The sequence below is a fragment of the Streptomyces sp. TOM-9 genome (assembly GCF_056858595.1).
In genome coordinates this window covers 2,189,445-2,245,035 of record NZ_JBXEQB010000001.1, presented here as the reverse complement: position 1 = coordinate 2,245,035, position 55,591 = coordinate 2,189,445, and the positions used below count along the sequence as shown (strand labels likewise).

General features: G+C 73.6%; 50 protein-coding genes (2 of these 50 only partly in view). 26 read left to right on the top strand and 24 right to left on the bottom strand.

Going from position 1 to position 55,591, the window contains the following annotated elements; all coding sequences use genetic code 11:
• Positions 1-408 carry the 3' portion of a geranylgeranyl reductase family protein gene (locus AC1VWI_RS10535; RefSeq protein ID WP_499510709.1) on the top strand. Its footprint begins 822 nt before the window's first position, so only the last 408 of its 1,230 coding nucleotides appear in the window; its start codon lies off the left edge, out of view; it ends in the stop codon at positions 406-408.
• A 57-nt stretch (positions 409-465) separates the two neighbouring features.
• Positions 466-1,137 (top strand): DUF4230 domain-containing protein, encoded by a 672-nt coding sequence (locus AC1VWI_RS10530; RefSeq protein WP_499510708.1) that lies wholly within the window; start codon positions 466-468, stop codon positions 1,135-1,137.
• Here the strand turns inward: AC1VWI_RS10530 and AC1VWI_RS10525 are convergent.
• A complete protein-coding gene (locus AC1VWI_RS10525; RefSeq protein WP_499510707.1) occupies positions 1,130-1,588 on the bottom strand; it encodes a nitroreductase/quinone reductase family protein in 459 nt (152 codons plus the stop codon). The two genes, AC1VWI_RS10530 and AC1VWI_RS10525, sit on opposite strands and share 8 nt — an antisense overlap.
• A 150-nt stretch (positions 1,589-1,738) precedes the next feature.
• Here AC1VWI_RS10525 and AC1VWI_RS10520 point away from each other — a divergent pair, with 150 nt between their 5' ends.
• From AC1VWI_RS10520 to AC1VWI_RS10510, 3 genes are read left to right on the top strand one after another with little or no spacing between them, the layout of a single operon-like run.
• Positions 1,739-2,458, top strand: coding sequence for a TetR/AcrR family transcriptional regulator (locus AC1VWI_RS10520; protein ID WP_499510706.1), 720 nt, complete (start codon positions 1,739-1,741; stop codon positions 2,456-2,458).
• A gap of 58 nt (positions 2,459-2,516) precedes the next feature.
• Positions 2,517-3,785, top strand: coding sequence for a sensor histidine kinase (locus AC1VWI_RS10515; protein WP_499510705.1), 1,269 nt, complete (start codon positions 2,517-2,519; stop codon positions 3,783-3,785).
• Complete coding sequence (locus AC1VWI_RS10510) at positions 3,782-4,447, top strand: response regulator (RefSeq protein ID WP_499510704.1); 666 nt, start codon at positions 3,782-3,784, stop codon at positions 4,445-4,447. Before AC1VWI_RS10515 ends, AC1VWI_RS10510 begins: the two co-directional genes overlap by 4 nt.
• Positions 4,448-4,503: 56 nt before the next feature.
• Here AC1VWI_RS10510 and AC1VWI_RS10505 read toward each other — a convergent pair whose 3' ends face one another.
• Positions 4,504-6,000 (bottom strand): MFS transporter, encoded by a 1,497-nt coding sequence (locus AC1VWI_RS10505; protein WP_499510703.1) that lies wholly within the window; start codon positions 5,998-6,000, stop codon positions 4,504-4,506.
• Positions 6,001-6,087: 87 nt separating this feature from the next.
• Here AC1VWI_RS10505 and AC1VWI_RS10500 point away from each other — a divergent pair, with 87 nt between their 5' ends.
• Positions 6,088-6,483, top strand: a complete 396-nt coding sequence (locus tag AC1VWI_RS10500; protein WP_499510702.1) for a MarR family winged helix-turn-helix transcriptional regulator — start codon at positions 6,088-6,090, stop codon at positions 6,481-6,483.
• Between the two features lie 30 nt (positions 6,484-6,513).
• On the opposite strand, the gene AC1VWI_RS10495 is transcribed toward AC1VWI_RS10500, so the two are convergent.
• From AC1VWI_RS10495 to AC1VWI_RS10485, 3 genes are all read right to left on the bottom strand, one after another.
• Positions 6,514-6,981, bottom strand: coding sequence for a DUF4442 domain-containing protein (locus tag AC1VWI_RS10495; protein WP_499510701.1), 468 nt, complete (start codon positions 6,979-6,981; stop codon positions 6,514-6,516).
• A 68-nt stretch (positions 6,982-7,049) separates the two neighbouring features.
• Positions 7,050-7,796 carry a maleylpyruvate isomerase family mycothiol-dependent enzyme gene (locus tag AC1VWI_RS10490; RefSeq protein WP_499510700.1) on the bottom strand — a complete coding sequence of 249 codons (747 nt, stop codon included), beginning with the start codon at positions 7,794-7,796 and terminating at the stop codon, positions 7,050-7,052.
• 215 nt (positions 7,797-8,011) lie between these two features.
• Entirely contained in the window at positions 8,012-9,250 is a 1,239-nt protein-coding gene (locus tag AC1VWI_RS10485) for an MFS transporter (RefSeq protein WP_499510699.1), read from the bottom strand.
• Positions 9,251-9,267: 17 nt separating this feature from the next.
• Here AC1VWI_RS10485 and AC1VWI_RS10480 point away from each other — a divergent pair, with 17 nt between their 5' ends.
• Positions 9,268-10,491, top strand: coding sequence for an ROK family protein (locus tag AC1VWI_RS10480; protein ID WP_499510698.1), 1,224 nt, complete (start codon positions 9,268-9,270; stop codon positions 10,489-10,491).
• A 30-nt stretch (positions 10,492-10,521) separates the two neighbouring features.
• Here AC1VWI_RS10480 and AC1VWI_RS10475 read toward each other — a convergent pair whose 3' ends face one another.
• Positions 10,522-11,418 carry a DUF2797 domain-containing protein gene (locus tag AC1VWI_RS10475; RefSeq protein WP_499510697.1) on the bottom strand — a complete coding sequence of 299 codons (897 nt, stop codon included), beginning with the start codon at positions 11,416-11,418 and terminating at the stop codon, positions 10,522-10,524.
• 148 nt (positions 11,419-11,566) lie between these two features.
• On the opposite strand from AC1VWI_RS10475, the gene AC1VWI_RS10470 reads away from it, so the two are divergent.
• The 3 genes from AC1VWI_RS10470 to AC1VWI_RS10460 are packed head-to-tail and all read left to right on the top strand — an operon-like array spanning position 11,567 to position 15,215.
• Complete coding sequence (locus AC1VWI_RS10470; RefSeq protein ID WP_499510696.1) at positions 11,567-11,875, top strand: SHOCT domain-containing protein; 309 nt, start codon at positions 11,567-11,569, stop codon at positions 11,873-11,875.
• Positions 11,872-12,642, top strand: coding sequence for an ABC transporter ATP-binding protein (locus AC1VWI_RS10465; RefSeq protein WP_499510695.1), 771 nt, complete (start codon positions 11,872-11,874; stop codon positions 12,640-12,642). The genes AC1VWI_RS10470 and AC1VWI_RS10465 overlap by 4 nt, the downstream gene beginning before the upstream one ends.
• The gene (locus tag AC1VWI_RS10460; RefSeq protein WP_499510694.1) at positions 12,639-15,215 is read left to right on the top strand and encodes an ABC transporter permease; all 2,577 of its coding nucleotides are present in this window, start codon (positions 12,639-12,641) and stop codon (positions 15,213-15,215) included. Before AC1VWI_RS10465 ends, AC1VWI_RS10460 begins: the two co-directional genes overlap by 4 nt.
• Positions 15,216-15,279: 64 nt before the next feature.
• On the opposite strand, the gene AC1VWI_RS10455 is transcribed toward AC1VWI_RS10460, so the two are convergent.
• Both AC1VWI_RS10455 and AC1VWI_RS10450 read right to left on the bottom strand, forming a co-directional pair.
• Entirely contained in the window at positions 15,280-15,837 is a 558-nt protein-coding gene (locus tag AC1VWI_RS10455; RefSeq protein ID WP_499510693.1) for an ATP-binding protein, read from the bottom strand.
• Positions 15,838-16,026: 189 nt separating this feature from the next.
• A complete protein-coding gene (locus tag AC1VWI_RS10450; RefSeq protein ID WP_499510692.1) occupies positions 16,027-16,335 on the bottom strand; it encodes a hypothetical protein in 309 nt (102 codons plus the stop codon).
• 158 nt (positions 16,336-16,493) lie between these two features.
• Here AC1VWI_RS10450 and AC1VWI_RS10445 point away from each other — a divergent pair, with 158 nt between their 5' ends.
• From AC1VWI_RS10445 to AC1VWI_RS10435, 3 genes are all read left to right on the top strand, one after another.
• Positions 16,494-17,591 carry a PLP-dependent cysteine synthase family protein gene (locus AC1VWI_RS10445; RefSeq protein WP_499516764.1) on the top strand — a complete coding sequence of 366 codons (1,098 nt, stop codon included), beginning with the start codon at positions 16,494-16,496 and terminating at the stop codon, positions 17,589-17,591.
• Positions 17,592-17,684: 93 nt separating this feature from the next.
• Entirely contained in the window at positions 17,685-19,085 is a 1,401-nt protein-coding gene (locus AC1VWI_RS10440) for a GlnX family signal transduction membrane protein (RefSeq protein WP_499510691.1), read from the top strand.
• Between the two features lie 90 nt (positions 19,086-19,175).
• Positions 19,176-20,366 carry a hypothetical protein gene (locus tag AC1VWI_RS10435; RefSeq protein ID WP_499510690.1) on the top strand — a complete coding sequence of 397 codons (1,191 nt, stop codon included), beginning with the start codon at positions 19,176-19,178 and terminating at the stop codon, positions 20,364-20,366.
• Between the two features lie 26 nt (positions 20,367-20,392).
• On the opposite strand, the gene AC1VWI_RS10430 is transcribed toward AC1VWI_RS10435, so the two are convergent.
• Together AC1VWI_RS10430 and AC1VWI_RS10425 are read right to left on the bottom strand one after the other, a co-directional pair.
• Positions 20,393-20,869, bottom strand: coding sequence for an SRPBCC family protein (locus AC1VWI_RS10430; RefSeq protein WP_499510689.1), 477 nt, complete (start codon positions 20,867-20,869; stop codon positions 20,393-20,395).
• 25 nt (positions 20,870-20,894) lie between these two features.
• Positions 20,895-21,758, bottom strand: coding sequence for a DeoR/GlpR family DNA-binding transcription regulator (locus AC1VWI_RS10425; RefSeq protein ID WP_499510688.1), 864 nt, complete (start codon positions 21,756-21,758; stop codon positions 20,895-20,897).
• 249 nt (positions 21,759-22,007) lie between these two features.
• Here AC1VWI_RS10425 and AC1VWI_RS10420 point away from each other — a divergent pair, with 249 nt between their 5' ends.
• Positions 22,008-24,308: a hypothetical protein gene (locus AC1VWI_RS10420; protein ID WP_499510687.1), complete on the top strand. Its 2,301-nt coding sequence runs from the start codon at positions 22,008-22,010 to the stop codon at positions 24,306-24,308.
• On the opposite strand, the gene AC1VWI_RS10415 is transcribed toward AC1VWI_RS10420, so the two are convergent.
• The 4 genes from AC1VWI_RS10415 to AC1VWI_RS10400 all read right to left on the bottom strand — a co-directional run bounded on the left by AC1VWI_RS10415 (position 24,278) and on the right by AC1VWI_RS10400 (position 29,037).
• Positions 24,278-26,725, bottom strand: coding sequence for a right-handed parallel beta-helix repeat-containing protein (locus tag AC1VWI_RS10415; RefSeq protein WP_499510686.1), 2,448 nt, complete (start codon positions 26,723-26,725; stop codon positions 24,278-24,280). The two genes, AC1VWI_RS10420 and AC1VWI_RS10415, sit on opposite strands and share 31 nt — an antisense overlap.
• A gap of 166 nt (positions 26,726-26,891) precedes the next feature.
• On the bottom strand, positions 26,892-27,500 hold the full coding sequence (locus AC1VWI_RS10410; protein WP_499510685.1) for an Rv1733c family protein: 609 nt from the start codon (positions 27,498-27,500) through the stop codon (positions 26,892-26,894).
• 133 nt (positions 27,501-27,633) lie between these two features.
• Positions 27,634-28,470, bottom strand: coding sequence for an MOSC domain-containing protein (locus tag AC1VWI_RS10405; RefSeq protein ID WP_499510684.1), 837 nt, complete (start codon positions 28,468-28,470; stop codon positions 27,634-27,636).
• Positions 28,471-28,530: 60 nt separating this feature from the next.
• Positions 28,531-29,037, bottom strand: a complete 507-nt coding sequence (locus AC1VWI_RS10400; protein WP_499510683.1) for a DUF6643 family protein — start codon at positions 29,035-29,037, stop codon at positions 28,531-28,533.
• A gap of 320 nt (positions 29,038-29,357) precedes the next feature.
• Here AC1VWI_RS10400 and AC1VWI_RS10395 point away from each other — a divergent pair, with 320 nt between their 5' ends.
• Entirely contained in the window at positions 29,358-30,515 is a 1,158-nt protein-coding gene (locus AC1VWI_RS10395; RefSeq protein ID WP_499510682.1) for a glycosyltransferase, read from the top strand.
• Here the strand turns inward: AC1VWI_RS10395 and AC1VWI_RS10390 are convergent.
• Complete coding sequence (locus AC1VWI_RS10390) at positions 30,479-31,636, bottom strand: glycosyltransferase (protein WP_499516763.1); 1,158 nt, start codon at positions 31,634-31,636, stop codon at positions 30,479-30,481. The two genes, AC1VWI_RS10395 and AC1VWI_RS10390, sit on opposite strands and share 37 nt — an antisense overlap.
• A gap of 120 nt (positions 31,637-31,756) precedes the next feature.
• On the opposite strand from AC1VWI_RS10390, the gene AC1VWI_RS10385 reads away from it, so the two are divergent.
• Entirely contained in the window at positions 31,757-32,545 is a 789-nt protein-coding gene (locus tag AC1VWI_RS10385; protein WP_499510681.1) for a glutamate racemase, read from the top strand.
• 99 nt (positions 32,546-32,644) lie between these two features.
• Positions 32,645-33,172, top strand: a complete 528-nt coding sequence (locus AC1VWI_RS10380; RefSeq protein WP_499510680.1) for a hypothetical protein — start codon at positions 32,645-32,647, stop codon at positions 33,170-33,172.
• A 69-nt stretch (positions 33,173-33,241) separates the two neighbouring features.
• On the opposite strand, the gene yicI is transcribed toward AC1VWI_RS10380, so the two are convergent.
• The 3 genes from yicI to AC1VWI_RS10365 all read right to left on the bottom strand — a co-directional run bounded on the left by yicI (position 33,242) and on the right by AC1VWI_RS10365 (position 38,114).
• Positions 33,242-35,581: an alpha-xylosidase gene (gene yicI / locus AC1VWI_RS10375; protein WP_499510679.1), complete on the bottom strand. Its 2,340-nt coding sequence runs from the start codon at positions 35,579-35,581 to the stop codon at positions 33,242-33,244.
• Positions 35,578-36,975 (bottom strand): GH1 family beta-glucosidase, encoded by a 1,398-nt coding sequence (locus AC1VWI_RS10370; RefSeq protein WP_499510678.1) that lies wholly within the window; start codon positions 36,973-36,975, stop codon positions 35,578-35,580. The genes yicI and AC1VWI_RS10370 overlap by 4 nt, the downstream gene beginning before the upstream one ends.
• A 101-nt stretch (positions 36,976-37,076) precedes the next feature.
• Entirely contained in the window at positions 37,077-38,114 is a 1,038-nt protein-coding gene (locus AC1VWI_RS10365; protein WP_499510677.1) for a LacI family DNA-binding transcriptional regulator, read from the bottom strand.
• Positions 38,115-38,249: 135 nt separating this feature from the next.
• Here AC1VWI_RS10365 and AC1VWI_RS10360 point away from each other — a divergent pair, with 135 nt between their 5' ends.
• Positions 38,250-38,828 (top strand): hypothetical protein, encoded by a 579-nt coding sequence (locus AC1VWI_RS10360; protein ID WP_499510676.1) that lies wholly within the window; start codon positions 38,250-38,252, stop codon positions 38,826-38,828.
• A gap of 164 nt (positions 38,829-38,992) precedes the next feature.
• Here the strand turns inward: AC1VWI_RS10360 and AC1VWI_RS10355 are convergent, their stop codons facing one another.
• The gene (locus AC1VWI_RS10355; protein ID WP_499510675.1) at positions 38,993-40,057 is read right to left on the bottom strand and encodes an O-antigen ligase family protein; all 1,065 of its coding nucleotides are present in this window, start codon (positions 40,055-40,057) and stop codon (positions 38,993-38,995) included.
• Between the two features lie 156 nt (positions 40,058-40,213).
• Here AC1VWI_RS10355 and AC1VWI_RS10350 point away from each other — a divergent pair, with 156 nt between their 5' ends.
• The 3 genes from AC1VWI_RS10350 (at position 40,214) to AC1VWI_RS10340 (ending at position 43,604) form a co-directional block, all read left to right on the top strand.
• Positions 40,214-40,699, top strand: a complete 486-nt coding sequence (locus AC1VWI_RS10350; protein ID WP_499510674.1) for an NUDIX hydrolase — start codon at positions 40,214-40,216, stop codon at positions 40,697-40,699.
• 85 nt (positions 40,700-40,784) lie between these two features.
• On the top strand, positions 40,785-41,609 hold the full coding sequence (locus AC1VWI_RS10345; RefSeq protein ID WP_499510673.1) for a 3-hydroxybutyrate dehydrogenase: 825 nt from the start codon (positions 40,785-40,787) through the stop codon (positions 41,607-41,609).
• Between the two features lie 66 nt (positions 41,610-41,675).
• Positions 41,676-43,604, top strand: a complete 1,929-nt coding sequence (locus AC1VWI_RS10340; protein ID WP_499516762.1) for a helix-turn-helix domain-containing protein — start codon at positions 41,676-41,678, stop codon at positions 43,602-43,604.
• Here the strand turns inward: AC1VWI_RS10340 and AC1VWI_RS10335 are convergent.
• Positions 43,595-44,014 carry a VOC family protein gene (locus tag AC1VWI_RS10335; RefSeq protein WP_499510672.1) on the bottom strand — a complete coding sequence of 140 codons (420 nt, stop codon included), beginning with the start codon at positions 44,012-44,014 and terminating at the stop codon, positions 43,595-43,597. The genes AC1VWI_RS10340 and AC1VWI_RS10335 overlap by 10 nt on opposite strands.
• Before the next feature lie 77 nt (positions 44,015-44,091).
• Entirely contained in the window at positions 44,092-45,468 is a 1,377-nt protein-coding gene (locus AC1VWI_RS10330; protein WP_499510671.1) for an MFS transporter, read from the bottom strand.
• 268 nt (positions 45,469-45,736) lie between these two features.
• Here AC1VWI_RS10330 and AC1VWI_RS10325 point away from each other — a divergent pair, with 268 nt between their 5' ends.
• On the top strand, positions 45,737-47,956 hold the full coding sequence (locus tag AC1VWI_RS10325; RefSeq protein WP_499510670.1) for an NADP-dependent isocitrate dehydrogenase: 2,220 nt from the start codon (positions 45,737-45,739) through the stop codon (positions 47,954-47,956).
• A gap of 84 nt (positions 47,957-48,040) precedes the next feature.
• Here AC1VWI_RS10325 and AC1VWI_RS10320 read toward each other — a convergent pair whose 3' ends face one another.
• Together AC1VWI_RS10320 and AC1VWI_RS10315 are read right to left on the bottom strand one after the other, a co-directional pair.
• Positions 48,041-48,769: an SRPBCC family protein gene (locus tag AC1VWI_RS10320; protein WP_499510669.1), complete on the bottom strand. Its 729-nt coding sequence runs from the start codon at positions 48,767-48,769 to the stop codon at positions 48,041-48,043.
• A 124-nt stretch (positions 48,770-48,893) separates the two neighbouring features.
• Entirely contained in the window at positions 48,894-49,559 is a 666-nt protein-coding gene (locus AC1VWI_RS10315; protein WP_499510668.1) for an ArsR/SmtB family transcription factor, read from the bottom strand.
• A gap of 300 nt (positions 49,560-49,859) precedes the next feature.
• Between AC1VWI_RS10315 and AC1VWI_RS10310 the strand changes: the two genes are divergently transcribed.
• The 4 genes from AC1VWI_RS10310 (at position 49,860) to AC1VWI_RS10295 (ending at position 54,766) form a co-directional block, all read left to right on the top strand.
• Complete coding sequence (locus AC1VWI_RS10310; protein WP_499510667.1) at positions 49,860-50,702, top strand: nitrilase-related carbon-nitrogen hydrolase; 843 nt, start codon at positions 49,860-49,862, stop codon at positions 50,700-50,702.
• Positions 50,703-50,719: 17 nt separating this feature from the next.
• Positions 50,720-52,120, top strand: a complete 1,401-nt coding sequence (gene hydA, locus AC1VWI_RS10305) for a dihydropyrimidinase (RefSeq protein WP_499510666.1) — start codon at positions 50,720-50,722, stop codon at positions 52,118-52,120.
• 20 nt (positions 52,121-52,140) lie between these two features.
• Positions 52,141-53,163 (top strand): TIGR03842 family LLM class F420-dependent oxidoreductase, encoded by a 1,023-nt coding sequence (locus AC1VWI_RS10300; protein WP_499510665.1) that lies wholly within the window; start codon positions 52,141-52,143, stop codon positions 53,161-53,163.
• A 70-nt stretch (positions 53,164-53,233) separates the two neighbouring features.
• A complete protein-coding gene (locus AC1VWI_RS10295) occupies positions 53,234-54,766 on the top strand; it encodes an NCS1 family nucleobase:cation symporter-1 (protein ID WP_499510664.1) in 1,533 nt (510 codons plus the stop codon).
• A gap of 37 nt (positions 54,767-54,803) precedes the next feature.
• Here AC1VWI_RS10295 and AC1VWI_RS10290 read toward each other — a convergent pair whose 3' ends face one another.
• Positions 54,804-55,591, bottom strand: the end of a protein-coding gene (locus tag AC1VWI_RS10290; RefSeq protein WP_499510663.1) for a PucR family transcriptional regulator. It continues 856 nt past the right edge of the window; 788 of the gene's 1,644 nt are visible here — the last part of the coding sequence; its start codon lies beyond the right edge, outside the window; it ends in the stop codon at positions 54,804-54,806.

Genomic DNA, 55,591 nt, shown 5'->3' with positions numbered 1-55,591 from the left:
GCCGACGACTCCCCGCTCTCCCGCGGCCGCGTGCTGGTCTGCGGTGACGCGGCGGGCCTGCTGGAGCCGTGGACCCGCGAGGGCATCTCCTTCGCACTGCGCTCCGGCCGCCTGGCGGGGGAGTGGGCGGTGCGGATCGCCGAGGCGAGCGACGCGGTGGACGCGCGGCGCCAGGCCCTGAACTACGCGTTCGCCGTCAAGGCCGGCCTCGGGGTCGAGATGGGCGTCGGCCGCCGGATGCTGGGCGTCTTCGAGAAGCGTCCGGGTTTGCTGCACGCGGCTCTCACAACCCTCCCCCCGGCGTGGAACGCCTTCGCTAAGATCACCCGCGGTTCCAGCTCGCTCGCCGAGCTGGTCCGTACGCATCCGCTGGCCCGTCGCGCGCTGGAGTCGTTCGACCGTCGTTGACCTCCTGATGGCACCCTCCTGGGCGTCATAAAGGCGGAGTTGAGGGGCAGAGACGTTATGGGAGGTGTCCTCGTCATGCCCTTGAGGAACGTAGACGGAAGACTGCCGTGGTGGGTGCGTACACTCACCGGGCTCGTCGTGCTCGGCGGACTTCTGTTCCTGGTCGCGCGCGCGGACCTGATACCGGGTCTGCCCAATCCCTTCGCCGAGGAGACCAAGGACCGCAGTGGTCCCGTGGTGCTCAAGGCGATCCAGGACATGAGCCGCTTCGAAGGAGCAAGTGGCCAGTTCCAGGTCGTGGTCGACCTGGAGAAGGACGCCAAGTTCCTTCCCGACGCCGTGCGCGGCAGGCGCACGCTCTACGTGGGGTCCGGCAGTGTCGACGCCTACGTGGACCTCGGTGACGTGGGCCCGAAGGGCGTCACCGTCTCCGAGGACCGGACCTCCGCCGTCATCACGCTGCCCCACGCCCAACTCGAGCGGACCTCGCTCGACCCCGACCATTCCTACGTGGTGGCCCAGGAGCGCGGTTTCTTCGACCGGCTCGGTGACTTCTTCTCCTCCCACCCGGGGGACGAACAGCAGGTCCAGCAACTCGCCGCGAAGAAGATCCAGCAGGCGGCCAAGTCCACCGAACTGGCGAAGCGGGCGGAGACCAACACCCGGGCCATGCTGGAACAGCTGCTGACCTCGCTGGGGTTCGAGAAGGTGGAGGTCCGCTTCAGCTGACGGGCCGGAGCTCGGTGATGCGGAAGACCGGGTGCTTGTGGGCTATGGCGCGCAGTTCCTCGTCGGTGGAGTCCGCCCCCACGCCGCCGAAGAACACGCCCACCTCGGCCTTCCAGCGCTTGAGGTAGGCACGCAGCACCTCGGGCTTGACGTCGTCACCGACCTCGGTCGCGCTGAACTCCTCGACCTTCCTGCCCAGCAGCAGTTGACCGCCGCCGGCGGCGCGCATGTTGTGCGTCCACTGGACGTGCCCGCGCGGCGCCACGAGGTAGCGCTCCCCGTTCACCACCAGCAGGTTGACCGGGGTGCGCCGCCACTCCCCGCTCTTGCGGCCGCGGACGGCGAGCACGCGGGAGCCCCACACGCTCAGACCGCGGCGGGTGAGCCAGGCCACCGCGCGGTTGAAGACGTTGACCGTGAACCAGCCGGGCTTGATGACGTGCTCGGACATGAGGACTCCTCCGTGACGCGCGGGCCGTGGACCGAGAGTGGTCCGTGAGCGGTGCTCTCGCTTGAGAACAGTGTGCACGCCCTGTCGCTCCATGGCAAGAGCACTGCTCTCTTTCTTGGTCGTCGCTCCATTCGTGGATACACTGATCGCATGAGCGTCATCCGAACGGCCAGGGAACGGGCCCGCGACGAAGTGACCGCGGCCATCAAGGAAGAGGCGCGCCGGCAGCTCGCCGACGAAGGCGCCTCGAGGCTCTCGCTCCGCGCCGTGGCGCGGGAGCTGGGCATGGTCTCCTCCGCGCTCTACCGCTACTTCCCGAGCCGGGACGAGTTGCTCACCGCCCTCATCATCGATGCCTACGACGCGGTGGGCGCCGCCGCCGAGGAGGCCCTGGCCCGTGCAGGCGGCGACCCCGTGGAGCGCTGGAGCGAGGTCTGCCGGGCCGTACGCCGCTGGGCCCTAGGCCATCCGCACGAGTACGCCCTCATCTACGGCTCCCCCGTGCCCGGCTACTCCGCGCCGCTCGACACGATCGGACCCGCGTCCCGGGTCGGGCTGGCACTGATCGCCGTGGCCGAGCAGGCCCACATCGCGGGGGCGCTCGCCGCCTCCCCGGCCGACACCCCACTGTCGGAGGCCGCCCACGCCGACGCCTGGCGGCTCAGCAAGGACCTCGACCGCGACCTGCCGGCACGGGCGATCCCCTCCCTCGTGGCCGCCTGGGCGCAGCTCTTCGGCCTCGTCAGCTTCGAGGTGTTCGGCCAGTTCAACAACGTGGTCGAGGCGCGGGACGACTTCTTCGACCACGCCGTCGCGGGCCTGGCGCACCAAGCCGGGCTCCGCCGTGAGCGCGTACTCCACGGGGAGTAGACGCGATCACCCCGGCGACCGGACGCCGACCCGCCGCCCCCCGGTCTAGCGTGGCCGCATGAGCGACGACGTGACACGGGGCGGCGGCCCGCCCTGGGGGCCCTGGTGGCGCCACACCGGGCCCGCCCACTCCCACGGCGGTGGCGAGCGCCTGCGCCACCCGTGGATCTCGTCGCTGATCATCGCCGTCGTCCAGGTGGTCGGCACCACGGCCGCCGCGCACAACGCCCCCGGCCGGGTCATCCTCGGCCACCTCGGGTACGCGCTCCTGCTCGCGGGGCCGGTCCTGCTCCTGTGGCGCAACCGCGCGCCCGTCGCGGTCGCCGCCGCCGTCTCGGCCGTCACGCTCGCGTACGTCGCCGCCGGTTACCCGTACGGTCCGGTCTTCCTGAGCATCGTCGCCGCCTACTTCGCGGCCGTCGCCGCCGGTCGCCGCAGAGCCGTCCTGATCATCGCCGCCGCCCTGTACACGGCCTACCTGCTCATCACCATGTGGTTGTACCGCTGGCTGCCGCCCGCCGGGGACGAGGCCGCCTCGTGGGCCCAGGTGTCGGGGGCCGCCGCCTGGCTGCTGGCGATCCTCGCCGTCGCCGAGCTGTGGCGGCTGCGCAGGGAACAGTTCGTCCGCGACCGGCGGGAGCGGGCCGAGGCCGAACGGCGCCGCGCCGACGAGGAGCGGCTGCGCATCGCCCGCGAGCTGCACGACGTGCTCGCGCACAGCATCTCGGTCATCAACGTGCAGGCGGGGGTGGCGCTCGCCCTCATGGACGAGCGCCCCGAGCAGGCCCGGCAGGCACTGACCACCATCAAGGCGGCCAGCAAGGAGGCGCTCGGCGAGGTCCGCCAGGTGCTCGGCACCCTGCGCAGCCCCGGGGAGGCACCCCGCTCGCCCGCCCCGGGCCTGGACCGGTTGCCCGAACTGCTCGAACAGGCCGCGGGCGCGGGCCTGGCCGTCGACGTCACCCGCGACGGCCGCACCGGCGCCCTGCCACCCGGCGTCGACCTGGCGGCGTTCCGCATCGTCCAGGAGGCCCTGACGAACGTCATCCGCCACTCCGGCTCCCGTACCGCTCGCGTCCACGTCACCCGACGCCGGGACGCCGTCGAGCTGCGGGTCGACGACGACGGCCCCGCCACCACGACCGCCGACCACGCCCCCGACTCCGGTGGCGGCAACGGGCTGCTCGGCATGCGCGAGCGTGCGGCGGCGCTCGGCGGCACGGTCGAGGCCGGACCCCGTGCCGACGGCGGCTTCCGCGTCATGGCCCGTCTGCCGCTCGCCGCCGGCGCCGCGGTGGCGCCCGTCCCCGACAAGGAGAACCCATGACCCGGGTCCTGCTCGCCGACGACCAGCTCCTGGTGCGCGCCGGCTTCGCCGCCCTGCTGGACGCCCAGCCCGACATCGAGGTCGTGGGGGAGGCCTCCGACGGCGCCCAGGCGCTGCGCCTGGTCCGCGAACTCACCCCGGACGCGGTGCTGATGGACATCCGCATGCCCGTCATGGACGGACTGGAGGCCACCCGCCTGATCACCGAAGACGCGGCGCTGACCGGGGTCAGGGTCGTCATCCTCACCACGTTCGAGCTCGACGAGTACGTCTTCGAGGCCATCCGGGCGGGCGCCTCCGGCTTCCTGGTCAAGGACACCGAGCCGGAGGAACTGGTGCGTGCCGTACGGGCGGTGGTGGACGGCGACGCGCTGCTGTCGCCCGGCGTGACCCGGCGGCTCATCGCCGAGTTCGCCGCCCGGTCCAAGGAGCCCTCGGCAGCGGCGGAACTCGACCGGCTCACCGAGCGGGAGCGCGAGGTGATGGCCCTGGTCGGGATCGGTCTGTCCAACGAGGAGATCGCACGCCGCCTGGTGGTGAGCCCGCTCACCGCCAAGACGCACGTCAGCCGCACGATGGTGAAGCTCGGCGCCCGGGACCGGGCCCAACTCGTCGTCCTCGCCTACGAATCCGGTCTGGTGCGGCCCGGCTGGCTCGGCTGAACCGCAGGGGCCCGCGCGGACCGTGGTCCGCGCGGGCCCCCAGGCCGGCGAGCGGATCAGTCCCGCACCGGGACCTTGCGCTCCTCGCCCACCGGCGTGGCGGTGTCGGAGGAGGCGACCACGAAGCCGTACGACACCGTGCGGCGCAGCCCCGTGAGGGTGATCAGCAGTCCGGCCAGGGCGATCGCGCTGACGACGACCAGCCCTGGGCGGTAGCTGTCGAGTACGGCCTGCGGGGAGGCGGGGTGACCGTCATCGGACCCGGCGGTGATCGCGGCGGTCACCACCGCGAGGAAGATGGCGCCGCCCACCTGGAAGGAGGTGTTCAGCAGGCCGGAGACCATGCCCTGCTCCTCGTCGCGCACGCCGTTGGTGGCCTGGATGTTGAGCGACGGGAAGACCAGCGCGCACGCGGCGCCCAGCAGCAGCATCGACGGCAGGATCACCGCGGCGAAACTCGGGGTGAGGTCGACGCGCAGGAAGAGCACGTAGCCCGCGAACAGCAGGGTGAACCCGGTGGCGATCACCCGCGGCGTGCCGAAGCGGTCCACCAGCGGACCGATGCGCGTGGAGGCGATCGCCACCAGCGCTCCTGCGGGCAGGAAGGCGAGCGCGGTCTGCAGCGCCGACCAGCCCAGCAGCGACTGCATGTACTGGGTGACGAGGAACTGGAAGCCCACGTAGGAGCCGAAGAAGGCGGCGCCCCCCAGGTTGGCGCGGATCTGGTGGGGCGAACGCAGGACGCCCAGCCGGATAAGGGGGTGGCTGCTGCGGTGCTCGATCACCGCGAAGGCGGCCAGCAGGACGGCGACGGCGGCGAAGGAGAGCAGGGTGCGGGCCGAACTCCAGCCCGCTTCGGGGGCCTGGACGACGGTGAAGACCAGCAGCAGCATCGCCCCGGTGCCGGTCAGGGCGCCGGGCAGGTCGTAGCCGCGGCCGGTGTGCCGCTCGCGGGGGCTCGACGGGATCAGGCGGATGCCGGCCACGAGGGCAAGGACGGCCACGGGCGCGGGCAGCAGCATCGTCCAGCGCCAGCCCACCTCGGTCAGCAGGCCGGACAGGACCAGACCCATGGAGAAGCCGGTCGCGCCGCAGGTGGTGTAGATGCTGAGGGCGCGGTTGCGGACCGGTCCCTCGGCGAAGGTCGTGGTGATGATGGACAGTCCCGCCGGGGCGGTGAACGCCGCGCTCAGACCCTTGATGAAGCGGCTGGCGATGAGCAGTTCGCCGGAGTCGACGAGTCCGCCGAGCAGGGACGCCAGGGCGAACACGGCCAGCGCGACGAGGAAGACCCGGCGCCGGCCGAGCAGGTCGGCGGCACGGCCGCCGAGGAGCAGCAGGCCGCCGTAGCCGAGGATGTAGCCGCTGACGACCCACTGGAGCGACGAGGTGGACAGGTCGAGGTCGTCCGCGATGGACGGGAGGGCCACGCCGACCATCGAGACGTCCAGGGCGTCGAGGAAGAGCGCGGCGCAGAGCACCAGCAGGGTGCCCCACTGCCGGGCGCTCCAGCGCCCGTCGGAACCGGGGACGGCGGTGTGCGGAGAGGTCATGCCGAGGAACACTACATGCATGTGCATCAGATGCAAGCGCATTTAATGTGCGTACATATAGTGTTGATTTTCTGCTATCCTGCGGCCATGACTGGCGTGAAGAGTGAGCATGTGCTCGTGGAGCGGTGGCGGGAGGTCCTCTCCCTGCACGCGCGCACCGCGTGCGAACTCGACCGTGAGCTGAACCCGCACGGACTCGGGGCGAGCGACTTCGAGGTGCTCGACCTGCTCGCCGAGGGCAACCCCGACGACGGCGGATGCACCTACCGCGTCCAGGAGCTCGCGGACCGCGTGCACCTGAGCCAGAGTGCGCTCTCCCGGCTGGTCGGCCGGCTGGAGAAGGACGGCCTCGTCAGCCGGGGGATCTGCAGCGAGGACCGGCGCGGGGTGCGGGTCGCGCTGACCGAGGCGGGCCGGGTGCGCCACGGGGAGGTCAAGCCCGTCCAGCGCGCCGTCCTGGAGCGGATGCTCGGCCAGGCTTGAGGGTGCCCGGCGTCGCCGGCGTCCTTCCGCTCAGCGGGAGTCGCGCTTCCGGCGGACGTACAGCTGCTTGCGGACCCTGGCCACGACCGTCCCGTCGTCCGCGACGACGTCGTTCTCGAACCACACCAGGGCCTTGTCGCCGCCCGCGGTGAGCTCCCTGATCTCCTCGAGCCGGTGCTCGGTCAGCTTGAAGTCGACGAACACGTCCCCCTTGCCGGGCAAGATGAACTCGATCTCCGCCGCACGGTCCCACACCAGGTAGTCGCGCCCGAGGCGGTTCATGACCAGCAGCATCCAGAAGGGGTCGCTCATCGAGAAGAGCGATCCGCCGAAGTGGGTGCCCACGTAGTTGCGGTTGAAGCGGTGGAGCCGCAGCCGGACCCGGGCCGAACTCCAGTCGTCGGCGATGTGCAGGACGCGGATGCCGGAGAACAGGTAGGGCGGCCACCAGGTGATCGCGCGGCGCAGGGCGGCGGGTGTGAGGGAACGTCGTGCCATGCGCAGACGCTAGCACGTGAAGTTACCCACGGGTAACCGGGGCGCCGCCCCGCGTCGCGCCCGGTGCGTCAGTCGATCGCCGCCGTGCGCCGCCACAGTTCGATCACGGAGTCGTCCCCCGTCACCTGCAGCTTCTCGTACGCACCCCGGTTCCAGAGGGTGAGGTAGAGCTCCTCGGCGGTGCCGCTCACCGTGCAGTCCGCCTCGCCCGGCGCGGGCCGTTCGACGGCCAGGGGATCGGCCGACATGCGCGCGAACCAGTCGTCCCGCGCGGCGTCGGTGTCGGTCGTGCGCACCCGCAGCGTCCTGGGCGTCCCGCTGCGGACCCGGCTCTTGGGCCGGGCGTGGAAACCGGCGAGCAACTCGTCGATGCCGTCGGCCGCGAACCCCGGATCCACCGGGGACGGGGCCCGGCCCAGGGCCAGTTCCGCGTCGACCCGGTGGACCGCCGTCTCGTGCGCCTGGCGCCGCGCCCAGAAGGCCCGCGGGGAGGGGGCTTTGAGGAAGTACCAGCACTCCAGGTCGGCGGGCGCCGCATCGAGGGCCGCGACCAGCAGCCCGTGGCCCTCGCGGAACCAGGGGAGGAGCGAGGCGTCGTCCCTGGGGGCCTCGGCCTCGATGGGCTCCGGCTGCCGCCGCCCCTCCGCGACGTAACGCGTCGCCCAGCGGTGCACGATGCCTTGATGGCGGACCAGTTCGCGCACGCGCCAGCCGGGGCAGGACGGCACCTCGGCGTCGAGCCCGGCCGCTTCCGCCGCGTCGGCGAGCAGTGCGCCGTCGCGTCGCAGCACCTCGATGAACTCGGCTGTCTCCATGACGCGATTGTGGCAGCCGGCACCGACAGCCGGGCCCGTGAATACCCAGTGTGCGGGTCGACGCCGGCGGCGGGCCCGCGCCACCACGCCGCACAACACCGCGTTGAGGACCGCCGACACCACGGCCGCCGCCACCGCCGCCGACCAACCACCCCAGCCGTGGGCGGCGTCGGCCGTCCGGTCCCCGCACGCCGGGGGAACCCGGATGCGACGCGTCAGACTCCGGCGGCCGCGGACGCGTGCCGGGTCGTGTGCGCGACCACGGCGGCCACCGCCGCCAGCGCGGCGACCGTGGTCAGCGCGACCGGCAGCCCGAAGGCGTCGGCGAGGAAGCCGATCGTGGGTGGCCCCAGCAGGAAGCCCGCGTACCCCAGGGTGGAGGCGGTGGCCACACCGCCGGGGCCGCCGAGGGCACCGGCCCGGCCGATGGCCACGGGGAAGACGTTGGCGAGCCCGAGCCCGGTGAGCGCGAAACCGGCCAGGACGAGCCAGACCTCGGGACCGAACGCCCCCAGCAGCATCCCGGCGCAAGCCGTCAGTCCGCCCAGCACCACCGCCCGGGTCGGGCCGAGCCGCAGCAGGAGGGCGGTGCCGGAGAGGCGTCCGACGGTCATCGCGAGGGCGACGGCGGCGTATCCGGTGGCCGCGAGGGCCGGACCGGTGTGCAGGTCCTCCTGAAGGTGGAGCGGACCCCATTCGGCGAGCGCTCCCTCGCCGTATGCGGTGCACAGCGCGATCAGGCCGAAAACGGCGACCATCCGCCGGGCGCCTGCCTGACGCGCCCCGTCGTGCGCACCCTCCATGGCGACGCCCGGGGGATCCGCGGGCTCCGCGGTACGGGGGACGGCGGGTCCGAGCAGGAGCCGCCCGAGCAGCACCGTGGCCAGGAGCCCGAACACCGCCACGCCGACGAGGTGCTGGGCCGGCGTCAGCCGCGCCGCCAGTGGTCCGCCGACGCCCGCCCCGACCAGTCCGCCAAGGCTGTACGCCGCGTGGAAACCGGGCATGATGGGGCGCCGCAGAGCGGCCACCAGGTCGACGGCGACGCTGTTCATCGCGACGTTCATGCCGCCGAAGCCCACGCCGAGCAGGAGCAGAACGAGACCGAGGGCGAGGGGGGAGTGGGTGAACGGGGGCAACGCGACGCCCAGTGACAGGACGGCGCCAGTGCCGACGGTCACCTGCCGGGCCCCGAAGCGCCGGCACAGCCGCCCGCTGGGGATCATGGTGGCGACCGCCCCCGCCGACACACCGAGCAGCGCGAGGCCGAGCGCTCCGGCCGAGGCGCCGACCTGCTCCTTGACGGCGGGGATGCGAACGACCCAGCCGGCGAAGACGAATCCGTCCAGGGCGAAGAACGCGGTCAAGGCGACACGCAGGCGCCGCAACGGGGGCGGCGGACTTGCGCGATCTTGCCGGGCGAGTACGCTCCGTATTTTGTTTAGGCTCGGCACAAAGTGAGAATAGGACTGTGACCCAGACTCGGACAAGGTTGGAGCGGGGCCGTGGTGCGCTCGGCCCCGCGCTCGCGCTCGTGCACACCGGGCGTGCCCCCACCCGCGCCGTGCTCACCGCCGAACTCGGCGTGACGCGGGCGACCGCGGGGGCCGTCGCCGCCGAGCTGGAGGCACTGCGCCTGATCCGGGTCGACACCCGGCCAGGCGGACCCGCCGGAGCGCAGGGCCGGCCCTCGCACCGGCTCGCCGTCAACCCCGAGGGGCCCGTCGTCCTCGCCGCGCAGATCCACGCCGACGGATTCCGCGCCGCCCTGGTCGGACTCGGCGGCCACATCCTCGCGTCCACTCCGGTCACCATGACCGTGCCCGCGGACCCCGCCCGGGTCCTCGGTGCCGTCGTCGAGGCCGGCGCGGAGCTGCTGCGCGCCTCCGGCCGGGCGTGCGCGGGCGCCGGTCTCGCCGTGCCCTCCGCCGTCGCCGAGCCGGAAGGCGCCGCGCTCAACCCCCTGCACCTCGCCTGGCCCGCGGGCGCACCCGTCCTGGACATCTTCCGCGAGCAGATCGAGCGGTCGGGCATCATCGCCCCCAACGGGGCGCCGCCGCCGTGCTTCGTCGGCAACGACGTCAACGTCGCCGCGCTCGCCGAGCACCGGCACGGTGCGGGGCAGGGAGCCGAGCACCTGCTGGTCGTCGCCACCGGCCACCGCGGCGTGGGTGGTGCGCTCGTCCTGCACGGCAAGCTCCACACCGGCAGTGCCGGACTCGCCCTGGAGGTCGGCCACCTCACGGTCAACCCCGAGGGCCGCCCCTGCCATTGCGGCAGCCGCGGCTGCCTCGACGTCGAAGTGGACCCCCTCGCCTTCCTGGAGTCCGCCGTCCGCATCCCCGGCCCCGAGGGCTCGCTGCCCGACCAGTGCCGTGCCCTGCTCCGCGAGGAGTACGACGACCCCGCGGTGCGGCGCGCCGCCGACAGCCTCATCGACCACCTCGGCCAGGGACTCGCGGGACTGGTCAACGTCCTCAACCCCGACCGGATCCTGCTCGGCGGTCTGCACCGCTGGCTGCTCGACGCCGACCCGGGACGGCTGCGTGCCGTCGTCGCCGAACGCAGCCTGTGGGGGCGCAGCGGCGGCATCCCGCTGCTCGCCTGCGCCCTGGACCACAACAGCCTCGTCGGGGCCGCGGAACTGGCCTGGCAGCCCGTGCTGGACGACCCGCTCACGGCGCTCGGCGCCTGAGGTCCACCTCCGGCAGTCGCCGGCGCACCGTCAGAACAACGGCTCCGGAGGCTCGGTGGCCTGCGGCAGTGCCTTCGTGGGCGGGGCCGGCAGGTCCTCCGCCGACGCGGTGAGCGGCCATCCCGGCACCAGGTGCGTGTCGAGCAGCAGGACACCGCCGGCCGGCCCGGCCGTGCGGAGGTAGACGTCGCCCCCGGCCACCGCCACGACGGTGCCGCCCAGGGCAGTACCCGGGGCGAGCCCGGTCACCGCGGCGGTGGCCTGCGGCGCGTCGGGCTCCAGGCCGAAGACGGCCGCGTGGTCGACGGGTCGGAACCCGGTGGCGGTCAGTGTGTCCCGCCAGTCGGGGACCGCGGCCGCCGCCTCGTGGAGGGCCCGGAGCCCGGCCACCCGTGCGGCTGCGGGTGGCAGCGCGGCGCGGGCGGCACGCTTCGCGGACGTCGCCACCCGGTCCGGGATGCCCAGCGCCGTCCCGAGGACCGACTCGGCGCGGCGCGCGGCCATCAGCGGCCCCCGCCCCAGGAACGTGAAGCAGATCGCGGCCTGTTCGAGCAGCCGCGCGCTGCCCCGCTCGGCCGCCGTGATGCCGACCTTGCCCAGACCCGGGCCGAACCAGGCCAGGTACACCGCGAAGGTCCGGGGGTCGTCCAGCCGCGTGTCCGCCGCCACGGACCGGGAGCGGTCCAGTGCCGCGCACTGCTCGCACTGGTCGCGGCGGGCCCGCGCGGGAAGTTCTGCGGCCCGGGGGCACGGAGTCCAGCGCCCTGAACGCCACACGCCCATGCACTGCCGCACCGCGCCCGGCTCCACGGCGAGCGCCAGCGGGTCGCCGAGGCGCACGGGACTGCGCCGGTCGCCGTGGCGGGGGTGCCACCAGGTCCACGCCGGCCCCCCGGACACCCATCGCAGACCTGTGCATCGCCACATGATCCGCATGCTAGGCGCAGGCACCGACAGCGCCCGTACTCCCCGGGTGGTACCCGCGGTGCCGCTGACCGTACGACGACCGGCGGCCGCTCGCGGACCAGTCTCGTAGTGCCGGGAAACCACGGCATCACCAAGGAGACGATTCGCGATGGACGCCAACGCACTGACCTCGCTCGCCGACCACTGGGACGGGGGCCCCGGCCCCTGGATCCTGTTCTTCCCGCTGATCTGGGCCGCCGTCATCGGAGGCGTCGCATTCGTGCTGCGCCGCGCCGCGTGGCGCAGGGGCCTCGGCCGCGGCCCCTGGCACGCCCGGGCCGCGATCGGCGAGCACTCGCCGATCGCCGTACTGGGCCGCCGCTTCGCCGCGGGCGAGATCGACGAGGACGAGTACTGGCGTCGGCTGTCCGTCCTGGACGAGCAGTTCGGCCGCTTCCCCAAGGGCGGGGAGCGATGACCGCCGCCCGTGTCGTCGACGCGGTCAAGATCTACGGTGCGGGCGACGCCCGGGTGCGTGCCCTGGACGGGGTCACGGTCGGGTTCCCCAGCGGGCGGTTCACCGCGATCATGGGTCCCTCCGGATCGGGGAAGTCCACCCTCATGCACTGCGCCGCCGGCCTGGACACCCTCACCTCAGGGACCGCCTGGATCGGCGACACGGAGCTGGGGGCGCTCGGCGACCGGCAGTTGACGCTGCTGCGCCGGGAGCGGGTCGGCTTCGTCTTCCAGTCCTTCAACCTGCTGCCGACCCTGACCGTGGCGGAGAACATCACCCTGCCGCAGGACCTGGCCGGTGCCGGGACGGACCGCGAGTGGGTGGCCGCCCTGATCGACGTCGTGGGCCTGGGCGACCGGCTGCGGCACCGCCCGAGCGAGCTCTCCGGCGGCCAGCAGCAGCGCGTGGCGGTGGCCAGGGCGCTGGCCGGGCGGCCCGAGGTCGTCTTCGCCGACGAGCCCACCGGCAACCTCGACTCGCGGTCCGGCGAGGAGGTGCTGCGCCTGCTGGGACGGGCCGTCCACGAGATGGGCCGCACGGTCGTCATGGTCACCCACGACCCGGTCGCCGCCGCCCACGCCGACGAGGTCGTCTTCCTCGCCGACGGACGCCTGGTGGACACGATGCCCGATCCGAGCGCGGAGAAGGTCCTCGACCGCATGAAGGCCTTCGACACCGCCCGCGACGCGGGACGCGGCACCGCACCGCGGCAGCGGGTGACGTCATGAGCGCGCCGGCCGGGCCGGTCCGCGCGTCCCTGCGGCTGAGCCTGTCCTCCCTGAGGGCCCACAAGCGCCGGTTCGCCGGCACCTTCCTGGCGGTCTTCCTGGGTGTCGCCTTCCTGGCCGGCACCATGGTGATGGGCGACACCCTGCGCGCCGGCTTCGACACGCTCTTTGGAAACGCCAACAGCGGCACCGACGTGGTCGTCCGCAGCGCCGACGTCGTCACCGTCCCCGGGGAGGGACAAGGCACCCGCGAACCCGTCGACACCGCGCTCGTCGCGCGGCTGCGGGCCGTGCCCGGAGTGGCGGCCGTCGCGCCCGGCATCGAGGGCGCGGGCCAACTCGTCGGCCGTGACGGCGAGCCCGTCGGCGGTCAGGGCCCGCCGACCCTCGCCGGGAACTGGATCGACGACGCCGGGCTCAACCCGTACGCCCTTGCCGAGGGCCGCGCCCCCAGGGCCGCCGGCGAGGCAGTGGTGAACCGTGCCGCGGCCGAGCAGGGCGGGCTGGGCATCGGCGACACGACCGTGCTGCGCACCCCCGACCCGCTGCGGGTGACGATCGTCGGCCTGGTGACCTTCGGCGGCGAGGACGGCATGGGCCAGTCGACCTTCACCGGCCTCACCCGCGCCGACGCCGAGCGCCAACTGATGCCGAGGCCCGGCCGGGCGTCCACGATCAAGGTGCGCGCGGCATCCGGTGTCGGCCAGGAAGAGCTGGCGAGGCGCGTCGCGGGCGTGCTGCCCCACGGTGTCGAGGCGATCACCGGTCAGCAGGCCACGGACGAGAACCTCGACCAGGTCTCGGGCCGGTTCCTGTCGCTGTTCACGACCCTGCTCACGGTCTTCGCCGGGATCGCCCTGCTCGTGGCGACCTTCAGCATCCACAACACCTTCGCGATCGTCGTCGCCCAGCGCACCCGGGAGAACGCCCTGCTGCGGGCGCTCGGCGCGTCCAGGCGCCAGGTGCTGGGCTCGACGCTCACGGAAGCCGTGGCCGTGGCGCTGGCCGCCTCGGCCGCCGGGCTCCTCGGCGGGATCGGCATCGCGGCCGGGCTCCAGGCGCTGTTCCCGGCCGTCGGATTCCCCTTCCCGGACGGGGGACTGGTCGTCGGCGCCACCGCCATGGCCGTACCGCTCGGCGTCGGCCTGCTCGTCTGCACCGGCTCGGCCGTGCTGCCCGCCGTCAGGGCCGGGCGGACGGCGCCGCTCGCCGCGCTGCGCGAGACGGCGGTGGACCACTCCGGTGCCTCGCGCGGACGGGCGGCGCTGGGGGCCGCGCTGGCGGTGGCCGGTGCCGCGACGACCGTGGCGGGCGCGACGGGCACGCCGGAGGTGTGGCTCGCCTCCACCGGAGCCGCCGTGGTCGTCGTCGCGTTCGTCGTCCTGGGGCCGGTCGCCGCCTCGTACGCGGTACGCGTCCTGGGAGCACCGCTCGCCCGGCTGCGCGGTGCCACCGGGGCGCTGGCCCGGCGGAACGCGCTGCGGAGCCCGAAGCGGACGGCGGCCACCGCCACCGCGCTGATGATCGGCGTCGCGGTCGTGTCGCTCTTCACGGTCTTCGGTGCCTCCCTGAAGGCCACCATGGACCGGACCGTCGACCGCTCCTTCGCCGGCGACGTCGCCCTGACCGCCTCGGGGTTCGGTGCGGGTGCGAACGGTCTCAGCCCGGGGCTCGCCCCCGCGGTGGCGAAGCTGCCGGAGGTGGCGACGGCGGTCGGGCTCGGCAGAGGCGTCGCCGAAGTCGACGGCGGTGGGCGGCAGCTGACGGTCACCGACCCTGTCGCCCTGACGCGCGTGCTCGACCTCGGTGCCGTCGACGGCTCCCTGAGCGGCCTCGGCCGGGACGGCATCGCCGTCTCCCGCAAGGAAGCGGACAAGCACCTCTGGAAGCCGGGCAGCACCATGGTGCTGGCGTTCGCCGACGGCACCCGCCAGACCTTCACCGTGCGCGCCGTCTACCCGGAGGCCGGCCTCGGCGGCGACTACATCATCACCCGCGCTGCCTGGGCACCGCACAAGGTGCAGGACGCCGACGACCTCGTCGCCGTCGCCTTCAAGAAGGGCGTCGCCCTCGACGAGGGCCGCACAGCCGTCCAAGGAATCGCCCGGCAGTACGGCAACCCCGAGGTGCAGACCCGCGAGGAGTACGCGCAATCCGCCGCCTCGGGCGTGGACATCATGCTGACGCTCGTCTACGCACTGCTTGCGCTGGCCGTCCTCATCGCGCTGCTCGGCATCGCCAACACGCTCACCCTCGCGGTGCACGAGCGCACCCGCGAACTCGGGCTGCTGCGCGCGGTCGGGCAGACCAGGAGCCAGCTGCGGGCCATGGTCCGCTGGGAGTCCGTCCTGGTCGCCGCCTTCGGCACGGCCGGCGGCCTGGCGCTCGGGGGGTTCCTCGGCTGGGCACTGGTCAAGGCGTCGGACGGCGCGGGCACGAGCGCCTTCGCGGTGCCGCCCGTCCAGCTCGCGGTCGTCGTGCTGGTCGGGCTGGCCGCCGGAGTCCTGGCCGGATGGCGTCCGGCCCGGCGCGCGGCGCGTCTGGACGTACTGAGGGCCATCGCAGCGGAGTGACTCCGCCGACGACGGCCCGGGGGCCACGGCCGCCGTGCCCCTGCGGGGGTGCGGCGGCCGCGCGTCAGACCAGCACCGGTTCGGCCGCGGCCGGGACCAGCCGATCGAGTACCGGGGCCCAGGCCTCCGGCGTCTCGGGGAGCACCGGCAGCGTCCGCGGGGCGACCTTGCGGACGACGGCCGCCGACACCTGCTCGGTCATCGCCCTGGACGAGACCGTCGCCTCGGCCCGGAGCGTGAACCACACGACCTTGCCACCGTCGTTGACGGTCTCCGTGCCCCAGCTGTCGCTCATCGACACGACCATGGCGAGGCCGCGGCCGCAGGTGGCCAGGGGCTCGAACTCGCGGACCCGCGGCAGGCGCGGATCGCTGTCCGAGACGGCGACGGTGAGCCAGCCGGAGGCGAAACTCAGCTCGACGGAACAGCGCTTGTCCGGCCGGGCGTGCCGGTGGACGTTGCCGAGCAGTTCGGTGATGCCCAGCAGAGTGGGGTCGATCAGGGGGTCCAGCCGCCAGTACCGCAGTTGAGCGGCGACGATTCGGCGTACCTGCTGGATCCGGGACGGCAGTGCCTCAAGTTCCAGGGCACACTGCCGTTTACTGCCTTCTGAGCTGATCACGGCTGCGACTCCCTCCGCGGTGAGGGCGCGCCCCTGTGATCGGGGCATGCCCCGCCCGCATGGTATGGGAACACCTTTGCGGGATTGCTGTGAGTGACTGCTGCAGTGACTCCGTGACGCCACTCAAGGATCACCCCGATGGATGCTTACCGCAACTCCGTGAACGCGGAGAGTGCCGTTCCGTTCGGCTCAGCGGCGCGCGACCCGCTCCCGGGCCGTGCGCAGGGCGTCCAGGAAGCGGCCCGCGGACGCCGTGCCCTGCGTGCGCAGGGTCAGCAGGTAGCCGGTGCCGTTGAGCCGTGTCAGGGTGCGGCGCCGCACCGCGAAACGCGGGGTCAGGGCGTGGACGTCCTCCACCGGGGCGCTGTCGATCTCCCGCCCGCGGCTGGTGAGCAGCACCAGGCGGCCGTCACGGATCAGGACCTGCCCGCCCCGGGTGAGCGACCGCAGCCGCCGTCCGATCCGCACCCCTGTGGCGGTGAACTCCGCTTCGGCCACGGCGCATCCCCTCCTTCGTCCGCTCGAAGTCTGCCCGCTCCGGGGGGCGTGGCACCAGCGCCTGCCTATGATCGGGAGACGGGCGCGAACGGAAGGCGGCGCAGGTGGACAGCAGCGAGAAGGGTGACCGCGAAGACCGTGCGAGGGCGACGGAGGCGATGGCCACCGTCGACGTGGACCGGACCGACCCGGACTACCGGGGGTGGCTGAAGGAGGCCGTGCGCAAGGTCCAGGCGGACGCCAACCGCTCCGCCGACACACACCTGTTGCGCTTCCCGCTCCCCGACGCCTGGGGCATCGACCTCTACCTGAAGGACGAGTCGACCCACCCGACCGGCAGCCTCAAGCACCGCCTCGCCCGTTCGCTGTTCCTCTACGGGCTGTGCAACGGCTGGGTCCGGCCGGGCAAGCCCGTCATCGAGGCCTCCAGCGGTTCGACCGCGGTGTCCGAGGCGTACTTCGCCGCTTTGATCGGCGTGCCGTTCATCGCCGTGATCCCGCGCACCACCAGCTGGGAGAAGCAGCGGCTGATCGAGTTCCACGGCGGCCGGTGCCACCTGGTGGACGACCCGCGGACGGTCTACGAGGTCTCCGCCCGCCTCGCGGAGGAGACCGGCGGCCACTACATGGACCAGTTCACCTACGCCGAGCGCGCCACCGACTGGCGCGGCAACAACAACATCGCCGAGTCGATCTACCAGCAGCTGCGCCTGGAACGGAACCCCTGCCCGGCGTGGATCGTGGCCACCGCCGGCACCGGCGGGACCTCGGCCACCATCGCCCGCTACATCCACTACATGCAGTACGAAACCCTGGTGTGCGTCGCGGACCCGGAGAACTCGGTTTTCTTCGACGGCTGGGTGAGCGGCGACGACTCCGTGTGCTGCGACCGCGGTTCACGGATCGAGGGCATCGGCCGCCCGAGGGTGGAGCCGAGTTTCGTGCCCGGTGCCATCGACCGGATGATGAAGGTGCCGGACGCGGCGTCGGTGGCGGCGGTCCGCGCCCTGGAGGCGGCCATCGGGCGCAAGGCCGGGGGATCGACGGGCACCGGCCTGTGGAGCGCCTTCAAGATCGTCTCGGAGATGGTCGCGGCGGACCGCACGGGCAGTGTCGTCACCTTGCTGTGCGACCCCGGCGACCGGTACCTGGACAAGTACTATTCCGATGCCTGGGTCGCCGAACAGGGCCTGGACGTCACGCCGTACGCCGTCACCATCGACGCCTTCCTGACGGCGGGGAGCTGGCCGGACTGACCCGGCCCGCCCGTTCCGTTCTGTTACGTCGTGGTCACCAGGAGTCCGCCGGAGTACCGCCTTCCCTTCCACGGGCGCTCTTAGCGTCCGGATATGACGATCTCTCACGTCGCGCCTCCGGCGGTCGCGCCGCCGTCCCCCGCGCCCGGTGCGTCCGCACCGCCGGTGCGCCGGGCGCCGGTACCGCCCGTCCGGGCGCGGCGCCGGCGCATGCCGCCCCCGGCGCGCCTGGTTGTCCAGGCGACCGCCGCGCTGGTGGCCGTCCTCGCCCTGTGCCTCGCCGTGGTCGTCGGGGCCGTCACCGTACGGTCGGACGCCGAGCGGTTGCGCGACACCTCCGCGCACCGCGCCGCCGTCACCGCGGAACTCCGCTTCGCCCTGGCCGATCTGGACGCCCAGCGCGCCAACCAGCTGGTGCCCGGCCACGCGGTCGACGACCCCGAGGTGTCGGTCGGCAACCGCCTCCTCGCGCTCATCACCGCCCAGCAGCGCCGGGCCCAGGCCAGCGACCTGCTCCGGCAGCTCGGCGGCGACGAGGCCCATGCCGCGCAGGTGCGCGGCATCCTCGACCTGCTCGGGCGCTACGACGACGCCAGCGGCCGTGCCGCCTACGTCGACGAGCAGCACCACGAGCGGGCCGCGGGCCACCCGCCGGCGGTCGCCGTCGCCTTCTCCGCCGAGGCGGGCGACATCATGCACGGCCACCTGCTGCCCAAGGTCGCGACCCTGGCGCAGGCCTACGACGTGCAGGCCACGGCGGCGTCGCGCACCGCGCAGGACGCCGCCGTGCGCTCGGCCGTGGCCGTGGGGCTCCTGGGCCTGGTCGCCGTCGCCGTACTCCTGTGGTGGCAGCGGGACCTGACCCGCCGTTACCGCCGGGTCCTCAATCCCGCGCTGGCCGCCGCCACGGCCGCGGCGCTCGGGGTCACCCTCGCCGGCGTGTTCTCCTTCACCGGCGCCGCCGCCGACCTCGACGCGGGGACCCGGGACGGACTGCGCCCCTGGTCCCGGCTCGCACAGGCCCGCGCCGTCGCCGCGGAGGCCGCCGCCACGCAGAGCCGCTGGCTCGTCAACGGCGCCGAGCCGCAGCAGCGCGCCGAACTCGACGCGCTCAACCGGCGGCTGGACGGCCTGCTGGGCCCCGACGGCTGGGCCGCGGCGGACGAGCGTCCCGCGTACGCCGACGTCAACGAGCGCTACGGGCACTTCCGCGCCGACGACCGCAAGCTCGTCGAGCTGATGGCCGGCAAGCGGATCGACGAGGCGGCCGTGGTGCTCACGGACGTCGGGCGCGGCGAGGTGGGGTTCGACTTCTGGGACTTCGCGACCACCCTGGACGTCCTCGCGCAGGACCAGCAGGCCGACTTCACCGTGCGCACGGACGCCGCGCGCTCCGCGCTCGACGGCTGGCCCGCCGTTCCTGCGGGCGTCCTCGGCATCGCCGCGGCCCTCGTCGTGGTCGGTGTGCGGCCGCGGCTCGCGGAGTACCGGTGAGGCGGTGGTCCCGGGGCCGACGGGGCTTGTGGGGAAACTGCGTTCGGTTATAGAAAGGCCTGTCAGTCCGATCTTGTGAAAGAGCTTCCGGTGACCACCACTCCGCCGCCCCCCGACGACGTCCCCTCCGTGCCCGACGACATCTGGGAGCGGTTCGTCCAGGACAGCGAGGCGGAGATCCGTGCGTCGGCGCCCAAGGAACCCTCCGCGCGGGCCCGTATGGTCACCGAGCGACTGCGGCAGCAGGACGCGGAGGCGGCGCGCCGCACCAAGCGCAAAGGGCGCGGCAACCCGCCGCCCGCGCAGCCCGAGGGCTGGCGCACGGGCCCCGCGGTCTACGCGGTCGAGGCGCGCGGCCACCGGCGCCGCCGGTGGCTCGGGCTGGTCGGCGTCCTCGTCGCCGTCGGGGTCCTGCTGTTCGCCTTGAACCCGGGCTGGGCGCTGGACGCGATACGCGGCAGCGCGGCCCCGGACCCCTCGCCGCTCCCCGTGGAGACCGCGCGGCCGACCGGCGCCCCGTCGAAGGAGGCGTTCCCCGGCACGCCCACGCTCGAGGACCCGTTCGCCGGCTCCCCGGCGAAGCAGTACGCCGACGGCGCCGCAGGGATCGTCCCGCCGAAGGCGCGGTCGGCCGGCTGGATGACGTCGGCGCAGGTGAAGGCCGCCCTCAAGAACGTCAAGGCGTACCTGGTCGACACCAACCTCGACCCCGCGACGCTGCGGGGCGAACGGCCTGACGCCGCCCTGGGGATGATCGATCCGAGTCAGCGCGAACTGCGCACCCGGTTCGAGACGGCCTTCCGCAAGCCGACCGGGAAGAACGACCCGCTCCGGCTCGCGGTGCGCTTCAAGCCCTCCGAAGTCGCCCTGGCGGGAGACGTGGTCAAGACCCGCGGCCGGATGACCTTCGCGAAGGGCGAGGACCGCGCAGTCGTCGTCCACGCCGACTACACCTTCGTGTACCCCCTGGTGCAGGCGGAGCCCGGGTCCACCGAGGTCGCCCGGACGATCATCCGCCGCATCCTGGATGTTGAGTTCCCCGACCCGTCCCGCTACCGGGTGACCCCCGGCAAGTTCGCGATCACCCTGTACGTCGACGACGTCGCCAACACGGCCTGCTCCGTCCACGACGGCTGGCTCCACCCGCAGTTCGCCTCCGACGCCTCGCCGGGTGACGACCCCGGTCGGTCGGGGCCCACCGTCGATCCCTACGACCGCAGCAGGGACCTCACGGCCGGGCGGACGGGGTCAGAGGGCTGCGGCACCGTCTCCCGTACCTGAGGCCCCGGCCCCGCCGGGCGGCCCGTTCAGGAGGTCAGCCGGCGGTCCAGCGAGCGGACCGCGGAACGGAACGACAGGCCGAGGCCCGGGCGGGACAGGAGCAGGAAGGTGCGCAGGGGCGGGGGGCCGTCGGCGGCGAAGGTCCAGCGCACGTGGGTGCCGCCGGCCGGGGTGGGGGAGAGCGCCCATTCCTCCAGCAGGGCGCGCAGGCCCGGGGCGTTCGTGGCGTCGACGCGGTAGGCGAAGCGCCGCGGGGGCTCGTCGGCGAGGACGGTCTCCTCGAAACGCACTCCTCCCCGGAGCCCGATCGTGCGGCCCGTGGCGGTCGGCACGGCGGCCGTGACGGCGCCGAACCACGCCGTCCAGCCCGCGGTGTCCTTGGCGAGCGCGGCGTGCACGGCGTCGGGCGGTGCCGTGACGTCGGCGGCGAAGACGAGACGCAGCGGCGCCGAGGCGAGGAAGCCCAGGTCCACCTGACGTGTGGGGCGCAGTCGGCGGGTCATGGGCCGTACGGTAGTTGAGGAACCGTCAGTTGTCTGCGGGACCCTCGCGCAGGGCGCCGCCCGGCTCGGCCTCCGCGGGCTCGCCGGCGACGATCAGGTCCGACAGGTGCTCGGCGATCTCCGCCCGGAGCACCTCGGGGATGCCCGCGTCGGTGACGAGGGTGTCCACGTCCTCCAGGGTGGCGAAGGAGCTCAGGCCCACGGTGCCCCACTTGGTGTGGTCGGCGATGACGACCACCCGGCGTGCGGAGCGGACGAAGCGCCGGTTGGTCTCCGCCTCGGCGAGGTTGGGGGTGGACAGGCCGGCCTCGACCGAGATGCCGTGGACGCCGAGGAAGAGCAGGTCGAAGTGGAGCGAGCCGATCGCCCGGTCCGCGACGGGGCCGACGAGGGAGTCCGAGGGGGTGCGCACACCGCCGGTGAGGACGACGGTCGCGGCGCCCTCGCGGCCGCCGCCCGCGCCGCGGGCCGCGGAGTGGAAGACGTCGGCGACGCGGACGGAGTTGGTGACCACGGTGAGGTCGGGCACGTCGAGGAGGTGCTGGGCCAGGGCGTACGTCGTCGTGCCGCCGGTGAGCGCGATGGCGCTGCCGGGGGTGACCAGGCGGGCGGCGGCGCGGGCGATGGCCTCCTTGGCCCCGAGTTCGAGGCCCGCCTTCGCCTCGAATCCCGGCTCGTGGCTGCTGGCGGGGGCGACCGGCACGGCGCCGCCGTGGACCTTCTCGACCACGCCCTGACGGGCGAGCGCGTCGAGGTCGCGGCGGACGGTCATGTCCGACACGTTCAGCTTCCGGGTCAGCTCGTTGACCCGGACCCCGCCGCGGCGCCGGACCTCGTCCAGGATCAGCGCACGCCGCTGTTCCGCGAGCAGGTTCTGGTTGTCGCTCACCCGAGGTCCCGTCCCATCCTCTGATGTGATCCCGATGCTGCCCGGACCGGCAGTCTCGCCATCCTTCCACGACCGCCCCCGCCGGACGGGGGACGAAGGGCGCGGGGTGACCGGTCCCACACGTACCGCGTGTGACACGTTCGGGTGGCATTCGTGAACACCTCTGTCCAGTACTGGTACGTGTGCCCGATTCTGAATACGCGCGATGCCGTACGCGCGTCACGGGGAAAGTACGGGGAGGCGATCGCGATGCGGTCGGATACGGTGAGGACGGAACTGGCGCTGGAGTTGCTGGTCCACGGCGTCGGCGGGACGACGCCGCAGACGATGCTCAACGACCCGCGCATCACGCGCGTCTGCGGTGACGACACCGCCGGGATCTACCGGCGTGCCGACGACGCCGACGCGGAGCGGCGGCCGCAGGAGTACGGCGAGGGCCCGGTGCCCGACGCCTACTCCTGGTGCAATCTGACGTCCGGGGACGGCAGTCGTGCGCTGTGGCTGCTCCTGCTGCCCTTCATGGTGGCCAACCTGGCCCACTGGATGCGGCCGCCGGTCTCCCGGCCGCGCCTGGACCGGGCGTACGACGTGCTGGTGCGGCTGCTGGCGCTGTCGCTGACGGTGCTGCTGGTGGCGGCGGCCTGCGAGGTCGCGATGGACCTGGTGGCCTGGCAGTGCGCGGGCAACGCGGCCTGCGCGGGCGGGAAGAGCTGGCTGTCGTTCCTCGCCGCCGGCGAGCCGGGGCGCCGGATCGCCGCCGGGGCCGCGCTGCCCGTCGGGCTGACCCTGTTGCTGTGGTGGCTCTCCCGGCGCACCTGGTACGCCTACGAGTCCCAGCGGCCCCTGCCGGGCCCCCATCCGCAAGAGCCGGAGGGGCCGGACGTCACGCCGCTGGCCCGGCGCGGCTTCTGGTACGGGCGGCGGCTGGTCGCCAGGCTCCGTGCGGCCCACACGGCGGCCGGGCTGCTCACGGTCGCGGTCGCCCTGGTCGTCCCGCCGCTCGAACGGGACATGGACGTCGGCGGGATCCGGATACTCGCCGCGGTCGGCTGGCTGCTGACGGGCGCCCTGGCCGGGTTGGCGGTCGCGGCGATCGCCGTGACCTGCGGCATGGGACGCAGCGAGCACGCGCCGGACGAGGCCCTGGACCCACGGCTCGCCCGGGCGATGCTGGGCGGTACGGCCGCCGCGCTGCTGGCCACGGCCGGATACGCCTGCTGGCACCGGCCGGGATGGAACGCCGGCGGGCGGCTGCCCGCAGGGGAGGCCTTCGGCTGGCTCGCCCTGGCACAGGGGTTGTTGCTCGTGGTGCTGGCATGCGTCGCCCATCTGATGCACCGCTCCGGTGACGGGCGGGCGGAGCTGCGAGGCCTCGGCGGGCCGGCGGTGGCCCTGCTCGCGTGCTCGCTCGGCGGGGTGCTCACCGGAGGGATCGCCCAGCGGGTCGCGGACTGGCTGGACCGCGGGGCCACCCCGGGCAGCGGGGACGGAGCCGTCGCCGGGCCGCCCGTGCTGCTGTCCTGGCAGGCATCGGCGATCCCGCTGCTGCTGTTGGTGCTGGCCGTGGTGGTCGTCGTGCGCGGCAGGAGGCTGCTGCGCCGGACGCGGGCGCTGGTGCCGAAGGTGGAGTCCGACTATCCGGGGGAGGAGCACGAGCCGGCGCGCAGCCGCCAGATCGCCCTGGCCCGCGCCAGGGCCGAACTCACCGATCAGGCCGCCTTGTTCATAGGGGTCATCGGGACGGTGGCCTTCCTGCTGGGCGCGGGGGCGCTCGCCGGGGCCTGGCTGAGCGGTGCCGTCCCCGGGCAGGCCGGGGCCGACCCGCCCGGATGGGTGGGCACGGTCGCGGAGACCGCCCAGGCGCTGGGCTCCTGGCTGGTCGGCGCCGGGGTGGTGGCCCTGATCGCGCTCGGCCGCAGGGCCTACCGCGACGCCGGGGCACGCCGCACCGTCGGCATCCTCTGGGACGTCGGCACCTTCTGGCCGCGCGCCGCGCACCCCTTCGCACCGCCCTGCTACGCCGAGCGCGCGGTGCCGGACCTGACCTGGCGCATGACGACCTGGACGCGGGCCCACCACGGCCGGATCATCCTCTCCGGGCACTCCCAGGGGAGCGTCCTGGCCGCGGCGGCGGTCTGGCAGCTGGATCCGGCGACCCGGGCGCGGATCGCCCTGCTCACCTACGGCTCGCCGCTGGGCCGGTTGTACGGGCGCTGGTTCCCCGCCTACTTCGGGCCCCCCGCGCTGACCTCGCTCCACGGCGAGCTGCACGCCTGGCGCAATCTGTGGCGGCGTACGGATCCGATCGGCGGGCCGGTGCACCTCGACGAGCCCGGGCCACCGGTCGACCGGGCGCCGCTGCCCGATCCTGCGGCGTACGGCAGGACGGAGGAACACCCGCTGCCTGCGCCCCTGCTGACCCACTTCGACTACCAGGCCGACCCGGCCTTCGCGGCCGAGCGCGGTGCGCTGCTGCGCTGGCTGTACCGCAACGTGGAGGGGGTGCTGCCCGGGCAGGGTCAGGGCAGCGGGGGAAGGTCCTCCGGGTAGAGCAACTGCAGCTCCTCGTGGCTGGGCTCGCTGATCCGGGCGAGCCGGCCCGCGTGGCGCTCGACCATGGCCTCGAAGGTCTGCCGCGCGGTGCGGCCGTTGCCGAAGGCCGGGCCCTTGGGGATCGCGGTGAAGTACTTGTAGAGCGCCTCGCCGGTGTCCTCGGAGAGCTGGTACTCATGCTCCTCGGCCTGGGCCCGCACGATCCGCAGCAGCTCGACCGGGGTGTAGTCGTCGAAGGTGATGGTCCGCGAGAAGCGGGAGGCGACACCGGGGTTGGCGGACAGGAAGTGCTCCATCTCCGCGGTGTAGCCCGCGACGATCACCACGACCGCCTCGCGGTGGTCCTCCATCAGCTTCACCAGGGTGTCGATGGCCTCCCGGCCGAAGTCCCGGCCAGAGTCCTCGGGGGCCAGGGCGTACGCCTCGTCGATGAAGAGCACCCCGCCGCGGGCGCGTTCGAAGGCCTCCTGGGTGCGGATGGCGGTCGAGCCGATGTGCTCGCCCACCAGGTCGACGCGGGCCACCTCCACCAGGTGGCCGCGCTCCAACACGCCCAGGGTGGCCAGGATCTCGCCGTAGAGCCGTGCGACGGTCGTCTTGCCCGTGCCGGGGGAGCCGGTGAAGACCAGATGGCGGCGCGGGGAGGGGGCCTTGAGGCCGGCCTCGCGGCGTCTGCGGCCCACCGCGATCAGGTCGATCAGGGAGCGCACCTCGCGCTTGACGTTCTCCAGGCCCACCAGCGCGTCGAGTTCGGCCAGCACCTCGTCCGAGGGACGGGTGTCCCCGGCCGGGGCCGGGGCCGGGGCCGGCGCGGGCACGGCCGCGGGCCCTGAGGTGCTGGTCGGCGCCACGGGCAGTCCGCCGAGCAGCCCGAACGACGTGGGCGCGGGCTGCCGCTCGCCCGCCGGAGCCGGCACACCCGACGACGACTCCGGCACGGTGCGGCGCTCACCGCTCTGGTCCCCGGTGCAGTCCTCCGTCACCGGGCCCGGCTCCGCGAACTCGTAGCCGCCGCGCGCACAGCGCTCCGTGCGGCAGCGGGTGAGCGTGGAGCGGCAGCCGTCGATGATGTGGAAGCCGTAGCCCCGGCTGCCCGTGACCCGGCAGCCCGTGAAGGTCCCGCGGCCGCCCGCGGAGACGTAGAACCCGGCCTCGGCCGGGTTGGTCACGACACACCGTTCCAGCGTGGGATCGGCCCCCTTGGTGACGATGACCCCGGTCGCCGTGTCGTCGATGGTGCAGGCGGACAGCGTGCCGCCGCTGCCGTGGTCACGGAACCAGGCACCGGTGGAGGCCTCGCGGATGCGGCAGTCGTCGAGCTGCACGGTGGCGCCGTCGCTGACCGAGACCGCGGTGTTGCGGACCTGGGAGATGTCGCTGTCGACCACGTCGGCGCGCGAGCCCCGGTCGAGCACGAACAAGGCGTCGGGTACGTCGTGCAGGCGGCAGGAGTCGAGGACGGCGGCCGCCCCGTCGCTGACCCAGACCGCCGGGTAGTCGCCGTGGCTGTCGTGGATCTCGCACTGGTTGGCGTCCACCCGGGTGCCCGGGTCCCACACCGACAGGCCGTTGCGGCCGAAGCGCCGCACCGTGGTGCGGGTGAGGGTGAGCACCGAACGGGAGCGCAGGTCCACGGCGTTCTCGGGGATGTCGTGGATGTCGCAGTCGGAGAGGGTCAGGACGGCGTCGGTGTCCAGGGTGATGCCGTCGCCGGTGGTGCGGTGCACCTGGCACTCGGTGAGATGGCCGGCCGCGCGTGAGGCGACCTGTACACCGGTGCCCTTGACCTCGTACACCTCGCAGCCGACCGCCTCGGCCACGGTGCCCTCACCGGTGAGGGCGAGTCCCGCGCCGGACGCGTTGCGGACCCGGCAGCGTTCCAGCCGCGGGGAGGCTCCGCCGCGTACGGAGATGCCGGTCTGACCCGCGGCCACGACCTCGCAGTCCTCGAACAGCCCGCCCGCGGCCTCCAGGATGCTGATCCCGAGCCCGGCCGGGTTGTCGACGGTGCAGCGGCGCACGGTCGGCCGCGCCCCGTCGCGGACCTCTATGCCCACCGCGGACCGCGTGCTGACCCGCAGTCCGGTGAGTTCGGGTGCGGCGCCCTCGACGAGCAGCGCGGCCGCGGAGGTGTCCTGCCCCTCGACGGAGAGGTCCTGGACCGTCGCCGCGGCCCGTACGGTCAGCGCGACACCGGCCGGCGGGGCGATGCGGACGGAGCCCGGCCCTTCGGCGGCGCGGAGCGTTATGGCCTTCTCCACGACGAGGTTCTCCCGGTAGGTCCCGGGGTTGACCGAGAGCACGTCGCCCTCGGCGGCCGCCTCCAGGGCCGCGGCGAGGCTCTCGTACTCTCCTGTGCGGCGGCGCCACCGCGAGCTGCTGGTGTGCGTCACCTGAACCACGCCCTGTGCCATGGAGATGCTCTGCCCCGTCCTCTTGCACTGCGCCGACCTGGGGGCCTCAACGGTAGCGCGCGCCGGGCGCGCGCCAGCACCCGATGCTGATGGATCACCTGATGGAACCGGGCGGATGAGGCCGATTGCGGATGATCCGTGGCACCGGCGTACGTATCCGGCGTGGTCAGCCGCCCGCCCCGGCGCGGCCCCAGCTCTGCCCGGCCGCGGCCCACTCGCGCTCCCACTCCGCGAGCCTGCGGCGCATCAACTGCCACATGAGCACCTGGCGCCCCATCAACCCCAGCACGCTCGCGGCGAGGAAGGTGCCGATCCCGGCGAGCATCGCATGCGTGGTGGCGGACCGGGCGTCCAGGGGCGCGGGCACGGGCACGGCACCGGACTTGTCGGTCCACATCGTGAGGTGGTCGCCCTTGTCGTGGGCGGCGGCCACGCGCACCTGGGCGGTGTGGACCTGCCCGTCCGGAGCGGTCCAGCGGACCACGGCGTCCCGGCGCTCCTCGCGGACGTGGCCGGACTCGGGGTCGGGGTCGGCGGCCTCGCGTGGCCCGGCCTTGAGCACCACGGCGCCGACCTCGATGCGGGTGGCGTGCTCGACGCCGACGGTGTGCTGGAGGGAGTGGTCCACGGCCAGCCCGGCGACCAGCCCCGCGGCCGGCGCCCCCAGGACGATGGCGCAGCCCGCCGCGACCCCCGCGCAGGCCTCGAACACGTCGGAACGGCGGCGCAGGCTGTTCTTCCGCCAACGCCACCACCGCACGTGCGTGGCCGCCATCGGGCCGCACCCCCTTCACCGTCCAAGTACCGCACATGGCACGGCACATGCGCGGCATGGACCGGGCGGGAGGGGGCCATCTCACGCCGGCACCCGTCCGGTGCCCGGACCGTGCCGCGGTCTCGGGACGCGTTCACTCCATACTCGACAACGCGTCTCCCACCCGGAGTGTTCCGGGTCGTACGGGCACGAGATTCTGTCCGAAAACCAGTCTGCCCCCGAATCTGCGGTGGCGCGCGAGGGTGCGCAGGGGTTCCCGGCCGCGGGCCGCGGTGCGCTGGTCCGTCGTCGTCACCACGCAACGCCCACAGGGCTTCACGACGCGGAATTCGACTTCCCCGATGCGGATCCGGGCCCAGGTGTCCTCGGCCCAGGGAGCGGTCCCCGCGATGACGGCGTTGGGACGGAAGCGGTCCATCGGAAGGGGGCCCTCGCCGGGGTGGTCGCCCGCGGCGATCAGCGCGTTGAGGGCGGCCAGCGAGGCCTCGGTCGTCACGAGCAGGGGGAAACCGTCGGCGAAGCTGACGGTCTCACCGGGGCGCGCGTAGTCCGGGTCGACCGGGCGGCGCCGGGCCGGGTCGTCGAGGTGGACGAGGGTGACCTCCGCGCCCAGGTACGTGCTGAACCAGGCGGCGGCCGCGTCTCCCGCGGGCACGGCCTCCACCTTGTCGCCCCATATGTGCACCGGGACCGTCGTGGACGGTCCCGGTGCGTCGATGTCCAGCGACGGCATCCCCGGGGCGGTGAGCAGCAGCCCACCACCGGGGGACGACTCCGCGCGTGCCAGGGCCAGCCGGGGCTGCTCCCGCTGCGTGACGCATCGTCCCGCAGCGTCGGCGAGCATCCACCGGCGGTCTCCGGCGAGCCCCCACGGCTCCACCAGTGCCTCGGACAACCGCTGTCCACCGAGCGACTTGACGGGGTGGACGTGCAGTGAGCTGAGGCGTGGTGTCGGCGTCGGAGTCGTCATTCCGCCATCGTGCCAGGCGGCGCGGTCACCCGTCGGCGGGGACCGGGCCGCCCGCCGGCGTCAGCCGGAGTAGTAGCCCTGGCCGAGGTTGCGCCGCTGGTACGGCTGCTCGTCGTAGCCGCTGGGCGCCACGGGGCGCGGCGGCACCGGACGCGGCGCGGCGGCGGGGCGCACCTGTTCGTAGCCGGCCGGGCCCTGGTACTGCTGCGGGGCCTGCTGCGCCTGGTACCCGCCGTTGAAGGCGGCGGGCCGGGGCGCGGTGGCCTGCTGCGGGATGTAGGGCGCCGGCGCCTGCTGCAGCTGGGGCTGCTGGTAGCCGGGCGCCGAGTAGCCGGAGTACGACGGCGTGCTCGGCGCGGAGGAGTACTGCGAGGGGCCGGGCGGCAGCGCGGGGAGCGCGGCCGGCAGGGCCGGGAGATTGCTGCCGGTGTCGTACGCGGACGGTACGCGGATCGGCGCGATCTGAGGGGTGCCCCGCTCTGCGACCAGGCTGTCGTAGATGGGGGTGTCGGGGAAGAACGGCGACGTGTAGTAGCCACCGCCGTAAGAACCGCGGGGGGAGGTCATAGCCCATAAGTTAAGCCCACGATGTGCTGGTTGGGGAGACCGATTAGCAGGTCATTTCATGTGCAGCGAGTGACGGCTGACCCCTATTGCGATCGAATCGGAGGAAATCGGTCCGTGGTCGCCGTTCGGATCGCGTAAAGGCGCTGGGCCTGGGGCGTTACCGCTCGTCACGCGGGAACACGGGCGCGGGGAAGCACCCGGCCGGGTGGTGCCGGAGGGTGACGGGACCGGCACTCTCGCGCACCAACAAGTCACCCGCACGAAGGAGGAACGCGGCGTTTCCGTGACTCCGGCGAACTTCGTCCCGGGAGGCCCCCGATATGCCACAGTGGGCCATGCGCGTCGCCATGCTTTTCGGGCAGAACCGGCCGGCGCGGCCGGAGGAATGGCACAAGGCCGCTGCGACCGTCGCCGACGTGGTCGACGTGGTGGCCGTCCGCGAGTTGACCCTGCCCGCCGTCCGTGGGCTCCCCTACGCCGGCCGCGACCCCGAGCGGCCGCACCACTACCAGGTCGCCGTCCCCCACGGCGGCGCCATGGCGCGCCGGGTCACCGCGGGCCGCGTCGAGGGCGTGCTCCGCCACGAAGCGGCCGAGTGCGGCCGGTTCGACCTCATCCACGGCCATGTGCCCGGCGCCGAGGGACTGCTGCCCCGGCTCGCACGGACCGCGGGGCTGCCCTACGTGCTGAGCGAGGACGACCCGTCCCTGCTCGGCCACCCCACGCGCCCGCTCCCGGGTCTTCCCGCGCGGCGGTCCCGCGCGCGGGTCTACCGCGAGGCCGCCGCCGTCCTCGCGGTCAGCGACGCACTGCTGCTGCGGCTCGGGGAACTCCGCCTCCCGGGCCGGCACCGCCTCGTCCCGCACCCGGTCGGCCCCGAGGCACTGCCGCCGGTGCCCGCCCGTACCCGGATCAGCCAGGACCCGGTGCGGGTGGCGGCCGCCGGGCGCTTCGAGGCGCACGAGGGCTGGGAGGTGCTGGTGCGCGCCTTCGCCGGCGCCCGGGTCAAGGACCCGCGGCTACGGCTGGACGTCATCGCCGAGGGGTCCGCCGAACTCCCCGGCGACGTGCGTGAGCTGATACGCACGTGCGGAGTGGCCCACTTCGTCACGGTGCGCCGGGCCCGCGGCCGCGCCGAGGCGCTGCACACCGTCGCGCACGCCGACCTCTTCCTCGTGGCGAGCCATGTGGAGAGCTTCTGCGTGCGCGCCCTGGACGCGCTCTGCTGCGGCACCCCCGTCGTCGGCACCCGCACCGGAGCGCTCCCCGAACTCGTCGGGCACGACGGCGGGGTGCTCGTCCCCCCCGGTGACGCCCCCGCACTCGGCCGGGCGCTGGTGGAGGCCGCCGCCCGGCTGTCCGCGCGCCGTCCCGCGGCCCTCGCCGACCGCACCCGGCGCCGCTACGGCACGTCAGCCGTCGGCGCCCGGCTCGCCGTGGTCTACGCCGAGGCGTCGTCGGGCCGCGGCCGCGCGTAGGTGCGGCCCTTCCACGCGGCCCCACGGCCGCGGCCGTGCTGCACCGCCGAGTCGACCGTCATCAGCAGGTAGAGGACGGCCGTGAACGGCAGCAGCAGCGCCGGCCACGGCGGCAGCCGGTAGTAGCGGAGCATCGGCAGGTAGGTACCGCACATCAGGGCCCACGCCGCCGCGCCCGCCGCGCACAGCGAGCGGTCACCGGTGACCGCCCCGCCGATCGTGGCGAGCGGCGGCAGCACGTACACCAGCAGCAGGCCGAGCACCGTGCCGGCGAGGAGGACCGCGCTGTGCCGCAGCTGCGCGTACGCGCTGCGCGAGACCATCCGCCACAGCTCGGCGAGGCCGGGGTAGGGGCGGACGCTGTCGACCTCCTCGGCCAGGCCCAGCCAGATCCGCCCGCCGGACCGCTTGACGGCGCGGGCCAGCGCCACGTCGTCGATCACCGCGTGCCGGATCGTGTCGGGCACGCCCGCCCGCTCCACCGCCGTGCGGCGGATCAGCACGCATCCGCCGGCGGCCGCGGCGGTCCTGGCCCGCGGCCGGTTCACCCGGCGGAACGGGTACAGCTGCGCGAAGAAGTAGACGAAGGCGGGGACGATCAGCCGCTCCCAGGTCGTGGCGACCCGCAGCCGGGCCATCTGCGACACCATGTCCAGGTCGCCCGCCTGCGCCGCGGCCACCAGGTGGCGCAGCGATTCGGGGCCGTGTGCGATGTCGGCGTCCGTCAGCAGCAGGAACTCCGGGCCGCCGGACGCGGTGGCCACCTCGATGCCGTGGCGCACCGCCCACAGTTTCCCCGTCCAGCCCTCCGGGACGGGCCCCGGCGCGACCACGCGCAACGGCAGCCCGTCCACCCGGCCCGCCAGCGCACGGGCCAGTTCCCCGGTGCCGTCGCTGCTGCCGTCGTCCACCAGGACCACCTCGGCGCGTCCCGGGTAGCGCTGCGCCAGGACGCTCGGCAGGCTCCGCGGCAGCACCTCCGCCTCGTCCCGCGCCGGGACGACCACCGCCACGTCCGGCCACTCCCGTGGCTCCGCCGCGACGGCAGGCAGCCGCACGTCCGTCCGCCAGAACGACCCCTGCGCCAGCAGCAGCCACACCCACGACAGCAACGACACCATGGTCACCCACGTCAGCCACGTCACCCCCGCAGTCTGCCGCCGTCGCCCTCCCGCGTGCGTCATTTCCCCCGGTACGGCCGCAGAGCGGGCCGACAATCGCATCGCGTAGGGTTGTCCCCCGTGAAGATCGCGCTGATGGACTCCGGTATCGGCCTGCTCGCCGCGGCCGCGGCCATCCGCCGGCTGCGGCCGGACGCGGACCTGGTGCTCTCCAGCGACCCCGACGGCATGCCCTGGGGTCCGCGCACCCCCGAGGACGTCACCGCGCACGCCCTGGCCTGCGCCCTCGCCGCTGCCGAGCACCGCCCGGAAGCGCTGATCGTGGCCTGCAACACCGCCTCGGTGCACGCCCTGCCCGCGCTGCGCGCGGCGCTCGAACCCGGCATCCCGGTCGTCGGCACCGTTCCGGCGATCAAGCCCGCCGCGGCCGGGGCCGGCAAGGTCGCGATCTGGGCGACCCCGGCGACCACCGGGAGCCCCTACCAGCGCGGGCTGATCGAGGAATTCGGCAACGGCGCCGAGATCACCGAGGTGCCGTGTCCCGGCCTCGCCGACGCCGTCGACCGGGCCGACGAGGCCGCGACGGCCACCGCCATCGCCGCCGCGGCGGCGCTCACCCCCTCCGACGTGGAGGCGGTCGTCCTCGGCTGCACCCACTACGAGCTGGTCGCCGACCGCATCCGGTCCGCCCTGGCCGGTCCCGCCCGCTTGTACGGCTCGGCGGACGCCGTCGCCGCCCAGACCCTGCGGCGGATCGGCGCCGAGCCGAGCCCGGACGCGGCGTCCACCGGGAGCCTCGCGGTGATCCTCAGCGGACGGGCGGGCGCCGTCACGCCCGAGGCGCTGGCCTACGCCGAGGGCCGCTCCCTCGACGCCCGAGTGACCCCCGCCGCGGCCGAGGCGCGCTGACACCGCCCGGACGCGCCCCCGGCGCCCCCGGGCGGCGTCCCCCTATTTCCCCTCCGTGGAACGGTGCCAACTCGTCGTGGGATGAGTAGGCTGCGGACTATGACGGACGCGCAGCGTGACGACGCGCGTACATCCCAGGTGTGGACCGGCCACGCGAGCAACCGCTTCCAGTGGCTGCTGGCGGCCGCTGGAGCGGCCTGCATGGCGCTCGGCATCGAGCTCGCCGTGGCCTCGCCCTACACCTCGGGCACGGTGCCGCTGGTCATGTCGGTCGTGGGCTGCATCGCGGCGGGGCTGCTGGTGCTGTTCGGAACGGTCGCGTTCACGCACGTCCGCGTGAACGTGGACCGCGAGGGGCTCCAGGTGCTCTGCGGCCACATCGGCGTGCCCCGCCGGCGGTTCCGGTGGGAGGAGATCAACGACGCGCACCTCGCCCCCGTCGTCAGCCCCCGCCACTGGGGCGGCTGGGGCTACCGCTGGCGGCCGGAACAGGGCACCGCGGTCGTGGTCCGCCGCGGGCCCGGTGTCGTCATCGACCTCGGCAACGGCCGGCACTTCACCGTCACCGTGGACGACGCCGAGGGCGCCGTCCGGGCCATCCGCAGCCGGCTGAGCCTGCGCCCGTAGCCGCCGGGGCGCAGGCCGCGCCCGTGGCCACCGAGGGCCCGGGCGCGGCCTTCCACGGCCGGCGCGTGGCTACGACCAGCGCGCCGTCACCCGTCCGGTTCCCGCGGCGCACGTCAGGAGCACGCCCAGCCCGGTGCGCTCGGCCGACGTGGCGCCCTCGGCCCCGTCCGTGTCGTCCGCGCCGACGAGCAGGACGTTCCACGGCGTGGCCGGCGGGCGCTCGCCCCGGGCCTCGACCGTGACCGTGTCACCCGTACGGCTCACCCGGAAGACTGCGGCCGCCGTGCCGTCCGGTGCGGGCACAGTGGTAGTCGTCTCGCCGCCGTCGGCCGGGGCGTGCACCCGCAGGGTGACGCCGTCGGCCCAGTCGTACTCCGGGCCCTCCTCGAAGGCGCCGAACGGCACGACCGAGCCGGGCCTCGCCAGCAGCGGGAGCGTGTCGAAACCGTGCGTCTCGCGCCGCCAGCCCGGTCCCTCGACGCGCTCGCCGGTCAGCAGGTGCGTCCAGGTGCCGGCCGGGACGTAGTACTCGACCTCGCCGTCCGCGCTGAGGACCGGAGCGACCAGCACGTCGTCGCCGAGCATGTACTGCCGGTCGAGGTGGTGGCAGGCCGGGTCGTCGGGGAACTCCAGCACCATCGCGCGCATCATCGGCGTGCCCTGGTCACGGGCCTGCAGTGCGGCCCGGTACAGGTACGGCATGAGGCGGTTCTTCAGCCGGGTGAAGTCGCGGGTGACGGCGACGGCCTCGTCGCCGAACTCCCAGGGCACGCGATAGGACCTGCTGCCGTGCAGCCGGCTGTGCGAGGACAGCAGGCCGAACTGCACCCAGCGCTTGAACAGCGCCGGGTCCGGCGTCCCCTCGAAGCCGCCGATGTCGTGGCTCCAGAAGCCGAAGCCCGACAGGCCGAGCGACAGACCACCGCGCAGGCTGTCCGCCATCGCCGTGAACGTCGACTCGCAGTCTCCGCCCCAGTGCACCGGGAACTGCTGCCCGCCCGCGGTGGCCGAGCGGGCGAAGAGCACTGCCTCGCCCTCGCCGCGCTCCTCGCGCAGCAGGTCGAAGACGACCTGGTTGTACAACTGCGCGTAGTAGTTGTGCATGCGCTCCGGGTCGGAGCCGTCGTGCCACACCACGTCGACCGGGATGCGCTCGCCGAAGTCGGTCTTGAAGACGTCGACGCCCTGCCGCAGCAGCGCGCGCAGCTTCTCCGCGTACCAGGCGCGGGCCGCGGGGTTGGTGAAGTCGACCAGCGCCATCCCCGGCTGCCACAGGTCCCACTGCCACACGTCGCCGTTCGGCCGCAGGACGAGGTGGCCCTCGCGCATGCCCTCCGCGAAGAGCGCGGACTTCTGCGCGATGTACGGGTTGATCCAGGCGGAGACGCGCAGCCCGCGCTCCTTGAGCCGGGCGAGCATGCCCTCGGGGTCGGGGAAGACCTCCGCGTCCCAGGTGAAGTCGCTCCACTGGTACTCGCGCATCCAGAAGCAGTCGAAGTGGAAGACGCTCAGCGGGATCCCGCGGTCCGCCATCCCCTGCACGAAGTGGCTGACGGTCGCCTCGTCGTAGGAGGTGGTGAAGGAGGTCGACAGCCACAGGCCGAACGACCAGGCCGGCGGCAGCGCGGGGCGGCCGGTGAGGGCCGTGTAGCGGGCCAGGATCTCCTTCGGGGTGGACCCGTGGACGACGAAGTACTCCAGCGACTGGTCCTCGACGCTGAACTGCACCTGGTCGACCACCTCGGAGCCGACCTCGTACGAGACCTTGCCGGGGTGGTTGACGAAGACGCCGTAGCCGCGGTTGGTGAGGTGGAACGGGACGTTCTTGTAGGCCTGCTCGCTGGCCGTGCCGCCGTCCGCCTGCCAGATGTCCACGGTCTGGCCGTTCTTCACGAACGGGGTGAAGCGCTCGCCCAGGCCGTACACCAGCTCACCGACCCCGAGCGACAGCTGGGCCACCATGAAGTGCCGGTCGTCCGCGTCGGTGACGAAGCCCGTGCCGCGGGCGCCGGCCGAGGTGAGGACGCGGCCGCCCGCGGTGAAGTCCAGCCGCCAGGGGGCGGAGGTGTCGACGCGCAGCGTCAGTTCGCCCGAGGTCAGCTCGAGCACCGAGCCGTCGCGGGCGGTCTTCCCCGTGCCGCCGTCCCCGGCGCCGGCCAGGCCGAACTCCGGGCCGCGGCGGGCCGTCCCGGCGTGGTGGGTGGTGCGCACGCCGATCACGCCCTCGGCGGGGGACCAGCACTCGACCGCCAGCAGCGGGCTGTTGAGCGTGTCGCCGCGCTGCCGCACCGGCTTCACCGGCGCGTGCAGGACGATCCGGTCGTCCGCGACCGAGGCGTCGGCGACGGAGGTCGCGTACTTCGCCGTGACGCCCGGGCGCATCATCCAGAAGCCGTCGGTGAACTTCACGACCGCTCCTGCCGTCCCGCCCGGTGGGCGCCGATCAGGTCCCGGTACCAGCCGTAACTGGCCTTGGGCGTGCGCTTGGCGCCGTTGTCGTAGTCGACGTGCACGATGCCGAAGCGCTGGCCGTAGCCCCGGGCCCACTCGAAGTTGTCCAGCAGCGACCAGACGTAGTAGCCGCGCACGTCCACACCCGCGTCCATCGCGGCGACGAGCGCGTGGAGGTGGTCGCGGAGGTAGGCCACGCGGTCGGCGTCGTCGACGCGGCCGTCGGCGGAGAGGACGTCGGCCTCGGCCGAGCCGTTCTCCGTGATGAAGGCGGGCGGCAGGGACGGGTAGCGCTCCTTGAGCTCCAGCAGCAGCGCCGTGAAGGACTCGGGCACGACGGGCCAGCCCATGGTGGTGTGCCGCGTCCCGTACGGGTCGGTCTCCCGCACACCGATGTCGACGGCGGTACGGCGGGCCGGGTCGGCCTCGCGGTGCGGGGCGTCGGTGACGGTGAGGGGGCGGTAGAAGTTGAGGCCCACGAAGTCCAGCGGGGCTCCGATGACCTCGAGGTCGCCCTCGCGGCGGTACGAGCCGTCGGCGAGCGCGCCCCAGGTCTCGGCCTCGCCGGTGGGGTAGCGGCCCGAGAACAGCGGCTCGGTCCACGTGTCGTTGTGCAGCGTCACGGCCCGGCGCAGCGCGGCCTGGTCCGCGGCGGAGTCGCTCGCCGCCTCGATGCGGTCGAGGTTGAGGGTGATGCCGACCTCGCGGGCGCCCGCCTCGCGCAGGGCGCGCACGGCCAGGCCGTGGGCGAGCAGCAGGTGGTGGGCGGCGGCCAGCGCGCCGGTGCCCTCCTGCGCGCCGGGGGCGTGCCGGCCCTCGGCGTAGCCGACGAAGGCCGAGCAGTAGGGCTCGTTGAGGGTGATCCAGCGCTCGACGCGGTCCCCGAGCCGCTCGGCGACGGCGGTCGTGTACGCGGCGAAGGCCTCGGCCGTCGCGCGGTTGCGCCAGCCGCCCTCGTCCTCCAGGGCCTGCGGGAGGTCCCAGTGGTAGAGGGTCACGGCGGGGGAGATGCCGGCGGCGAGCAGGTCGTCGGTGAGGCGGTCGTAGAAGTCCAGGCCCTTGCCGTTGACCGCGCCGCGGCCCTGCGGGACGACGCGCGGCCAGGCGACGGAGAAGCGGTAGGAGTCGACGCCCAGGTCGGAGAGGAGGCGTACGTCCTCGGCGTGCCGGTGGTAGTGGTCGCAGGCCACGTCACCGGTGGCGCCCTCGGCGGTGCGGCCAGGGGTGTGGCTGAAGGTGTCCCAGATGGACGGCCCGCGGCCGTCCTCGTCGTGGGCACCCTCGATCTGGTACGCGGCGGTGGCGGCGCCGAAACGAAAACCGGGCGGGAAGACCGGGAAATCGGTGGGCATGGGGAGTGCTCCCTGGCTGGTGAGTGGCGGGTACGTGGAACGGGACGGTGGGAACGGCGGACGGAGGGCGCCGGGTTCAGGTGCCGGTTCAGGTGCCGGGTTCAGGCGCCGGCCGTGCGCGGGCGGGGCGGGGCGATCAGCGGGCCCGGCACGAGCACCGGGGGGATCAGCCGGTGCCCCGGCGGCATGGGGGACGTGCCCTGCGCGTGGGCGGCGATGGCCTCCACGGCGAGCCGGGTCACCTCGGCGGACATCGCGGGGACGGGCAGTTCGATGCGCGGCAGGTCCTGACCGCCCACGTCGTCGGGGAGGTTGCCGACCGCCACGACCGCCAGGTCCTCTGGCACCCGCAGTCCCTCCGCCGCCACGGCGGCGAGGACGTGCGGGAGCGCCGCCACGTGCTGCACCACCAGGGCGGTGGGCGGGCGTTCGCCGTGCAGCAGGGTGCCGATGCGCCGCGCGAGCCGGGCCATGTCCCCGGTCGACTGGTGCACGCGCACGTCGGCCCCGGTCTCCGGCGCCGCGCGGCGGGCACCGGCCACGCCCCGGATCGCGTAGCCGCGCCGGGCCTGGATCTCGCGCTCGGTGGTGGCCAGGTACGCGATGTCCCGGTGGCCGGCGGCGGCGACCTCGTGGACGGCGAGGGCGGCGGCCGCCTCCCAGTCCAGATCGGTCCACGGCAGCGCGGCGTCGTCGGCGGACCGCCCCAGCAGCGCCGTGGGGAAGCCGAGTTCGAGCATGGCCGCGATGCGCGGATCCTCCATCTCGACGGCCATCAGGATCGCGGCGTCCGCCTGGCCGCCGCGCGCGATGCGGCGCAGCCCCGGCACGCCCTCCCGCGCGGTCATGAGCAGGACGTCGTAACCGTGGGCGCGGGCCGCGTCGCTGATGTAGATGGCGAATTGCCCGTCGACCGCCCGGTAGCCGCCCGCCACGCGGGGGAAGGCCAGCGCCAGCACGTTGGTGCGCGCGCTGCGCAGCGTGCGGGCGCTCGCGCGCGGGTGGTACCCGAGCTCGTCGATCGCCTGCTGCACGGTGCGGCGGGTGTCCTCGGAGATCTTGCGCGAACCACTCAGCACGTATGACACGGTGCTCGGCGCGACCCCGGCGCGCTCGGCGACGTCCTTGATCGTGGTCATGCGGCTCCTTCGCGGCCCGTGTGCCGGTTGTCGAATCGATTCGTCGAATCGATTCGACCAATGCGGAACACGATGCTATGTCGGCCTCCCGGGGTGAGGCAATGGCCCTCGACCCGTGGCGGCGGTGTGTGACGCATGCCGCGCGCCGGGCAGGGCCGGTGCGGGCGGCACGGGCGGGCCGCCGGGAGGGGGTCCGGTGCGGACGAGGCAACGGCGGTACTGCCAGGCGCCGCGGTCGGCGCGTTCGGTTCGGTGGTCACCGGCGGCTTCGTCTGGGCGGCGGTGCGGTGGCAGCTCGTACGGCAGAGGGACCTCGACGACCGGCGCCGGCAGCGGCAGAACCGTCGCGACGCCTATGTGACGTTCACGGCCGCCTGCCGTGCCGCCACCCGGGAACTCGCCTCGGCGGTCGACCATCGCGCCGCCCACCCCGACGACCCCGTGGACAACCTGGTCGCCGCCTGGCAGGCCCTCGTACCGATGGACGCCGCACTCGCCGCGGTCCGGCTGGAGGCACCGGAGGCGGTCATGGACGCCGCGGGAGGACTTGCTCACGCAGTCAGCGCGCTGTTCGAGGCCGCCTACCCGTTGCGATCCGGCAGCGGCGTCGACGACATCCGTGCGGCTGTCCGGCCGGCCGTGGAGGGGTTCGCCGTGGCCAACCGGCGGTTCGCCGACGTCGCGCGCGCGGACGTCACGGGGGCGGCGAGGTGAGTCAGGGGGGTACGTGCCGCGCCGCTGCGGGGCCCTTGCGCCGACGTCGCGGGCCTCCCGAGCTCGGGTTGCAAGCAGTGGAGGCGGGCATGGGGCGTGCCGCCTGCCGACGCTGCGCCGACGTCGCGCGCGGACATGGCGAGGCGGCGGGGTGGGCCAGGGGCTCATGTGCCGCCGGGGTCCGGGGGGCCGCCGAGGGGGCGGGAGGTGGCGAGGCCAGCGAGGAGGCCGGCGGCGGCGGTGACGGCGGGGTAGCTGAGGACGTGGTCGACGGCGGACTGCATGGCGAGGCCGGTCAGGGCGGCCGCGGCGGTCAGGACGACGGGGGTGGGGCGCGGGGAGCGCTGGAGGGCCCAGAGCAGCCAGACGTAGGAGGCGGCGAGGAGGGCGACGCCGGGCAGTCCCTGCTCGGCGGCCAGTTGCAGGGGCGCCGACTGCGGCGTGCCCCCGCCGGGCGCCGAGCGAGCCGGTGCGGTGCCCGCCTCGGCGAAGCGGCCCGGGCCGATCCCGCGTACGGGATGGTCCCGGGCGGTCTCCAGGGCGTCGTGCCACAGCCGGACCCGGGCCGGGGTGAGCTGCCCGGACAGCGAGGCCGACAGCCCGGGCGGCAGGGCGTCGACGGCGACCGCGCAGGTGCCGCCGACCGCCACGACGAGGGCCAGGGCCAGGCCCGCGAGACCGACCGCGCGGCGCGTGCGGTCGGCGGCCAGCGAGCACAGGACCACCCCGAGGCACGCCGCGAACCCCGCGGCGGAGCCGACGGCCAGCGCGAACCCGGCCGCCGTGGCGCCGAGCAGGCGCAGGCCCAGCCGGAGCGGTCGGGTCCGCGCGGCCCAGGCGGCGCAGCAGGCGGCGCCGGTGGCGAGCACCATCAGTGCGGCGTCGGCGTTCGCGTACCCGAGCGGTGGGGTGTCCGGGCCGCCGGACAGGCGCCCGGGGAGGGCGACCACCAGGACGACCGCGGTGAGGGCCGCCACGGCGGGGACGGCCACCGGACGCAGGGCGCCGCCCACGCGGCCTGCCGCGTATCCGGCGGTGACCGCCAGGACGGCCAGGAGTACGCCCTCCGGACGGGCCGGGCGGCCCGCCGCGGCGACCAGCGACCACACCGCGCAGCCGGCGAGGACCAGCGCGCCGACCGCGTCCGTCCATCCGGAGCGCGGGCGTTCCGCCGGGCCGTCGTCGGCGCCCCCGACGCCTGACCGCGTGCCACCGGTTCGCGTGTCCATCAGCGCACCCCCTGACCCCCGGGGAACCCCCCGGCCCCGGGGGTCACCGTAACCGCTGGGGGCTCGGGATGTGGAGATCCCGTGCGCGAACGGCAAGTGCCGCGCTCACGGACCTGATCCACGGGAGGGCCCGGCCGAGGACGTAGGCTCGGCGGCGTGCCGATTCCCGAATTCCTCCGCGAGCTGCGGGCCCTCGTCGGCCACCAGCAGCTGCTCCTGCCCGGTGTCACGGCGGTCGTCCTCGACGACGACGACCGCGTCCTGCTGAACCGGCGGGCGGACAACGGACGCTGGTCCCTCATCGGCGGCATCGCCGAACCCGGCGAGCAACCCGCCGAGACCGCCGTCCGCGAGGTGCTGGAGGAGACCGGCGTGCGCGCGGTCGTGGAGCGCGTCGTCCTTGTCCAGACGATCGACCCGGTCCTCTACCCCAACGGGGACCGCTGCCAGTACGTGGACATCACCTTCCTCTGCCGGGCCGTCGGCGGGCGGGCCCGCGTCGCGGACGACGAGTCGCTGGAGGTCGGCTGGTTCGACGTGGACGGTCTGCCCGACCTCGGCAACCACGGGCGGCTGCGCCTCAAGCACGCGCTGTCCGACGGCCCGACCTGGTTCGAGCCCGCGGGGCCGCCGCAGGAGTGAGTGTGCGCCGCCCCCACGGGCGGTGTCACGAGTGTGGGCGGCGCACACATCGGTCGGGACCCACGCGCTGCCTAGCCTGCAGTGCATGACGCCCACGCCCCCCGCGCCCCGTTCCGCAGCAGGCCCCGTCCCGCCGTCCGGGCCGCCGGACCTGGACGGACGCACCGCGCTCGTCACCGGCGCCGCCGGCGGCATCGGCCGCGCGTGCGTCCTGCGCCTGGCCGCCGCAGGCGCCAAGGTGCGGGCCGCCGACCGGGACGCCGAAGGCCTGGCCGAGCTCGCGGAACAGGCCGCGGCGGGCGGCCGCCCCGGCGCCGTCGAGACCGTGACGCTGGACCTGACCGACCTCGACGCCGCCGAGCAGGCCGCCGCGGGCACCGACATCCTGGTCAACAACGCCGGGCTGCAACTCGTCCGCCCCATCGAGGACTTCCCGCCCGACGTCTTCGCCACGGTGCTGCGGGTGATGCTGGAGGCGCCCTTCCGGCTGATCCGGGGGGCGCTGCCGCACATGTACGGGCAGGGCTGGGGCCGGATCGTGAACATCTCCTCCGTCCATGGTCTGCGGGCCTCGGCCTACAAGAGCGCCTACGTCTCGGCCAAGCACGGGCTGGAGGGGCTGTCCAAGACCGCCGCCCTGGAGGGCGCCGCACGCGGCGTCACCTCGAACTGCATCAGCCCCGCCTATGTGCGCACCCCGCTCGTCGAGCGGCAGATCGCCGACCAGGCGGCCGCGCACGGCATCGATCCCGAGCGGGTCGTCACCGAGATCATGCTCGCCGACTCCGCCGTGAAGCGGCTGGTGGAGCCCGAGGAGGTCGCCGAACTGACCGCCTACCTCTGCTCGCCGCAGGCGTCCTTCATCACCGGTGCCTCGCTCACCATGGACGGTGGATGGACGGCACACTGATCTGCCGGTATCTCTGACAGCGTGCCCCGCGACCCACTCCACGCCCCCGACGACGACGGCGGAACCATGGCTCCCCACAGCCCTTCCGACGCACCTTTCCTGCGGCTGCTCGCCCGCGGGGCGCCGGCCGAGGAGTACGAGCGGCCGGTCCTCGCGGCCAGGGCCGAGGGCGCGCCCCCCGCCGTGCTCGCGGAGATGGAGCAGGCCAAGCTGCTGGCCCTGCGCGTGCGGGCGGAACTGGAGGGCCGGCGGCGGCGCGAGGCCGAGCTGTCGGCGCTGTTCGAGACGGCGGGCGACCTCGCGGGCCTGCGGGACCTGGACTCGGTGCTGCAGGCCATCGTGCAGCGGGCGAGGTCCCTGCTCGGCACGGACGTCGCCTACCTCAGCCTGATCGACCGGAAGGCCGGCGACACCTACATGCGGGTCACCGAGGGGTCGGTCTCCGCCGAGTTCCAGCGGGTACGGCTCGGGATGGGGGAGGGGCTCGGCGGTCTGGTCGCGCAGACCGCGCTGCCCTACGTCACCGAGTCCTACTTCGACGACGAGCGCTTCCGGCACACCCACCCGATCGACTCGGCCGTGCACGACGAGGGCCTGGTGGCGATCCTCGGCGTGCCCCTCGTACTGGGCACCGGCGTCATCGGGGTGCTGTACGCCGCGGACCGCCGGGCCCGGGTGTTCGAACGCGGCCAGATCGCCCTGCTGGCCTCTCTCGCCTCGCTCGCCGCCGTCGCCATCGACACGGCGAACCTGCTGGAGGAGACCCGGTCCGCGCTCGCCGACCTGGGCACCGCCAACGACACCATCCGCAGCCACAGCGCCGTGCTGGAACGCGCCTCCGAGGTGCACGACCGGCTCACCGAACTCGTGCTGCGCGGCGGCGGCGTGGACGACGTCGCGGACGCCGTCGCCGAGGTGCTCTCCGGGACGGTGCGGGTCGTCGGCACCGACCGCGACCCCGTCCCCGACGTGCTCGCCGACGCCGTGGCCCGCTCCCGGAAGGACGGCCACGCCGTACGGCAGGGCCAGACCTGGACGGCCGCCGTCACCGCGGGCGGCGAACTGCTGGGCGCCCTCGTGCTGCACGGCCACCCCGAACTCGACCCCGTCGACCAGCGCACGCTGGAGCGGGCCGCCATGGTCACCTCCCTGCTGCTGCTCGCCCGGCGCACCGCCGCCGAGGCCGAGCAGCGCTTCCGGGGCGAACTCCTGGACGACCTGCTCGACGCCCCGCAGCGTGACCCCGCACTGCTGCGTGAACGCGCGGGCCGGCTCCGCGCGGACCTCGACGCCCCGCACGTCGTCCTCGCCGCCCGCGTCGGCGAGGAGCACGCCGGGGCCGCAGCAGACCGGCAGCGGCTGTGGTCGGCCGCCTCCCACCTCGCCGCCACCCGGCGGGGTCTGGCCGCCGCACGCGACGGCGGCACCGTGCTGCTGCTCCCGCTGGAGCCGGGCTCCGACGCCTCCGCCACCGCCCGCCGGATCGCCCAGCAGCTGGGCACGGCGGTGCAGGCGGCCGTCACGGTGGGGGCGTCCGGCCCCGTCCACGCGCCGGCCGGGCGGCCCGGCGCCGTCGCCCTGGCCTACGCGGAGGCGCAGCGCTGCGGAGACACGCTGCGCGCCCTCGGCCGGGTCGGGGAGGGCGCCGCGGGCGACGACTTCGGCTTCCTCGGACTCCTGCTGACCGAGTCGCGCGACGTCGACGGCTTTGTGCACCGCACGATCGGCGCCGTCGCCGACTACGACAGCCGCCGGGGCACCGACCTCGTGCGCACCCTGGACGCCTACTTCGCCAGCGGGATGAGCCCCGTGCGCACCAAGGACGCCCTCCACGTGCACGTCAACACCGTCGCGCAGCGCCTGGAGCGCATCTCCCACCTGCTCGGCGCCGACTGGCAGGCCCCGGACCGTTCGCTGGAGATCCAGCTCGCGCTGCGCCTGCACCGGCTCTCCGCCGGGCAGGAGGGCCCGCCGGGCCCCGCCGGTCAGCTCTGATCCGCGCCCGCGACCAGCTCCACCTCGAACCCGTCTCCGTTCTCCAGGTAGGCGGCACAGTGCTCCTCGCCGCCGGCGTACGGATGCAGCTCGGGGAACATCAGCGTCCAGCCGTGCCCCGGAGAGCGGGCCACCAGGGCGTCCAGCTCCGCGCGGCCCGCCACATGGAACGCGAGGTGGTTCAGCCCCGCCCTGCGGCGCTCGTGCGGTCCCTCGACGAGATCCGGTGACCGTTCGACGACGATATAGGTCGCCCCCAGCCGCCAGCTGCGGCCCGCCTCCCACCGCTGGTACCGGACGTAGCCCAGCTCGCCCAGCAGCCAGCCCCACTCGGCGTCCGCGCGCTCCAGCTCCGGAACCCACAGCTCGACATGGTGCAGCACCCCCGTCATCGCTCTCGTGTCACTCACGGTAACGACGGTAGACCCCGCCACTGACATGCCGTGACGGGGTCCACGTACCGGGGGTGCGAACGTGTCCGCCCGGGTCAGCCCGCGTGGGCCGACCGGGCCAGCGGGGCGTCCTCCGGGGCCCCGGACTCGACGGCGTCGAGGTCCCGGCCGCGCGTCTCCTTGGCCACCCCGACCGCGACCAGCGTGATCAGCGCGGCGGCGATGACGTACAGCGAGATGGGGACCGAGCTGTCGTAGGACGCGAGCAGCGCGGTCGCGATGAGCGGAGCCGGGGCGCCCGCGGCCACGGAGGCGAACTGGGCGCCGATCGAGGCCCCGGAGTAGCGCATGCGGGTCGCGAACATCTCGGAGAAGAAGGCCGCCTGCGGCGCGTACATGGCGCCGTGCAGCACCAGGCCGCCCGTGACGGCCAGCAGCAGGGCCGGGAAGCTCTTCGTGTCGATCAACGCGAAGAAGGGGAAGGCCCACAGCCCCACGCCCGCCGCGCCCAGCAGGTACACCGGCCTGCGCCCGACGCGGTCGGAGAGCGCGCCCCAGGCCGGGATGACGGCGAAGTGCACCGCGGAGGCGATGAGCACGGCGTTCAGCGCGGTCTGCTTGCCCAGGGCCGCGTGCTCGACGGCGTAGACGAGGACGAAGGCGGTGATGACGTAGTAGCTGATGTTCTCCGCCATGCGGGCACCCATCGCCACCAGGACGTCCCGCCAGTGGTCGCGCAGGACCGACACCAGCGGCAGCCGCTCGATCGTGGACTCCTCCGCCTTGCGGGCCTCCGCCCTGGCCAGCGCCGCCTTGAACACGGGGGACTCGTCGACCGAAAGCCGGATCCACAGCCCCACCATCACGAGCACGCCCGAGAGCAGGAACGGGATCCGCCAGCCCCACGAGGTGAACGCGGCGTCCGAGAGCAGCGCGGTCAGCGCCGACAGCACACCGGTGGCGAGCAGCTGCCCGGCCGGCGCGCCCGTCTGCGGCCACGAGGCCCAGAACCCGCGCCGCTTCGCGTCGCCGTGCTCCGAGACCAGCAGCACCGCGCCGCCCCACTCGCCGCCGAGCGCGAAGCCCTGCACGAGACGGAGCATGGTGAGCAGCACCGGAGCGGCGACGCCGATCGTGGAGAACGTCGGCAGCAGGCCGATGCAGAAGGTCGCGCCACCCATGAGCAGCAGGCTCAGCACGAGCAGCCGCTTGCGGCCGAGGCGGTCCCCGTAGTGGCCGAAGACCAGGGCGCCCACCGGACGGGCGGCGAAGCCGACCGCGTAGGTGAGGAACGACAGCAGCGTGCCGACCAGCGGTTCCTCGTTGGGGAAGAACAGCTTGTTGAAGACCAGCGCGGCGGCGGAGCCGTAGAGGAAGAAGTCGTACCACTCGATGGTGGTGCCGATGAGGCTCGCCGCGACGATTCTGCGGAGCGAGCCGGGTGCGGTGGGCGCGGGTGCCGGGGTTGCCATGGTCACCACTTCCGGGCGGGGGACGGGGACGTTTCCGATGTCGCCACACCGTAGAAACGGCCACGTCACGCTCCCATGTGGTGGAACACCACAGTTGTGCCGCCGGGTATGCGGGCGGGCACCATGAGCCTCCCGTCCGGGGTGCCCGGCGCCGCCGGGGCGGGACCGTGGGGTGGTGCCCGGGCGCCGGGAGGGTCCATTCGAGTGGCGGCCGCTCACGAGATATCTTGATGTCGAGCAATGTTGCAGACGTGGAGCGGAGCACCCGGTGACTGACTCGACCATCATCTATACGCACACCGACGAGGCGCCGGCGCTGGCGACGTACTCGTTCCTGCCCGTGATCCAGGCGTACGCCTCCACGGCCGGAGTCGCCGTGGAGACCCGTGACATCTCCCTGGCCGGGCGCATCATCGCGAGCTTCCCCGAGTACCTGGAGGAGGGCCAGCGCATCGCCGACGCCCTCGCCGAGCTCGGCGAGCTCGCCAAGACCCCGGCCGCGAACATCATCAAGCTGCCGAACGTCTCGGCCTCGATCCCGCAGCTGAAGGCCGCGGTCGCCGAGCTGCAGGCGCAGGGCTACGCGCTGCCGGACTACCCGGACGACCCGAGGTCCGACGAGGACAAGGACGTGCGCGCCCGCTACGACAAGATCAAGGGCAGCGCCGTCAACCCCGTCCTGCGCGAGGGCAACTCCGACCGCCGTGCCCCCGCGTCGGTCAAGAACTACGCCAAGGCGCACCCGCACCGCATGGGCGCGTGGTCGGCCGACTCGAAGACGAACGTCGCGCACATGACCGCCGACGACTTCCGTTCCACGGAGAAGTCCGCCGTCATCGCCGAGGACGGCGCGCTGCGCATCGAGCTGGTCGGCGACGACGGCACGACCACCGTGCTGCGCGAGTCGGTGCCGGTGCTCGCGGGCGAGGTCGTCGACGCCTCCGTCATGCGCGTCGCCGTGCTGCGCGAGTTCCTCGGCGAGCAGGTCGCGCGCGCCAAGGCCGAGGACGTGCTGTTCTCGGTGCACCTGAAGGCCACGATGATGAAGGTCTCCGACCCGATCGTCTTCGGCCACGTGGTCCGCGCCTTCTTCCCCAAGACCTTCGCCCAGTACGGCGAGACCTTCGCGGCGGCCGGCCTCACCCCGAACGACGGCCTCGGCGGCATCCTCAAGGGCGTCGAGTCCCTGGCCGACGGCGCGGCGATCAAGGCCTCCTTCGAGGCGGAGCTGGCCGAGGGCCCGGCCCTGGCCATGGTCGACTCCGACCGCGGCATCACCAACCTGCACGTCCCGAGCGACGTCATCGTCGACGCCTCCATGCCGGCCATGATCCGCACCTCCGGCCACATGTGGGGCCCGGACGGCCAGGAGGCCGACACCCTCGCGGTGCTCCCGGACAGCAGCTACGCCGGCATCTACCAGGCCGTCATCGACGACTGCCGCGCGAACGGCGCCTTCGACCCGGCCACGATGGGCTCGGTGCCCAACGTCGGCCTCATGGCGCAGAAGGCCGAGGAGTACGGCAGCCACGACAAGACCTTCGAGATCCAGCACACCGGCACCGTCCGCCTGGTCGACCAGGCCGGGAACGTCGTGCTGGAGCAGGCCGTCTCCGCAGGCGACATCTTCCGCGCCTGCCAGACCAAGGACGCGCCGATCAAGGACTGGGTCAAGCTCGCGGTCACCCGCGCCCGCGCGACCGGCGACCCGGCGGTGTTCTGGCTGGACGAGGAGCGCGCCCACGACGCGAACCTCATCGCCAAGGTGAAGCAGTACCTGACGGAGCACGACACCGAGGGCCTGCAGATCGAGATCAAGTCCCCGGTCGAGGCGATCAAGTTCTCCCTCGACCGCATCCGTCGCGGTGAGGACACCATCTCCGTCACCGGCAATGTGCTGCGCGACTACCTGACCGACCTCTTCCCGATCCTGGAGCTGGGCACCAGCGCCAAGATGCTGTCGGTCGTGCCGCTGATGAACGGCGGCGGCCTCTTCGAGACCGGCGCCGGCGGCTCCGCGCCCAAGCACGTCCAGCAGCTGGTCAAGGAGAACTACCTGCGCTGGGACAGCCTCGGCGAGTTCCTCGCGCTCGCGGTCAGCTTCGAGCACCTGGCGACCACCACGGGCAACGCCCGCGCCCAGGTCCTGGCCGACACCCTCGACCGCGCCACGGGCACCTTCCTCAACGAGGACAAGTCGCCCAGCCGCCGGCTCGGCGGGATCGACAACCGCGGCAGCCACTTCTACCTGGCGATGTACTGGGCCCAGGAGCTGGCCGGGCAGTCGGACGACGCCGAGCTGGCCAAGGCCTTCGGCCCGCTCGCCCAGACGCTGACCGAGAAGGAGCAGGTGATCGTCGACGAGCTGATCGCCGTGCAGGGCTCCCCGGCCGAGATCGGCGGCTACTACCAGCCCGACCCGGCCAAGGCCGCGGCCGTCATGCGCCCGTCCGCGACCTTCAACGAGGCGCTGGCGACGCTCGCCTGACGCGACCGGCAGCACGACGCGAACCGCCCCGGCTGGTGATCCAGCCGGGGCGGTCCCGTGCACGGGGCGCGGCGGGGCGCGCGGTTACGCGAAGACGCCGTCCAGCCACGCCTGCCAGCGCTCCCCGGCCCGCTCGCCGTCGGCGCCGGGGGTGAAGTCGTGCACGCTCACGCCGACCGGGGCGCCGAAGTGGTTGCGGCCGAAGACCCGGTACATCGCGTCACCGGTCCGCAGGCCGACGAAGTACCGGTTGCGGTAGTCGACCACGGCCTCCACCGGCCCGGCGCCGGGCAGTTCGACACGCACCACGGCGCCCTCGGCCGCGTCGTCCGGCACCCCGAGGGCGCGGCTGACGACCTCGAGGGCGTCGGGCGCGGTGGACGCGGCGGGGCCGTTCACGGTGGCGAAGGCGGCCGGCCGCCCGGTGAAGTGGGTCAGGTACTGGCGCAGGGTGTGCAGGTAGAAGTCGGTGTGCTTGCTCGCGCCGTCGTACTGGTTGTCCCAGTCGTCGACGAAGACGCCGCTGTGCACGTAGCGCACCCAGGCACCGCCGCCCTCGCGCTCCTCGATGAGGTGCTCGAGCTGGTTGAAGAACTGGTTGTCGACGCCCTCCGGGCTCTCCACCCGGGCGATCAGGTGGTGCGGCGGGTCCCAGGCGGTGAGGGTGCCGCCGAAGGGCGCGGCGCCGCCCTTGCGCGGCTCGAACTCCTGGGGCCACAGCCAGCCGGCGGAGCCGGTGGTGACGGCCTCCCAGACCTCCTCCGCGCTCGCCTCGGTCTCGAACTCGCGGACGATCTCGAATTCCTTGGACATGGTGCTGCTCGCTCCTCGGGGGACGGGCCCGGACGCCCGGACGACGTGGTGGGTGGTGGGGTGGTGGCGGGGGTGGTGCTCGGCGGTGCGGTGCGGTGCCGGCCCGGGACGGGTCACGGGCCGCTCACGGGGACTCCTCGACGGCGGCCGGCGTGGCCCGCCCGACGGCCGATGCAGCCTCCCCGGGCGGCCCGGACGTGGGGCCGGGTTCCTTGACGGTGGGGTGGAGCGCGACCACGATGCGGTGCTCGCGACCGCCCTCGCCGTCCGCGTCGTGGTACTTGGCGATCAGCGCGCTCACCCCGCGGGTCAGCTCCTCCACGAACGCGGCCCGGTCGGCGGCGGAGGCGAAGCGCACCTCCCCGTCGAGGGCGTACGTCGCGAGCCGCTTGCGGGCCCTGGCCGCGCCGGTGATCAGGGTGCCGACGTCGCGGACGAGCCGGGCGGCGACGGCCAGCAGCCAGCGCGCGGACAGCTGGTCGCGGAAGCGCCCGGGGTCCGGCTGGACGGCGGCGAGCGCGAGCGGGGAGATCACGTACGAGGCCGCGGTGGCCCGCATCAGCCGTTCGGTGACGTTGCCCTTCCGGCGTTCGCCGGCCAGCTCGACCAGGCCGTGCGCCTCCAGCGTCCGCAGGTGGTAGTTCACCTTCTGCCGCGGCAGCCCGACCCGGGCGGCGAGCATGGCCGCCGACGCGGGCCCCTCCGCCAGCTCGGCGAGGAGGCGGGCCCGTACGGGGTCCAGCGTGGCGGCGGCGGCCGCCGAGTCCTCGATCACGCTCACGTCCAACATGGCCCCACCGTCTCACCGAAAAGTTTTTTTGTCCAGCCTATATTTCTTGTCGGTGAGTCCGGGACACCCGCCGGTAACGCCGGGGCCCGGGACGAAACACCGATTTCACCTGCCGCGCGAACGGACCTGACACCGCCGTGGGCCGTGTCCGCGCAGGTGACGCGGCGGAACGCCGGGGGCCCCAGCGCGTTACAGCGTGGTACTGCACCCCGCACCCCAGGGCTCCTAGTGTCAGCCGTCAAGCGGCCCGGAGTTCACCTTCGCGGCCCGCTCATTGCCGCGACGTCGGAGGGAAGACCGATGAGTCGAGTAGTGCGCGCCGCGCTCGTCCAGACGAAGTGGACCGGCGACAAGGAATCGATGACCGACCTCCACGAGCGGTACGCCCGCGAGGCGGCCGCGCAGGGGGCGCAGGTCATCGGCTTCCAGGAGGTGTTCAACGCCCCGTACTTCTGCCAGGTGCAGGAGCCCGAGCACTACCGGTGGGCGGAACCGGTGCCGGACGGCCCTACGATCGTGCGGATGCAGGCGCTCGCCAAGGAGCTCCGCATGGTGATGGTGGTGCCGGTCTACGAGGTCGAGCAGGCGGGCTTCTACTACAACACCGCCGCCGTGATCGACGCCGACGGCAGCTACCTCGGCAAGTACCGCAAGCACCACATCCCGCAGGTCAAGGGCTTCTGGGAGAAGTACTACTTCAAGCCCGGGAACCTGGGCTGGCCGGTCTTCGACACGGCCGTCGGCAAGGTCGGCGTCTACATCTGCTACGACCGCCACTTCCCCGAGGGCTGGCGGGCACTCGGCCTCGCCGGTGCCGAACTGGTCTACAACCCCTCCGCCACCTCGCGCGGGCTGTCCGCCTACCTGTGGCAGCTGGAGCAGCCGGCCGCGGCCGTCGCCAACGAGTACTTCGTCGCCGCCATCAACCGGGTCGGCCAGGAGGAGTACGGCGACAACGACTTCTACGGCACGTCCTACTTCGTCGACCCGCGCGGTCAGTTCGTGGGCGACGTCGCCTCCGACAAGGAGGAGGAACTCGTCGTGCGCGACCTGGACTTCGGGAAGATCGAGGAGGTCCGTCAGCAGTGGGCCTTCTACCGGGACCGCCGCCCCGACGCCTACGGCCCGCTGACCGAGGCCTGAGGGGAGGGAGGGAACCGGTGAGCCGAACCCTGATCCGCGGCGGACTGGTCATCACCGCCGCAGAGGAGGTCCACGCCGACGTCCTCGTCGAGGACGAGAGGATCGTCGCCCTCGCCACCACCGGCAGCACGGTCGCCGAGGGCTGGACGGCCGACACCGTGATCGACGCGACCGGGACGTACGTCATCCCGGGCGGTGTCGACGCGCACACCCACATGGAGCTGCCCTTCGGCGGCACCTTCGCCTCGGACACCTTCGAGACCGGCACCCGGGCCGCCGCCTGGGGCGGTACGACGACGATCGTGGACTTCGCCGTCCAGTCGGTGGGCGAGTCGCTGCGTGCCGGACTCGACGCCTGGCACGCCAAGGCCGAGGGCAACTGCGCCGTCGACTACGCGTTCCACATGATCGTGTCGGACGTCAACGAGAACAGCCTCAAGGAGATGGACCTCCTCGTCGACGAAGGGGTCACCTCCTTCAAGCTGTTCATGGCCTACCCCGGCGTCTTCTACAGCGACGACGGCAAGATCCTGCGGGCCATGCAGCGTGGCGCCGCCAACGGCGGCCTGGTCATGATGCACGCGGAGAACGGCATCGCCATCGACGTGCTGGTCGAGCAGGCGCTGGCCGCGGGCAAGACCGACCCCCGTTACCACGGCGAGGTCCGGCGGGAGTTGCTGGAGGCCGAGGCGACCCACCGCGCCATCCGGCTGGCCGAGGTGGCCGGTGCGCCGCTCTACGTCGTCCACGTCTCGGCCCAGCAGGCGGTCGCGGAGCTGGCGACGGCGCGCGACCGCGGGCTCAACGTCTTCGCCGAGACGTGCCCGCAGTACCTGTTCCTGTCCACGGACAACCTGGCGGAGCCGGACTTCGAGGGCGCCAAGTACGTCTGCTCGACGCCGTTGCGCCCCAGGGAGCACCAGGCGGAGCTGTGGAAGGGTCTGCGGACCAACGACCTGCAGGTGGTGTCCACGGACCACTGCCCGTTCTGCTTCGTGGGGCAGAAGGAGCTGGGCCGGGGTGACTTCTCGAAGATCCCCAACGGTCTGCCGGGGGTGGAGAACCGGATGGACCTGCTCCATCAGGCGGTGGTGGACGGGCACATCAGCCGGCGCCGGTGGATCGAGATCGCCTGCGCGACCCCGGCGCGGATGTTCGGGCTGTACCCGCGCAAGGGCACCATCGCGCCGGGTGCGGACGCCGACATCGTCATCTACGACCCGGGCGCGGAGCAGGTGATGTCCGCGCAGACCCACCACATGAACGTCGACTACTCGGCCTACGAGGGCAAGCACGTACGCGGCAAGGCCCGCACCGTGATGTCGCGCGGCACCGTCGTCGTCGACCAGGACCGCTACCTGGGCCGGGCCGGCCACGGCCGCTACCAGACCCGCGAGACCTGCCAGTACCTCGTCTAGCCACCCCAGGGAGCAGAGCTATGGATTTTGGTCTCGTCCTGCAGACGGACCCGCCCGCGTCGGGGGTCGTGGAGCTGATGCGGCGCGCCGAGCGCAACGGCTTCACCCACGGCTGGACCTTCGACTCCACGGTGCTGTGGCAGGAGCCGTTCGTCATCTACAGCCAGATCCTGGCCCGTACGGAGCGGATGGTCGTCGGCCCGATGGTCACCAATCCGGGCACCCGTACCTGGGAGGTGACCGCGTCCACCTTCGCCACGCTGAACGAGATGTTCGGCAACCGGACGATCTGCGGCATCGGCCGGGGCGACTCGGCGATGCGTGTGGCGGGCCGCAAGCCCAACACCCTCGCCCGCATCGAGGAGGCGATGCATGTCATCCGCGAGCTCGCCGAGGGCCGCGAGGCCGACCTCGGCGGCGGGACGGTGGTGAAGTTCCCGTGGGTGCGCCCCGGTGCGCGACTGCCGGTGTGGATGGCGGCGTACGGGCCGAAGGCGCTGGCGATCACCGGGGCGAAGGCGGACGGGTTCATCCTGCAGCTCGCCGACGTCTACCTGACCGAGTGGATGGTCAAGTCGGTCAGGGACGCCGCGGCCGCCGCCGGCCGGGACCCCTCGCAGGTCAAGGTCTGCGTGGCGGCCCCCGCGTACGTCACCGAGGACGACTCCCCGCAGGCGCTGGCCCACGCCCGCGAGCAGTGCCGCTGGTTCGGCGGCATGGTCGGCAACCACGTCGCCGACCTGGTGACCAGGTACGGCGAGGTGTCGAGCGCGGTCCCCCAGGAGCTCACGGATTACATCAAGGCCCGTGAGGGGTACGACTACTCGCACCACGGCCGCACCGGCAACCCCGACACCGCGTTCGTCCCCGACGAGATCGTCGACCGCTTCTGCCTCATCGGCACCGCCGAGCAGCACATCGAGAAGCTGCGCGCCCTGAAGGCCCTCGGTGTCGACCAGTTCGCCCTGTACGACATGCAGGACGCCAAGGAGTCCACCATCGACGTCTACGGCTCCACCGTCATCCCCGCGCTCCGCGGCTGATCCCGGGCCCGCCATCCCCCCGCACGGCACGTTCGATCCCCGTTCCCCGCCTCGAACGAAGGGGGCTGCCATGACAGCCACCGCTCCACCCCCCGCCGGAAGAGCCGGGGCCGACGGCCGCGTCGAGCTCTCGCCCGACGCCGTCCCGTCCGGCCCCTACGCCAACGAGGACCTGCTCCCCGTTCCGCTCGCCAAGCGGAAGTGGACCACGTACAACTTCACCGCGCTGTGGATCGGGATGGCGCACAACGTCGCCTCCTGGACCCTCGCCTCGGGCCTGGTCGCCCTCGGCATGGACTGGAAGCAGGCGGTGCTCACCATCGCCCTCGCCAACCTCATCGTGCTCGTGCCGATGCTGCTCACCGGCCACGCCGGTCCCAAGTACGGCATCCCGTTCCCGGTCTTCGCCCGCGCGTCGTTCGGGGTGCGCGGGGCCAACCTGCCCGCCCTGGTCCGGGCGGCGGTCGCCTGCGTGTGGTTCGGCATCCAGACCTGGATCGGCGGCTCCGGCATCTTCCTGCTCGCGGGGAAGCTCTTCGGCGACTCCTGGGCGACCGCCGGGACGATCGGCGGCTACCCGTGGACGCAGTGGCTCTCCTTCGTCGTCTTCTGGATCATCCAGGTCGCGATCATCGTGCGCGGCATGGACATGGTGCGGCGCTTCGAGAACTGGGCGGCCCCCTTCGTCATCGTCGGCGCGATCGCGCTGCTGATCTGGATGAGCGTGAAGGCCGGCGGCTTCGGCCCGCTGCTCGACCAGCCCTCCGCCCTCGGCTGGGGCGGTGACTTCTGGAAGGTCTTCTTCCCCGCCCTCATGGGCATGATCGGCTTCTGGTCGACCCTCTCCCTCAACATCCCCGACTTCACCCGCTACGCCGCCGGCCAGCGCGCCCAGCTGTGGGGCCAGTCCCTCGGACTGCCCACCACGATGACGCTGTTCGCGCTGCTGTCGGTGCTGGTGACCTCCGGCTCGCAGGCGGTGTACGGCGAGCCGATCTGGGACCCGGTGGCGCTGGCCGCCAAGCTCGACAACTGGGCCGCGGTGCTCTTCGCGTTGATCACGGTCCTGGTGGCCACCCTGTCGGTGAACATCGCGGCCAACGTGGTCTCGCCCGCCTTCGACCTGTCCAACATCGCGCCGCGCAGGATCAGCTTCCGCACCGGTGCGCTGATCACCGCGGTCGTGGGCGTCGTCATCTTCCCCTGGAAGCTGCTGGCCAGCCCGCAGGCGTACATCTTCACCTGGCTCGGCACCGTCGGCGGTCTGCTCGGCACGGTGGCCGGCATCCTCATCGCCGACTACTGGATCCTGCGCCGCACCCGGCTGGAACTGGCCGACCTGTACCGGACGGAGGGCCGCTACTGGTACGACGGCGGGTGGAACTGGCGGGCGCTGGCGGCGTTCGCGGTCGGCGGTGTCCTGGCCATCGGCGGCTCGCACTCCGGGCTCGACGCCAAGGGCGTCAAGCAGGGGCCGTTCCCCGTCGACGGGATGATCCCCTTCCTGAAGCCGCTCGCGGACTACGGGTGGGCCGTCGGCCTCGCCGCCTCCCTCCTCGTCTACCTCCTGCTCAGCCGTCTCGCGCCCGACCGCAGGAGCTGACCCCGCCGGTTCGTACAGGAGCCCGGGCCCGGCGTGCTCAGCGGCCGGACCCGGGCCCCGCGGCGCGCTGCGCCTCGTGCGCGAGCAGCGCCACGTACAGCGAGGTGAGCTGCTCCCAGTCGTCCAGGTCGATGCCGAGCAGCGACTCGATGCTCTGCAACCGCCGGTACAGGGCGGGCCGGCTGACGTGGTGCACCTGGGCGGCCGCCGACTTGTTGCGGCCCGTGGCCAGATAGGTGCGCAGCACCTCCAGCAGCGCCGGGTTCCCCAGCAGGGGCCCCAGCTCGCGCCCGATGAAGGCCTGCAGCTCCGGCTCGTCGCGCAGCAGGCGCACCAGGCCGCGCAACCGCACGTCGCGCAGCCGGGCCACCGGCGCGTCCGGCGGGCCGGCGACCGCCGCGTCCGCCACGTGCACCGCCTCGACGAAGGAACGGCGGACCTCGTCCAGCTCCCGGCAGCCGAAACCCGCGCCGGCCACCGCGGTACGATGCCGCCCGGCGAGCTCCTCGTGCACCCGCACCGCCACCTTGTGCACGGCGGCGTCGGTGTCCTGACCGTACGGGATGCTCAGCAGGACCGCCGTGCCGGCCGAGCCGATCCGCGCCACCAGCCCGGCGACGCCGGGGTGTTCGGCCAGCACGTGCTCGATCAGCTCCGGCATGTCGTCCCGGCCCTCCGGCACCGCGCCGAGCGGGCGGACGACGACGGGCACGAAGGTGCGCCGGTTGACCGGGAGCCCCGCGGCGCGCACCCGGGTGACCAGCTGCTCGGGGCGGGCCGTGCCCGTCGCCAGGTCGTGCAGCAGCGACTCGGCGGCCTGGTCCT

Bases quoted from the DNA above. Each gene is read 5' to 3' on its own strand.
- AC1VWI_RS10520 (WP_499510706.1), top strand. From the start codon at position 1,739: ATGAGCGTCATCCGAACGGCCAGGGAACGGGCCCGCGACGAAGTGACC.
- AC1VWI_RS10360 (WP_499510676.1), top strand. From the start codon at position 38,250: ATGCCGCGCGCCGGGCAGGGCCGGTGCGGGCGGCACGGGCGGGCCGCC.
- AC1VWI_RS10530 (WP_499510708.1), top strand. From the start codon at position 466: ATGGGAGGTGTCCTCGTCATGCCCTTGAGGAACGTAGACGGAAGACTG.
- AC1VWI_RS10475 (WP_499510697.1), bottom strand. From the start codon at position 11,418: ATGTGGCGATGCACAGGTCTGCGATGGGTGTCCGGGGGGCCGGCGTGG.
- AC1VWI_RS10420 (WP_499510687.1), top strand. From the start codon at position 22,008: ATGCGGTCGGATACGGTGAGGACGGAACTGGCGCTGGAGTTGCTGGTC.
- AC1VWI_RS10310 (WP_499510667.1), top strand. From the start codon at position 49,860: ATGAGTCGAGTAGTGCGCGCCGCGCTCGTCCAGACGAAGTGGACCGGC.
- AC1VWI_RS10415 (WP_499510686.1), bottom strand. From the start codon at position 26,725: ATGGCACAGGGCGTGGTTCAGGTGACGCACACCAGCAGCTCGCGGTGG.
- AC1VWI_RS10355 (WP_499510675.1), bottom strand. From the start codon at position 40,057: ATGGACACGCGAACCGGTGGCACGCGGTCAGGCGTCGGGGGCGCCGAC.
- AC1VWI_RS10300 (WP_499510665.1), top strand. From the start codon at position 52,141: ATGGATTTTGGTCTCGTCCTGCAGACGGACCCGCCCGCGTCGGGGGTC.
- AC1VWI_RS10430 (WP_499510689.1), bottom strand. From the start codon at position 20,869: ATGACCCGCCGACTGCGCCCCACACGTCAGGTGGACCTGGGCTTCCTC.
- AC1VWI_RS10320 (WP_499510669.1), bottom strand. From the start codon at position 48,769: ATGTCCAAGGAATTCGAGATCGTCCGCGAGTTCGAGACCGAGGCGAGC.
- AC1VWI_RS10340 (WP_499516762.1), top strand. From the start codon at position 41,676: ATGGCTCCCCACAGCCCTTCCGACGCACCTTTCCTGCGGCTGCTCGCC.
- AC1VWI_RS10460 (WP_499510694.1), top strand. From the start codon at position 12,639: ATGAGCGCGCCGGCCGGGCCGGTCCGCGCGTCCCTGCGGCTGAGCCTG.
- AC1VWI_RS10405 (WP_499510684.1), bottom strand. From the start codon at position 28,470: ATGACGACTCCGACGCCGACACCACGCCTCAGCTCACTGCACGTCCAC.
- AC1VWI_RS10490 (WP_499510700.1), bottom strand. From the start codon at position 7,796: ATGGAGACAGCCGAGTTCATCGAGGTGCTGCGACGCGACGGCGCACTG.
- AC1VWI_RS10510 (WP_499510704.1), top strand. From the start codon at position 3,782: ATGACCCGGGTCCTGCTCGCCGACGACCAGCTCCTGGTGCGCGCCGGC.
- AC1VWI_RS10395 (WP_499510682.1), top strand. From the start codon at position 29,358: ATGCCACAGTGGGCCATGCGCGTCGCCATGCTTTTCGGGCAGAACCGG.
- AC1VWI_RS10440 (WP_499510691.1), top strand. From the start codon at position 17,685: ATGACGATCTCTCACGTCGCGCCTCCGGCGGTCGCGCCGCCGTCCCCC.
- AC1VWI_RS10400 (WP_499510683.1), bottom strand. From the start codon at position 29,037: ATGACCTCCCCCCGCGGTTCTTACGGCGGTGGCTACTACACGTCGCCG.
- AC1VWI_RS10370 (WP_499510678.1), bottom strand. From the start codon at position 36,975: ATGCCCACCGATTTCCCGGTCTTCCCGCCCGGTTTTCGTTTCGGCGCC.
- AC1VWI_RS10365 (WP_499510677.1), bottom strand. From the start codon at position 38,114: ATGACCACGATCAAGGACGTCGCCGAGCGCGCCGGGGTCGCGCCGAGC.
- AC1VWI_RS10505 (WP_499510703.1), bottom strand. From the start codon at position 6,000: ATGACCTCTCCGCACACCGCCGTCCCCGGTTCCGACGGGCGCTGGAGC.
- AC1VWI_RS10390 (WP_499516763.1), bottom strand. From the start codon at position 31,636: ATGGTGTCGTTGCTGTCGTGGGTGTGGCTGCTGCTGGCGCAGGGGTCG.
- AC1VWI_RS10330 (WP_499510671.1), bottom strand. From the start codon at position 45,468: ATGGCAACCCCGGCACCCGCGCCCACCGCACCCGGCTCGCTCCGCAGA.
- AC1VWI_RS10500 (WP_499510702.1), top strand. From the start codon at position 6,088: ATGACTGGCGTGAAGAGTGAGCATGTGCTCGTGGAGCGGTGGCGGGAG.
- AC1VWI_RS10470 (WP_499510696.1), top strand. From the start codon at position 11,567: ATGGACGCCAACGCACTGACCTCGCTCGCCGACCACTGGGACGGGGGC.
- AC1VWI_RS10465 (WP_499510695.1), top strand. From the start codon at position 11,872: ATGACCGCCGCCCGTGTCGTCGACGCGGTCAAGATCTACGGTGCGGGC.
- AC1VWI_RS10445 (WP_499516764.1), top strand. From the start codon at position 16,494: ATGGCCACCGTCGACGTGGACCGGACCGACCCGGACTACCGGGGGTGG.
- AC1VWI_RS10315 (WP_499510668.1), bottom strand. From the start codon at position 49,559: ATGTTGGACGTGAGCGTGATCGAGGACTCGGCGGCCGCCGCCGCCACG.
- AC1VWI_RS10345 (WP_499510673.1), top strand. From the start codon at position 40,785: ATGACGCCCACGCCCCCCGCGCCCCGTTCCGCAGCAGGCCCCGTCCCG.
- AC1VWI_RS10295 (WP_499510664.1), top strand. From the start codon at position 53,234: ATGACAGCCACCGCTCCACCCCCCGCCGGAAGAGCCGGGGCCGACGGC.
- AC1VWI_RS10515 (WP_499510705.1), top strand. From the start codon at position 2,517: ATGAGCGACGACGTGACACGGGGCGGCGGCCCGCCCTGGGGGCCCTGG.
- AC1VWI_RS10495 (WP_499510701.1), bottom strand. From the start codon at position 6,981: ATGGCACGACGTTCCCTCACACCCGCCGCCCTGCGCCGCGCGATCACC.
- AC1VWI_RS10525 (WP_499510707.1), bottom strand. From the start codon at position 1,588: ATGTCCGAGCACGTCATCAAGCCCGGCTGGTTCACGGTCAACGTCTTC.
- AC1VWI_RS10380 (WP_499510680.1), top strand. From the start codon at position 32,645: ATGACGGACGCGCAGCGTGACGACGCGCGTACATCCCAGGTGTGGACC.
- AC1VWI_RS10410 (WP_499510685.1), bottom strand. From the start codon at position 27,500: ATGGCGGCCACGCACGTGCGGTGGTGGCGTTGGCGGAAGAACAGCCTG.